Raw genomic sequence first — 56,582 nt, forward strand, 5'->3', positions numbered from 1 at the left:
CCCACGGCCGCGCGGCCTGCGGCCGCACTGGTGGGACCACGCGGAGGTCCACTGGACCTCCGCGCCCGTCATCCGCTCCTTCAGGCCCGGTCTTCGACCGGGCCTTCGTCGCTCCGAGCCCTCCTCGCTCCGTGTCCTGTACAGCCGCCGCCCGAGCGAGGACAGTTCGTGCCATGGGTGAGCAACGGATCGCGGTGGAGGAGCTGCTGCTCCCGCCGACCGTGCTGCGCGTTGCCAATCCGATCATCCGCGCCGTGTTGCGCTCGCCGCTGCATCGCATGCTCAGCGCCGAGATGCTGCTGCTCCACATCACGGGCCGTCGGTCCGGGCGCACCTACGACGTGCCCGTCGGTCGGCACGAGATCGACGGCGCGCTGGTGGTGTCGGCCGGCGGCGCCTGGAAGCACAACCTGCGCGGCGGCGCAGCCCTCGAGGTGACGATCGACGGGCATCGTCGGCGCGCGCACGGCGAGCTGGTCGACGACCCGGACGCCGTCGCCCGTGCGTTCGCGACGATGATCGGGGCCACCGGGCTGCGGCGCGCGAACCGACTGGGGCTGCGCATCAACGTCGACAGGTCGCCCACGCTCGACGAGCTGCAGGTCGCGCTCGCCGATCGCGGCCTCGTGCTGCTGCGCCTCGAGCGGTGAGGCAGCCCCTCGCCGGTCGCACTCGGCGCGTCCGCCTACGATGCCCCGTATGACCAGCCCTCTCGCTCGCCCCACCTGCTCCCCGGATCGCCGATGAGCCCGCGCACCAGGCGCAGCCGCGGCCGCTGGGCGATCGGCATCGCGATCGCGGTCGCCGTGATGGCGGTGCTCGCGGTGGGCGCCGAGCTCATCGCCCGCCAGCTCGTGCCCGACATGGTGCGCGCCGCCGTGGTCGAGCGGCTCGCGCTGCCGGCCGATCACCCGGTCGACGTGGAGGTCGAGGGGATCCTCATCCCGCAGCTGATCGGGGGCAGCCTCCGCGACGTGCACCTGGCCTCGCAGGACGTCACCATCGGCGCGTTCACCGGCGACGTCGTCGCCGACGGGCAGGAGATCCCGATCCGCGCCGACGCGCCGGCGGCCGGTGGCACCGCCGAGGTGCGCATGACGACCGAGCAGCTGCGCTCGCTGCTGGCGACGATCGATGGCTTCCCGGCCGACTCGGTCGAGCTCGAGGCGCCCAACGTGACGGCCGCCACAGAGGTCGAGCTGCTGGGAGCCGCGATCCCGCTCGGCATCACGCTCGAGCCGAGCGCCGCAGACGGCCAGATCGTGCTGACGCCCGTCGAGGGCACGGTCGCCGGGGCGACGGTCACCGCCGACGGGCTGCGCGCCCAGTTCGGCAGCCTTGCCGACCCGATCCTGCAGGATCGGCGGCTGTGCATCGCCGACTCGCTGCCGGCCGCCATGACCCTGCAGTCGATCGAGGTCGTCGACGAGGAGCTCATCGCCCGCTTCGACATCGCCGGCGGCATCATCGACGACCCTGCGCTGCAGCAGAACGGCACCTGCTGACATCAGCGCCCAAGCGGCGCCGCCGCGGGGCCGAGCCGCGCACGGCATCGGCGCCCGCCTCGCCGTCATGCGCGCGAAACCTGCGATCTGCCACGGTGGAGGCATGGAGCAGGCACCGATCACCGTCGCCATCGAGCGCGAGGTCGACTCGAGCATGGATCGGTACGCGCAGGTCTGGGTGCGCCACGGCGTCGACCTGGCCACGCACTTCGACGGCTTCCTCGGCGCCGGCTGGGTGCGCGAGTCGCCCGAGACGAACCGCTGGCACATGATCTACCGCTTCGCGGATCGCGCGACGCTCGACGCCTGGGAGGGCAGCCCCGAGCGGCAGCAGTGGCTCACGTCGGGCGCGACCTTCGCGAAGGAGTCGCGCATCGAGCGTCGCACGGGCATCGAGGGCTGGTTCGACGCGCCCGAGGGCGTCGTGGTCGACGACGACGCCCGCGTCGAGATCCGTCAGGTCGCGCCAGCGCCACCCCGGTGGAAGCAGATCGTCATCGTGTGGCTGGCGTTCTTCCCGATGAACGTGCTCATCAGCTGGCTGCTCGGGCTGATTCCCGGCTTCGACGACCTGCTGCTGCCGCTGCGCCTGCTCATCTCGACGGTCATCCTGGCGCCGATCATGGTGGGCCTGATCCTGCCGTTCATCACCCGGCTCGCGCAGCCCTGGCTGCACCCGCGACGCACCTCCTGAGCGCCACGCGCGCCAGCCGCGCCTCGACCGGTCACTCCGGCACGCGCAGCGGCTGCAGCACCCCCAGCTCGAGCCACACGAGCGGCGCGATCACCGCCAGCGCTGCCGTGAGCAGCAGCGTCATCACGACCACGATGTACTGCACGCGCCGCCGGCCGTGCGAGATGCGACGGAAGCCCCACGCGATCGGGATGCCCACCAGCGACACCATCAGCGCCACGGTCGGCGCGACCCAGTGCGGGATGCTGCCGAGCACCGCCAGCGCCGCGATGCCGGCGGCGACCGGCCACATGCGCGGCTCGCGGCGTGCCTCGGCGTCGACCGCGGGAGGCTCCTCCCACGGCAGCTGCGGCACGGCCACGCTGCCGATCAGGGCGTCGGATGCGTCCTCGGGCTCCCGGGTCGCGCGGGCTCCGCGCGTCCACGGTGCCGCCGGCGAGGGAGCGGCCGCCGGGGCGACGGGCGGCGGCGTCGCCGCCCTGCGCTCGTCAGCGGGCGCGGAGGGCGAGCCGGGTCGCGCCCAGCGCCGTGCCTCCTCGTCGTGCTGCTCCACGCATCCATCGTCGCAAACCTCGCGGCCGTCTGCGCGAGCGCTTCGTGCGAGCGCTACCAGCCCATGCTGCCGGGGCCGCCCTTGAACGGCCCGGCCACGGCCGAGGTGATCCAGCCGCCGTAGAAGCCGCCCGGCTGCGGCACGACGTGCTCGCCGTCGACGAGCACCTCGTCCATGGCGCCGGGATAGAGCGCGACGTGCTCGCGCAGCGCGGTGAAGCGGTCGTTCGGCTCGGGGTAGAGCCACGCGGCACGGGCCGCGACGGCATCGCCGCCCAGCACGTCGAGATAGGCGGCCCGCCCCTTCCACTCGCAGAACGACTGGCCGGCCGCCGGCCGCAGCGCGCCCGGCAGGAAGGCCGAGCGCGGCAGGTAGTAGGTCGGCGGGTGCGAGGTCTCGAGCACCTGCCAGCTGGCCGTCGTCTCGCAGACGCGCACCCCGCCGAGCGTCACCACGATGCGGGCGTCGCTGGCGCGCAGTGCCGGCGGACGCGGGTAGTCCCACACCGACTCCTGGCCGGGAGCGACGGGGTCAGGGGCAGGGTGACGCAGGCTCATGCGGCGAGCGTAGGCGCGCGGCCCATGGGCGGGCTGTGGGTGGCGAAGGGGGCCCCGAGGCGCGGCGGGCGCTCGGCGGCGCGGCTCACGGCAGGTGCAGGTCGATCCGCGCCTCGGTCGCCGACCAGCCCTCGGCGTCGAAGGCGCGACGCATGGGCGCGTTGGCGTCGTCGGTGTCGGCGATGAGCGTGTGCGCGCCGCTCGCGAGCAGGTCGGCGGTGGCCGCCGCGACCAGGTCGCGCCCGAGCCCGCGGCCGCGCGCCCGCTCGGCGACCCCGACCCGCAGCAGGAACCCGTAGCCGCTCGGCACGGTCAGCCACGAGACCATGCCGACGTCGCGGCCGTCGTCGACGGCGAAGCGGATGCAGTCGATCGGGTCGGCGTCGAGCAGGTCGAGCGCGAGCTTCCTGGCGGCGCGCTCGGCGCCGACTTCGGCGACCGCCGCAGCGTCGCGCGCGTCGCGCGAGCCCGCGACCACGTGCTCGAGCAGCGCGGCCAGCCGATCCTCGTCGCCCTCGCGAGCCCGCTCGAGCACCAGGTCGGGCGTCGCGCGGCTGGTCAGCGCGCCGGCGGGCAGCTCGTAGTGACGGCGCGTGACGAGCATCCGCCAGCCGGCTGCTTCGACCAGTGCCAGCAGCGCGCGCACCTGGGGGTCGTCGAGCGGGGCCTGCGCGGGCGCGCCGAACGAGAGCTCCGCCTCCGCGCTCTCCGCGGCCCATGCCGTCGCCTCGGCGACGATGGACGGCGCCCACGCCGCATCGGTGGCCAGCGCGAGCACGTCGATCAGCCGCGCATCGCCGTAGTCGCGCGCCGCGATCAGCCCGAGCACGCGCGACGCCTCGGTCGCCGCCCACACGAGCTCGGGCCGCCGCTTGCCGCTGGCGAAGGTGCGCTCGAGCGATCCCGCTGACAGCAGCGCCCGGTTCGCGGCCGTGTCGATGGTGCTCGTGGCCGAGCGCAGCCAGGCGATCGCCTCGTCGACCGAGGCGGGGGAGCGCAGCTCCATGGGCGTTCCTCCCAGACGGGCGCGGCAGCGGCGCCGGCGTGCAGCGAGTGTACGTGCGGCGCGGGGCGGGGCCACGCTGCACGACGCGCTGAGCCCTGCCGCGCCGATCCGGCTACGGCAGCGGCGGCACCTGCCCCGGCGGCTCGGCCCCGGACGTCGGCGGCGGCTCGCGCCGTCCGCGCGCCGCGGTCACCGCCACGCCCGCCGACGCGACGATCACCAGCGCGAGCGCGAGCAGATCCCAGCCGCTGAGCACCTCGCCGATCACCAGGAACGCGAAGATCGCCGCCGAGGCCGGCTCGAGCGACATCAGGATGCCGAACACCCGCGTCGGCACCCGCCGCAGCGCCAGCAGCTCGAGGCCGTACGCGATCGCGCTCGACAGCATCGCGACGAGGAACGCCGGCAGCAGCACGCTCGGGTCGGCGCCGATGGCGTCGATCGCCGGCAGCAGGCCGAACGGCAGCACCGCGAGCGTGCCGATCACCAGGGCGCCCGCGAGTCCGCCGACGCCCGCGACGTGGCGGCCGACCGATGCCGACGCCAAGATGTACGCCGCCCAGCAGCCGCCCGCGACGAGCGCGAGCACCACCCCCAGCGGGTCGAGATCCCCCGTGAACGACTGCACGCCGATCACGCCCACGCCGATCGCGGCGACGCCCACCCAGACGAAGTCGACCAGCCGCCGCGACTGCACGAGCGCCAGGATCAGCGGCCCGATCAGCTCGAGCGTCACCGCCACCGCGATCGGGATGCGGGCGAGCGCGATGTAGAAGATGAGGTTCATCGACGCGAGCGAGAGCCCGAGGAAGAGCATCGAGCGCCAGGCGGGGCCGTTCCACGAGCGGATGCGCGGGCGCGCGATGAGCAGGATCACCGCGGCTCCGAAGGCCAGCCGCAGGAGCGTCATCGCTGCCGGATCGATCCGGTCGAACACCGTCTTCGCGATCGAGGCACCCAGCTGCACCGACGCGATCGCGCACAGCACCAGCAGGACGCCGGCGAGCAGCCCACCCGACCCGAGCCCTGCGAGCGAGGGGCGGGGGATGCGCGGCACCGACCCAGCCTAGGGTCGCCCCCGCAGGTCGTCGGCATCATCCTCCGGGCGGATCTTCGGCGCGAACTGCGGGCGTTCCGCCGATCCTCCCGGCAGGATGAGCGCTATGAGGCAGCAGCCCCGATCGAAGACGACCGCGTGAGCAACCCGACCACCAGCGCTCCGGCGCCCGGCGCGCCCGAGCCGATCCCCGCATCCGCCCCGCCTGTCTTCGCCGATCCGCTGACGCACCAGCCGTCACCGGTCGAGCTGGGCGCCGGCGGCATCGTCGTCGAGCACGTGGCCCGCAGCTTCGGCAGCGTGCAGGCGGTGCGCGAGATGACCTTCCACGCGAAGCCCGGTCGCGTCACCGGCCTCATCGGCCCGAACGGCGCCGGCAAGACGACGCTGCTGCTGATGCTCGCGTCGCTGCTCGCACCCGACGCGGGAGCGATCCGCGTCGACGGCGCCGACCCGATGCGCGACCCGAAGGCCGTCCGCCGTGCCATGGGCTGGATGCCGGATGTGCTCGGCACCTGGCGCTCGCTGTCGCCCGACCAGATCCTCATCGCGGTGGGCCGCCTGCACGGCATGTCGCGGGCGGCCGCGCGCGAGCGGGCGATCGAGCTGATCATCGACGCCCGGCTCGAGGAGCTCGCGCACCGCCCCAGCCGCGTGCTCTCCCGCGGCCAGCAGCAGCGCCTCGGGCTCGCCCGCGCGCTGGTGCACCGCCCGCGCGTGCTGCTGCTCGACGAGCCGGCAGCCGGGCTCGACCCCACCAGCCGGGTCGAGCTGCGCGGCCTGCTGCGCTCGTTCGCCGAGGCGGGCGGCACCGTGCTGATCTCGAGCCACGACCTGTCGGAGCTCGACGAGATGGCCGACGACGCCGTGTTCGTCGACCGCGGCGAGGTCGTCGGCGGCGAGCGGCTGGTGCTGGCGCAGCAGGCGACGCGCGAGTGGCGCATCCGCGCCCTCGATCCGCGCGCGCTCAGCTTCCAGCTCGCCCACATCGGCGTCGCCTTCGACCGCGTGCGACTCGAGGGCGACCTCGCCTACGTGGCGCTCGACCGCGAGGAGCATGCGGCCGAGGTGCTGGCGAGGCTCGTCGGCGCGGGCGTCGCGGTCACCCACTTCGCGCCGGCGGTCGGCGACATCGAGCGCACCTACCTGGGCCTGGCCAACCACCACGGCGGCCCCGGCCCGCAGAGCCCCCACCTTCACAGCCCCGCAGGAGGCGCGCGATGAGCCAGCAGACCCTGCAGTCGCCCGACGGCCCGCCCGTCGAGGCTCGCCCGGCAGCCGCCGCCCGCGCCGGCGTCGGCCCCTGGCTGCGCATGCTGGGCGTCGTCGTCGGCCTCGAGCTCGCGCAGCGGGTGCGCTCGGTCGCCTGGTACGTGCTGCTCGGCGTCGTCGGCCTCGTGGTCGGCGGGGTGATCGTCGTGCTGTTCCTGTCGCTGCAGGGCTACCAGCGCGACCTGGGCGGCGCGATCTTCGCCACCACGATCTTCCTGGTGATGCTGGTCACGTCGCTCGTCACGCCCGCGCTGAGCGGCAACGCCATCAACGGCGACCGCGACGCGGGCACGCTCGCCTCCACCCAGGTCACGCAGGTGACCGGCGCCCAGCTCGTGCTCGGCAAGGTGCTCGGCTCGTGGATCGCCTCGCTCGGCTTCCTCGCCGTGTGCGTGCCGTTCATGGTCATCTCGGCGATGCTCGGCGGCCTCCGGCTCGAGGCGGTGCTCATCTCGATCCCCATGGTGGTGCTCGAGATCGGCGTCATCTCGGCGATCGGCGTGGGCCTCTCGGGCGTCATCCGCAAGCCCATCTTCTCCACGGTGGTCACCTACCTGGTGGTCGCGTTCCTCAGCGTGGGCACGCTCATCGGCTTCGGCGTCGCGACGATCGCCTTCCAGTCGGAGGAGACCCGCAACGAGATCCGCTTCGACTACGACGAGGTCAGCGGGGTGGCGACCTGCGTCGACACCGACCGCACGTACGAGACGGTCATCGCCCGGCCCGACCGGGTCTGGTGGATGCTCGCCGCGAACCCCTACGTGATCCTCGCCGACGCGATCCCGCCGCACTTCGGCGGCGACGGCTACCCCGACGACGTGTTCGGGCAGATCGCGCTGGGCGTGCGCACGATCCAGGAGCCGCCGCACGTCGAGTCCTGCGCCGACTACGACTCCCAGGGCAACTGGCAGGATCCCTCCGCCGACATCTACGAGCGCACCGCGCCCAGCTGGTTCGTCGGCATGGGCATCCACGCGCTGCTCGCGGCGTCCGCAGTCTGGGGAGCGATCGCCGCGGTGCGCGCCCCGGCCCGCACGCTCGCGGCGGGCAGCCGCATCGCCTGACCGACCCGCCGCGCCTGCGGCCCGCCGCGCCTGCGGCCCGCCCAGCCCCCTGCACAACGCAAGCCCATCCGCGCGCTCCAGCCACGCATCCGCGCCACCGGGCCCCATGCCCGCGAGCATCGGCGAGACGGCTTGCGTTGTGCGTCAGGCTCGGCCGGCCGAGCGGGCATGATGAGTGGCATGGCGCTCCCCACCAAGGCCGACGGCATCCGGCAGCAGCTGCTCGAGCTCGGCATCGACCGCGAGATCATCCACTTCGACGAGGGCGTGCACACCGCCAAGGCGGCTGCGGCGGCCCTGGGCATCGAGGTCGGCGCGATCGCCAACTCGCTCATCTTCCAGATGGCGGATGCGCCGCTGCTGGTCATGACGTCGGGTCGCCACCGCGTCGACACGGTCGCGCTCGCCACGCAGCTCGGCGAGGGCCCGATCGAGCGCGCGACGCCCGCGCAGGTGCGGGCGGCCACCGGCCAGGTGATCGGCGGCGTCGCACCGCTCGGCCATCCCGCACCGATCCGCACGATCGTCGACGTGGCGCTGCGCGACTACCCGCAGCTCTCGGCCGCGGCGGGTACGCCCGACACCGTCTTCATGCTCACCTACGACGAGCTGCTGCGCATCACGGGCGGCGAGGAGCGCGTGGTCGGCGACTGAGCCGGGCTACGCCGGCGCAAGCACCTCCACGCGGTTGCCGAACGGGTCGGCCGAGTGGAACCGCACGTAGCCGTCGTAGGTCGTGCGCTGCGACTCGTCGACGAGGAATCCGCCCGCGCGCAAGCGCTCGGCAACCGCGTCGAGCGCCTCGGCATCGGCCACGACGAGCGCGGGATGCGCCTTGCGAGCCGGTGAGAAGGGCTGCTCGATGCCGACGTGCACCTCGGCGGTCACCCGATCGCCGTCGATGGCGCGGAACCAGCAGCCGCCGAGCGGGCGGATGGCGCTCGGCTGCTCGACCTCGACGAGCCCGATCGCGCCCGCCCAATACGCGCGGGCGGCCTCGGCGCCGTCGGCGGGCATCGCGAGCTGCACGTGGTGGAGCGAGATCATGCGGGCGATCCTGCCGCATCGGCGCCGCCCCCGCGAGCAGCATCGGCACCAGCAGCCACTCTTCACGCGACCGAAACACCCGCACCCAGGTCGCCAGGAGAGCCGCGACCTACACTCGGCAGAGTGACTGACACCGCAACCGCCCCCGAGCTGCAGGTCTGGCCAGGCGAGCCCTATCCGCTCGGCGCGACCTTCGACGGCACCGGCACCAACTTCGCGATCTACAGCGAGTCGGCCGACAAGATCGAGCTCTGCCTCTTCGACGACGACGACGTCGAGACGCGCATCGAGCTCATCGAGGTCGACGCCTACGTCTGGCACGCCTACCTGCCGAGCGTGCAGCCAGGGCAGCGCTACGGCTACCGCGTGCACGGCGAGTACGACCCGTCGAGCGGCCATCGCCACAATCCGAGCAAGCTGCTCCTCGACCCCTACGCGAAGGCCACCAGCGGCACCATCGAGTGGGGGCAGCCGCTGCACAGCTACGACTTCGGCGACCCGACCAGCCGCAACGACGACGACAGCGCCCCGCACATGGCGAAGGGCGTCGTCATCAACCCGTTCTTCGACTGGACGGGCGACCGCGCCCCGAACCGGCCGTACAACGAGTCCGTCATCTACGAGGCGCACGTCAAGGGCCTCACCCAGACGCACCCGGATGTGCCCGAGGCGCTCCGCGGCACCTACGCGGGCCTCGCGCATCCGTCGGTCATCGCGCACCTGAAGAAGATCGGCATCACCGCCCTCGAGCTGATGCCCGTGCACCAGTTCGTGCACGACGCGGTGCTGGTCGAGAAGGGCCTGCGCAACTACTGGGGCTACAACACGCTCAGCTTCTTCTCGCCGCACGCCGAGTACGCCGCCACGGGCGAGCGCGGCCAGCAGGTGCAGGAGTTCAAGGCGATGGTGAAGGCCATGCACGCCGCCGACATCGAGGTCATCCTCGACGTCGTCTACAACCACACGGCCGAGGGCAACCACCTGGGCCCGACGCTCAGCTGGCGCGGCATCGACAACCGCGCCTACTACCGCCTGGTCGAGGGCGACGAGCAGCACTACATGGACTACACGGGCACCGGCAACAGCCTGAACGCCGGCAGCCCGCACGCGCTGCAGCTGATCATGGACAGCCTGCGCTACTGGGTGACCGAGATGCACGTCGACGGGTTCCGCTTCGACCTCGCCGCCACCCTCGCGCGTGAGTTCTACGACGTCGACAAGCTCTCCACCTTCTTCGAGCTCGTGCAGCAGGATCCGGTGATCAGCCAGGTCAAGCTCATCGCCGAGCCCTGGGACATCGGCCCGGGCGGCTACCAGGTGGGCAACTTCCCGCCGCAGTGGACCGAGTGGAACGGCAAGTACCGCGACCAGGTGCGCGACTTCTGGCGCGGCGAGCCGACGGCGCTGGGCGAGTTCGCGAGCCGGCTGGCCGGCTCGGCCGACCTCTACGAGCACTCCGGCAGGCGACCGGTCGCCTCGATCAACTTCGTCACCGCCCACGACGGCTTCACGCTGCGCGACCTCGTCAGCTACAACGAGAAGCACAACGACGCCAACGGCGAGGACGGCAACGACGGCGAGAGCCACAACCGCTCCTACAACTACGGCGAGGAGGGGCCCACCGACGACCCCGAGATCCTCGCGACCCGCGCCCGCCAGCAGCGCAACTTCCTGGCGACCCTGCTGCTCAGCCAGGGCGTGCCGATGATCCTGCACGGCGACGAGCTCGGCCGCACGCAGCAGGGCAACAACAACACCTACGCGCAGGACTCCGAGCTCAGCTGGATCGACTGGTCGAGCGTCGACCAGCCGCTCATCGAGTTCACCGCGGCGATCGCGAAGCTGCGCCACGACCACCCGACGTTCCGCCGCAAGCGCTTCTTCACCGGCGACACGGTGCGCACCGGTGACGGCGAGCGCCTCAACGACATCGTCTGGCTGCGCATCGACGGCACGCCGATGGAGCCCTCCGACTGGGAGGGCGCCTCCGACGAGAAGGCGCTCGGCATGTACCTCAACGGCGACGGCATCGCCGGCCGCGGTGCCCGTGGCGAGCAGATCACCGACAACCACTTCCTCATCTACTGCAACGCCTCCGACGAGGAGCGCGAGCTGGTGGTGCCGCCGGCGGAGTACGCCGAGGCGTGGGATGTGCTCATCGACACGGGTGCGCAGGAGTCGTCCGAGGGCCCCATCCGGGCGGGCGAGGTGGGGCGCATCGCGCCGCGCTCGATCGCCGTGCTGCGCGAGCACCTGGCACCCGTCGACCAGGACTTCTCGGTCGCCGCGTCGATCGCGGCGACCTCCACGAGCGCGCCCGGCCCGGTGACCACGCGCGAGACGACCGCCACCGACGTGCGCCCGCTGCACGCATCCGCCCCCGCCCCGAAGCCCGGCGAGCCCATCGAGCCGGGCGACGAGGCGGTCATCCCCGAAGCCGACCCCGACCGCTGACCGCCGACCGCCGACCGCCCACCCCTGGTCGCACCACGAGGAGCCGAAGTGCACGCGCCCCGCAGCACCTACCGTCTGCAGATCACCGAGCGGTTCACGCTCTTCGACGCTGCGAAGCGGCTCGAGGCGCTCGCCGACCTCGGCGCCGACTGGGTGTACCTGTCGCCGATCCTGCAGGCCGAGCACGGCTCCGACCACGGCTACGACGTCGTCTCGCACTCGCGCGTCGACGAGTCGCGCGGGGGGGAGGCGGGGCTCGAGGCGCTGGCGGCCGAGGCGCGGCGGCTGGGCATGGGCGTGCTGGTCGACATCGTGCCCAACCACATGGGCGTCGCGGTGCCCGAGCACAACAGCTGGTGGTGGCAGGTGCTGCGCGACGGTCGCGAGAGCCCGTTGGCGGATGCGTTCGACATCGACTGGGAGGCGGGTGGCGGCAGGCTGCTGCTGCCGATCGTCGGCGACGACGACTGGTCGGCGGACGGCACGGTCGGCCACCTCGAGGTCGAGCGCGGGGCCGATGGCGACGCCGAGGCGCTGCGCTACTGGGACACCCGGCTGCCCGTCGCGCCCGGCACGGGCGAGGGCACGCCGCAGGAGGTGCTCGAGCGCCAGCACTACCGCCTGGGGCACTGGCAGCAGGCCGACGACCAGCTGAACTACCGGCGCTTCTTCGCCGTCACGACCCTCGCCGCGGTGCGGGTCGAGCTGCCAGAGGTCTTCGACTCGACGCACGTCGAGATCGCGCGCTGGTTCGACCAGCGGCTGGTGCAGGGCCTGCGCGTCGACCACCCCGACGGCCTGCGCGACCCGGCCGGCTACCTCGACGACCTCGACCGGCTGACCGGCGGCGCCTTCGTGCTGGTCGAGAAGATCCTCGAGCCGGGCGAGGAGCTGCCGCGCTGGGCGACCGCGGGCACCACCGGCTACGACACCCTCGGGCTCATCGATCGGGTGCTCACCGACCCCGCCGGCGCCGAGCCGCTGGACGAGCTCGACGCGCGCCTGCGCGGCGGCGAGCACGTCGACTGGGCCGAGCTGACGCACCGCACGAAGCGACGCATCGCCGACGGCATCCTGCGCGCCGAGGTGCTGCGGCTCGAGCGCGAGGTGCGGGCGGCGGATGCGTGGGGTCACCAGGGCGCGCCCGCCGACACCGCAGACGCGATCGCTGAGTTGCTCGCCTGCTTCCCGGTGTACCGCTCCTACCTGCCGGACGGGCTCGAGCACCTGGGCACCGCTGCGGAGCGGGCGAAGGGGCACCGACCAGAGCTGGCCGACACGATCGACGCGCTGCTGCCGGTCCTCGGCAACGCACGTCATGAGGCGGCGCTGCGGTTCCAGCAGACGAGCGGCATGGTGATGGCGAAGGGCGTGGAGGACACGGCGTTCTACCGCTACTCGCGCCTGACGAGCCTCAACGAGGTCGGCGGCGACCCCGAGGTCTTCGACGTCACGATCCACGACTTCCACACCTCGATGGCGAAGCGGCAGGCCGAGTGGCCGCTCGCGATGAACGCGCTCTCGACGCACGACACGAAGCGCGGTGAGGATGTGCGGGCGCGCATCACCACGATCGCCGAGGTGCCCGAGCGGTGGGAGGCGCTGCTCGACAAGCTGCTCGTCTTCGCGCCGAACCGCGGCCGCGCGTTCGTCAACCTGCTGCTGCAGGCGGTCGTGGGGGCCTGGCCCGCGAGCGAGGAGCGCCTGGTGGCCTACATGGAGAAGGCCGCCCGCGAGGCCGACGCCATCACGCACTGGACCGACCCCGACACGCGCTTCGAGGCGCACCTCGCCGACCTGGTGCGCAGCGTGCGCGCCGAGCCGGCGAGCCATGCCGTCGAGGCGTTCCTCGCCGACACCGAGGCCGGCTTCCGGTCGAACGTGCTGTCGGCGAAGCTGCTGAACCTCATGATCCCGGGGTTCCCCGACATCTATCAGGGCTCCGAGGCGCTCGAGCAGTCGCTCGTCGACCCCGACAACCGCCGCCCCGTCGACTGGGCGCGCATGGATGCGCTGCGGCAAGAGGCGGATGCGCCCCTCACCGGGGACTGGGACCTCGAGGTCGCGAAGGTGCGGCTCGTGCGCGAGGCCCTGCGGCTGCGCCGGGCACATCCGGAGCGCTTCGACCGCTACGAGGCCGTGCGCGCGTCGGGCGAGGCCGAGCAGCACGTGCTCGCCTTCGATCGCGGCGGCGCGATCGCGATCGCGACGCGGCTGCCGATCGGCCTGGCCGCCCGGGGCGGCTGGGGCGAGACCACGCTGCACCTGCCTCCGCGCGGCGACGACGGCGCGCGGTGGCGCGACCTGCTCACCGGCCGGGTCGTCTCCGGCGGCGAGACGCGGCTGGCGAGCCTGCTCGACATGCTGCCCGTGGCGCTGCTCACGCTCGTCGACTGATCCGCACCCGCGGGTCTCGAGACGCGTCGAGACCGACCCTTGTCCGGCGATCCTCGACGCGGCTATCCTGCGCCCATGACGGCCGTCGACGACGAGGTGCGCAGCCCCCGATCCACCTGGATCGCGGTGCTCGGGCTCGTGCTGCTGTTCGCCGTCTGGGCGGTGTTCGCGTGGCAGGGCGTGCTCTTCACGCAGTGGCTGTGGGCGACGCTGCCGAACGACTTCGGCGCGAGCGTCACGACCGCCCTGTACACCTCGATCACCTGGGTGGTGCTGCTCGGCACCTTCCTGCTGCTGCTCGGCGCGCTGCGCAGCAACGGCCTGCGGGTGCTCGACGGGGCGCTCGGCCTGGCGGTCGGCGGTGTGGGCATCTTCGCGGCGCTCTCGATCGCCGCGACCGAGGCGGCGGCCAACTCTCCCGCGCAGACCGACCGCATGCTCGAGTGGTTTGCGGCCAGTGCCGCGGTGGTGGGCGGCGTGCTGCTGCTGACGGCGCCGCTGCTGCAGCGGCATCGCGCACCGCGTCCGACGCCGCTCCGTCGCGCCTGACATGGTCGACCACGCGCCGACGGCCGCGCCGACCGCCCCGCGGCCAGGCGATCAGCGGGGCGGTCCTCCGTGGACCCTCTTCGTCGGCCTCGGAGTGCTCTGGATCGGGCTGGCGTCGGTCACGCCGATGATCCTGATGCTCTCGCTGTGGTCGACCGTCGGAGACCAGGGACTCGATCCCTGGGTGGGACTGGGCGTCCCTATCGCGGCACTGCTGCTGCTCGCGACGACGCTGGTGCTGGCGGGGCTGGGGCACCGCTGGGCGCGCTGGGTCGTCATCGCGCTAGCTGCCTTCGTGGCGCTGCAGGTCGTGCTGATCGCTGCTACAGCGCAAGTGACGCCGGCGATCCTCATCCTGCTGGTGGCGGGAGCGATCGGGCTGGCCGCCGTGCTGCTGGCCGCGCCCGTGACGGGCCGCTGGTATCGCGAGCACCCGCGCAGGCGGCGATCGCGCGCTGCGGGCTGACGACCTGCGCTGACCTGCGCTCGGCGGGCGACGCTCGCGCACACCGCGCGCTGAGGCGCCGATGCGACGATGGGCGGCATGAGCGAGCTGCACGAGTACCGGGTCTGGGCGCCGTCGGCCGAGCGGATGCGCGTGGTCGCCGGCGAGGAGAGCGTCGAGATGACGCGCGCCGAGGACGGCTGGTGGCACGCGCTCGCGGCGCGCGGCGACTACGGCTTCCAGATCGGCGACGACGACGCGGTGCGGCCCGACCCGCGGAGCCTGCGCCAGCCGCGCGGAGTGCACGAGCGCTCCCGCGTGTGGGACGCATCCGCCCACGACTGGGCAGACGGCGGCTGGACGGGCCGGCCGATCGCCGGGGGAGTGCTCTACGAGCTGCACATCGGCACGTTCACGCCCGAGGGCACCCTCGATGCGGCGGCCGAGCGGCTCGGCCACCTGCTCGAGCTCGGCGTCACGCACGTCGAGCTGCTGCCCGTGAACGGCTTCAACGGCACGCACAACTGGGGCTACGACGGCGTCGCGTGGTTCGCGGTGCACGAGGGCTACGGCGGCCCCGACGCCTACCAGCGCTTCGTCGACGCCGCCCACGCCGCGGGGCTCGCCGTGGTGCAGGACGTCGTGCACAACCACCTCGGCCCCTCCGGCAACTACCTGCCGCTGTTCGGCCCGTACCTCTCGAGCGAGGGCCGGTCGACGTGGGGCGAGCACCTGAACCTGGCCGAGCCGGCGGTGCGCCGCATGGTGCTCGACAACGTGCGGTTCTGGTTCGAGCAGATGCACGTCGACGCGCTGCGGCTCGACGCCGTGCACGCGCTGCGCGACGAGGCGTGGGTCGAGCGGGGCGGCGTGCACATCCTCGAGCAGATGGCGGTCGAGACCGCGGCGCTCGCGGCGCACCTGGGGCGGCCGCTCGAACTGATCGCCGAGAGCGACCTCAACGACCCGACGCTCATCACGCCGCGCGAGGCCGGCGGCTACGGCCTCGACGCGCAGTGGTCCGACGACCTGCACCACGGCCTGCACGTGGCGCTCACCGGCGAGACCGACGGCTACTACGCCGACTTCGCGCCGCTGTCGGCGCTCGCGAAGGCGCTCGAGCGCGGCTTCTTCCACGACGGCACCTTCTCGTCGTTCCGGGGTCGCGACCACGGGCATCCGATCGACCTCGACCGCTCGCTCTCGTGGCGGCTGGTCGTGAGCGCGCAGAACCACGACCAGATCGGCAACCGCGCCCGCGGCGACCGCATCACCGAGGCGCTCACCGAGTCGCAGCTGCTGTGCGCGGCGCTCGTGCTCTACGCCGGGCCGTTCACGCCGATGCTGTTCATGGGCGAGGAGTGGGCCGCGTCGACCCCGTTCCAGTTCTTCACCTCGCACCCGGAGCCCGAGCTCGGCCGCGCCACCGCCGAGGGCAGGCTCGAGGAGTTCGAGCGGATGGGGTGGGATCCGTCGGTCGTGCCCGACCCGCAGGATCCGGCGACCTTCGAGCGCTCGAAGCTCGACTGGCGCGAGCTGGGGGGCGAGCGGCACGCGCGCGTGCTCGACGGCTACCGGCAGCTGGCCCGGCTGCGGCGCGAGCTCGAGCCGCTCACCGACCCGCACTGGCGGCGCAGCCGCGTGGAGGTCGACGACGAGGCCCGCGTGCTGCGGCTGGTGCGCGGCGCCGACACCCCTGACGCGGTCGAGATCGTCATCAACTTCGGCGCGGAGCCGCAGACGGTGCCGGTGACCAAGCGGCGCCTGCGCTTCGCGACCGATCCCGCCGTCGCGGTCGACGAGCAGCTGACGCTGCCGCCCGGGAGCGGCGCGCTGCTCGACTGACTCGGGCGCCGGGCCGCGATCCCAGCGGCTACCGTTGCACCGTGACCCAGACCGTCGGCGAGCTCGACTTCCCCTTCCACGGCTTCCTCGAGAGCCGACGCGGGCCGATCGTCGAGATCGCGCTCTCGAACCCGCCGATGCAGCTCGCCCGTACCTATGTGCTGGTGCCGGAGGGTGCCGGCGAGATCCCGCCCGGCACCTACTCGACGATGATCAAGCAGGTCGTCGACCTCGACGAGCTCGGCTCTTGGATGGTCGAGATCGACCTCGAGCCCGAAGCTCGCGGAAACGAGGTGCGCACCGACACGACGCTCGACGACGAGTGGGAGTCCGACGAGCGCGACCTGCTCATCGCCTCGCACGCCGAGTTCTTCCAGCCGCAGTCGCAGCCCGCCGAGCGGGAGGGCGAGCAGCCGGTCAACCCCTACGGGCTCTGGGCGCTCGACGCGCAGGGCAAGGCGTTCCGCGTCGAGGCCGAGCGCGACGAGGAGTCGGGCGGCCTCGTCGTCGAGCCCGCGACCCGCTTCGGCAAGGCACTGCACCCGTGGGCCTACGGCGCCGTGCGCGCCGACACGCTCGAGATCGAGCCCGGCGCGCTCGAGGGTCCCGATGCGCTCCTCGATCTGCAGCTCTACGTCGCCGACGGCGACGACGATCGCGAGTACGAGCGATGGCTCGTCGGCACGCGACGTGCCATCGAGGCCGAGGCGACGCATCCGCTGCCCGATTTCGATCCCGGTCAGTGGATGCGTTGGCTCACCCCCGTAGGCGGCGGCGACCCGGTCGCGTTCGGCGGCTTCCTGTTCCCGGAGGGGCGGACGGTCGAGCTGCAGCCGGTGATGCCGAACGAGCCCGAGTGGGCTGCCGGTCGCGTGCTGACGATCCCGCGCGAGCGCCCCGACCAGGAGTTCGAGGGTCGCCGCGAGGTGACCGTCTACGGCAAGTCGTTCAAGGAGCTGCGCTCGTCGGTCGCGAAGGTCAAGAAGAAGCCGGCGACCCCGATCGGGCGCTTCGTGCTCGAGGCCGAGGGCTTCATGCCTGAAGGCTGGAGCGCCCTGGGCTGAGGCCCGCTGGCCACTGCCCGCTGCCGCGTGCGACGCGGCGCGATTCCGGTACGCGGATGCGTCCGAGAGCGTCCCCGAGCGGCAAGCGCGTACCGGAGATGGCCGGTCCGGCGTCAGGCGTGCACCGGCTCCGGGCACGCGAAGCGCCGGCGGTAGGCCGACGGCGCCACGCCCAGCTGGCGGGTGAAGTGATGCCGCAGCAGCGCGGCGGTGCCGAATCCCGCCTGCTGGGCCACCGCATCCAGCCCCAGATCGGTCGCCTCGAGCAGCGCCTGCGCGCGCTGCACGCGCTGCGAGGTGAGCCACGCCGCGGGCGTGGTGCCCAGCTCGTCGCGGAACCGCCGCGCGAACGTGCGCTCCGACAGGTTCGCGCGGCGCGCGAGCTCGGCGACCGAGTGCTCCTCGTCGAGGTGCTCGGCCATCCAGTCGATCAGCGGCGCAAGCGTCTCTGCGCGCTGCTCGGCCACGGGCCCGACGGCGAACTGGCTCTGGCCGCCGTCGCGCAGCGGCGGCACCACCATCGACCGGGCGATCGTGGCAGCCACCTGCGCGCCCTGCAGCTCGCGGATCAGGTGCAGCGATGCGTCGATGGCGGCGGCGGTGCCGGCGCTCGAGGTGACGGGCCCGTCGTCGACCCAGAGGGCGTCGCGCTCGACGACGAGCTCGGGGAACTGGGCGGCCAGGTCGTCGGCGTGCGCCCAGTGGGTCGCGATCCGACGGCCGTCGAGCACCCCGGAGCGGGCGGCGACGAAGGCGCCCGTGCACATGGTCAGCACCCGAGCGCCGCGGGCCACCGCGCGCTGCAGCACGCGGGCCACGGGCAGGCTGCACTCCACATCGGTGCTGCACTGCTCGTAGGGCGTGACGATCACGATGTCGGCCTCGTCGGCGAAGGCGAGATCCTCCTCGACCATCACCGGCAGGCCGAGGCCGCCGGCGACGCGCACCGGTCCGGGCGTGGGCGTGACGACGCGGAAGTCGTTGCGGGGCACGCCGCGATCGGTGCGGTCGGTGCCGAAGACCTCAGCGGCCACCGCCAGCTCGAACGCGCTCACCTCGTCGTCGATGATGCAGGCGACTCGCAGCATGGTGACCTCCTCGTCGACGCGGCGAAACGGCATTGGCAGAATCTTATCGAGTATTGACCATTCTGCCACTGGTGGCGGGATCTTGACAAGCGCAGACTTTCTGCCATGAACACCACCTTCCTCTTCCTCCTCGTCGCCCTCGCTGCCGTCGCACTGCTTGGCACCCTCGTCGCACTCCTCCGTCAGCGTGCCCCGCGCGTCGCCGCCGACCCGGAGCGCCTCGCGCAGCTGCGCGACCGCACCGACGATCGCGAGGCTCGCCGCCTCGCGGTCGAGACCGAGGAGCGCATCGCGCACCAGCTCGACGCCCCGGGCAACGGCCTCGCACCCCAGCTCACGCAGCCCGCCGGCCCGCGTCCGAAGCAGCTCGCCGACGCCCGGCTCTGGGCCGGCGCCGTGTGAACCCGCGCCACGCGCACCGCCGCCCGCCGCCGCCGGAGATCGCCTCTGGCGGCGGCGCCGCGTCAGGCGCATCATCGGAGCATGGACAACTGGTTCAGCTCCGTCGCGATGGATCCCACGTGGCCCGCCGTCGTCGCGGCGATCGGCACCTCCGGAGCGATCGCCACCGTCATCATGCTCGTGCGCCAGCGCGAGCCGCGCCGCAAGCCCGACGCCGAGCGCATCGCCAGACGCCGCGAGCCGCGCAGCGCCCACTGACCGTCGCTCACGCACAATGGAGGCATGCGCCTCGCGAACGCCCGCCTGCTCGACGGCTCCCTGACCGACATCGACATCGTCGACGGCGACATCGAGCGGGTGAGCCCTGCGGGGTCGACGCCGTCGGCGGGGGAGCGGCGCGACCTCGAGGGCGCGACGGTCATCCCGGGCCTCTGGGACGAGCACACCCACATGGGCCAGTGGGCCCGGCACCGCACGCGTCGATCCGTGCTCGAGGCCCCCACCGCCGAGGCGGCGGCCGCCATCGCCGCCGAGACGGCGCGGCAGCACGAAGGCCCCGAACCGCTCGTGCTCGTCGGCATGCGCGACGGCCTCTGGCCCGCCCCGCCCACCCGTGAGCTCCTCGACCGCGCGACCGGCGGCATCCCCACCCTGATCGTGTCGAGCGACGTCCACTGCTCCTGGCCCAACTCGGCGATGCTCGAGCGACTCGGCATCGAGCTCGACGAGCCCCTGCTGCGCGAGGACGCGGCGTTCGCCGCCCTCAGCACGGTCGAGCGGATGCTCGACAGCGACACGCTCGATCGTCACGTCGTCGACGCCCTGGCCGCCGCTGCCGCGCGCGGCGTCGTGGGCGTCGTCGACCTCGAGTTCGACGATGCCGTCGGCGACTGGATGCGCCGGAGCGGCTCGACACCGCTGCGTGTCGAGGTCGGCATCTACGCCAAGGATCTCGAGCTCGCCGCGGAGCGCGGGCTGCGCACCGGCGACAGCCTCGGCGGGCGAGCGCGCGTCGGCCGCTTCAAGGTGATCTCGGACGGCTCGCTCGGCACCCGCACGGCGTGGACGGCGCATCCGTACGGGCACGGCGACGAGCCGCGCACCGGCGTGCGCAACGTCGACGATGCCGAGCTCGACCGGCTGCTCGCGCGCGCGACCGAGCTCGGCATCGACGCGAGCGTGCACGCGATCGGCGACGCGGCGGTGACCGCGGCGATCGACGCCTTCGAGCGTGCCGGGCGAGACGCGAGCCGCCGCGGCCGCATCGAGCACGCGCAGCTCGTCGCCGGCGTCGACATCCCGCGCCTGGCGACGCTCGGCATCACGGCCTCGCTCCAGCCCGAGCATGCCCTCGACGACCGCGAGCTGACCGCCGCGCTCTGGGCCGACCGCAGCCGCGACGCCTTCCGCCTGCGGTCGCTGCTCGACGCCGGCGTCGGCGTGGTGCTCGGCTCCGACGCGCCGGTCACGCCCCTCGACCCGTGGCTCGCGATCGCCACCGCCGTCACCCGTACGCGCGGCGACGAGCAGCCCTGGCAGCCCGAGGAGGCCATCACGCTCGCCGAGGCGATCGCCGTCTCGAGCCGCACCCGCATCGCGCCGGGCGAGCCCGCCGACCTGGTCGTGCTCGGCGCCGAGCCCCCGCGCGTCGGCTCGCCGAACGAGATCGCCGCCGCGCTGCGCAGCATGCCCATCGCGCAGACCCTGATCGCGGGCGAGACGGTCTTCGACGCCGCACGCACCCGCACGGGCACGCTGCAGCACTGACGCCCGGCGGCGGCGCACCGTGTCGTGCGCCCTGCGATCTCGAACAGCGGATGCGTCGGCTCGTTGTCGGTTCGTCACAACCGACCGCGCACCCTCCGACAGCGCGGTTGCGGCCTGAGCCAAGCCTCGGGCGGCCCGCTGGCGGCGCGCCTACCGTGGGAGCCATCCGCACCTGAAGGGGGAGCCATGGCCGACCGCACCGACCGCCAGCCGTCCACGAGTCCGCGTCTCCAGGGCAAGGTCGACGTCGAGTGGCTCGGCCGCGACCTGCTCGGCACCTGGGCCGACAAGCGCCTCGCCGCGCGTGCCAAGGTCGCCGACCCGCGCTTCCAGCGCATCGACGACCTCACGATGGCCGACCACCGGGCCCGCACGCTCGTGCAGCTGCAGCAGCTCGTCGACGACGGCGCCGTGCTCGCGGCGTTCCCGACGAGGCTCGGCGGCCAGGACGACCACGGCGGCAACATCGCCGGCTTCGAGGAGCTCGTGCTCGCCGACCCGAGCCTGCAGATCAAGTCGGGTGTGCAGTACGGGCTGTTCGGCGCGGCGGTGCTGCACCTGGGCACCAAGCACCACCACGACACGTTCCTGCCGCCCATCATGCGCTTCGAGGTGCCCGGCGCGTTCGCGATGACCGAGACCGGCCACGGCTCGGACGTCGCCTCGATCGCCACCACCGCCACCTACGACGAGGCCGCCGAGGAGTTCGTCATCCACACGCCGTTCCGCGGCGCCTGGAAGGACTACCTCGGCAACGCTGCGCTGCACGGCAAGCACGCGGTCGTCTTCGCGAAGCTCATCACCCGCGGCGTCGACCACGGCGTGCACGCCTTCTACGTGCCGCTGCGCGACGACGCCGGTGCCTTCCTGCCCGGCATCGGCGGCGAGGACGACGGCTACAAGGGCGGCCTCAACGGCATCGACAACGGCCGGCTGCACTTCACCGACGTGCGCGTCCCCCGCACCAACCTGCTCAACCGCTATGGCGACGTCGCCCCTGACGGCACCTACTCGAGCCCGATCGAGAGCCCGGGCCGTCGCTTCTTCACCATGATCGGCACGCTCGTGCAGGGCCGCGTCTCGCTCGACGGCGCCGCGGTGGTCGCCCAGCAGGCGGCGCTCGCGATCGCGATCCGCTACGGCGCCGAGCGCCGACAGTTCAACGCGTCCAGCGATGTGCAGGAGGAGGTGCTGCTCGACTACCGGCGGCACCAGCGGCGCCTCTTCACGCGCCTGGCGAAGTCGTTCGCGCAGCGCTACGCGCACGAGATCCTGCTGACGAAGTTCGACGGCGTGTTCTCGGGCCGCACCGACACCCCCGACGAGCGCGAGGATCTCGAGACGCTCGCCGCCGGCCTGAAGGCGCTCTCGACCTGGCAGGCGCTCGACACACTGCAGGAGGCGCGCGAGGCCTGCGGCGGCGCCGGCTTCCTGGGCGAGAACCGCCTCGTGCAGCTGCGCGCCGACCTCGACATCTACGTGACCTTCGAGGGCGACAACACCGTGCTGCTGCAGCTGGTCGGCAAGCGGCTGCTGGGCGACTTCGCCAAGCAGTTCAAGGGCGCGTCGAAGGCCGACATCGCGCGCTTCGCCGCCGACCAGTTCTTCGACCGCGCCACTTCGGTCGCGGGCCTGCGCACCCTCTCGCAGGATGTGAAGGACCTCCGCAACGTGAAGAAGTCGTCGCTGGCGCTGCGCGACCGCGACGTGCAGCGCGAGCTGCTCGAGGAGCGGGTCGAGACGATGGTCGCCGAGATCGCCGGTCGTCTGCGCCACGCGCCGAAGGAGCAGGCGCTCGCCGCGGCCGCGTTCAACGCCGAGCAGCACGAGCTCATCGAGGCCGCGCGGGCGTGGGTCGAGCTGCAGCAGTACGACGCGCTCGACGCCGCGGTGGAGCGCGCACCCGAGGCGACCAAGAAGGTCATGACGCACCTGCGCGACCTGTTCGCGCTCACGATCGTCGAGGAGCACGCCGCTTGGCACCTCGAGAACGGTCGCCTCTCGGGCGCCCGCTCGAAGGCCGTCACCTCGACCATCGACCGGCTGCTGCAGAAGCTGCGCCCGCACGCGCTCGACCTCGTCGAGGCGTTCGGCTTCGGCGACGAGCACCTGCGCGCGAAGATCGCGACCGGTGCCGAGGGCCGCCGCCAGGCTGAGGCGATGGCGCACTTCGAGGCGCTGCGGGCATCGGGCGAGCTGCCCACGCCCGAGAAGCAGCACCGCGCCTCCGAGCCCGGCGCACAGCCGATCGCGGTCGCGGGGGCGGCGCCCGTGCCGCCGTCGGCCGTGATGTCGGCGGCGACGCCCGACTCGGTGTCCGCACCGTCGGCGGATGCGGCTGAAGACGCCCAGGGCGCGCAGGTCGCGGCGCGCTGACCCGCCCACCGCAGGAGCTGGGCCCGGCCGCGAGAGCGGCCGGGCCCCTTCCATGACCAGGCCTTCCATGATGAACGCATAGCGCACATGCGCCATGCGGCATTGCGTACGCCATACGCTGAAACCATCCGGGGTCCCGACCATGCAGGTCGGCTGGCCCCCACCGGCTGGGAAGTCGCCGTCGACCCCGAGGGGGCAGCATGACCACGATGACCGCTACCGAGGTGACCCATGGTCCCCTGCGCTCCACGATGCGCGCCTCCGAGCGCTCCGAGGAGGATCGTCGCGCTGACTTCCGCGTCGTCGCGAAGGCTGTGCGCGACGCGGGCCTCCTCGAGCGCACCGTGGGCTTCTACGCCGGGCTGATGGTCATCCTGGGTGTCGCGCTCGTCGGCCTCCTGGTCGGCTCGTTCCTGCTCGGCGACAGCTGGTTCCAGCTGCTCATCGCCGGTGCCTTGGGCATCGTGCTGACGCAGATCGCGTTCATCGCCCACGAGGCCTCGCACCGGCAGGTGCTGAAGTCGGGTCCCGCGAACGACCGGCTCGGTCGCATCCTCGCCGCCGGTGTGGTGGGCATCAGCCACCAGTGGTGGATGACGAAGCACTCCCGCCATCACGCCAACCCCAACCAGATCGGGCGCGACCCCGACATCGAGATCGACACGATCTCGTTCCTGCCGAGCGACGCGAAGAAGGCACGCGGCCTGCAGCGCTGGGTCACCCGTCACCAGGGCTGGCTGTTCTTCCCGCTGCTGACCTTCGAGGGCGCGAACCTGCACGTGCGCTCGATCATCACGCTGCTCGAGCGTCGTCCGGTCGTCGGCCGCTGGATCGAGCTCAGCCTCATCGCCGTCCGCTTCGCCGTGCTGATCACCTTCCTGCTGTGGGTCATGCCGCCGCTCATGGCGCTCGCCTTCCTCGGCGTGCAGCTCGCCGTCTTCGGCATCGGCATGGGCGCCTCGTTCGCGCCGAACCACAAGGGGATGCCGACCGTCGGCCGCGACGCGAAGCTCGACTTCTTCACGAAGCAGGTGCGCACGTCGCGCAACGTCCGCGGCTTCGGCATGACGGCGCTGCTGGGCGGCCTGAACTACCAGATCGAGCACCACCTGTTCCCGAACATGGCGCGCCCGCACCTGCGCAAGGCGAGCGACATCGTGCGCGCCCACTGCGCCACGCACGGCATCGTCTACACGGAGACCGACCTGGTCGGCGCCTACGGCGCGGTGGTCGCCTACCTGAACCGCGTCGGCCTCGCGGCGCGCGACCCGTTCGACTGCCCCATGCTCGACAAGCGGCGATGAGCCGGAGGCCGCTGCGCCACGCCATCGCCGCGCTCCACTGGGCGCTCAGTCCTTGGAAGCTCATCCGTGAGCAGCCGGCCTACGAGGGGCCGCGCCTGCTGATCGGCGCCCCGCACACCTCGAACCGCGACTTCGTGCTGATGCTCGCGATCTCGTGGGATGCGAGGCTCGCCGTGCGCTGGCTCGGCAAGCGAGAGCTCTTCGAGGGTCCCTTCGGCCGCGTCATGCACTGGCTCGGCGGCATCCCGGTCGATCGCGACGACCCTGCCGGGCTCGTCGATCGCGTGGTCGAGCTCGCACGCAGCGATCCGCGCGCGGCGATCGTCGTCACGCCCGACGGCACGCGCAGCTCGCAGCAGTGGCGCAGCGGTTTCTACCGCATCGCGCTCGAGGCGGGGGTGCCGATCACGCTCGGCTTCGTCGACTCGACCACCCGCACCACGGGCCTCGGACCGACCATGCACCTGACCGGTGATGTGCCGGCAGACATGGAGCGCATCCGCGCCTTCTACGCCGACAAGCGCGGCATCCGGCCCGAGCGCACCACCGAGCCGCGCCTCGCCGACGAGGCCGGCCTGGCCGAGCGCCTCGCCGAGGAGCGCGGTCTGCGCTGAGCGCAGGGCACCGCGCCGACGCCACCCCTGGCGCCCGTCCCCGGCCGCTGTCACGATGAGCGCATGGACCAGCAGCCAGTGCACGAGATCAGCGAGGCGGAGTGCCACAAGCTCTTCGCCGCCTTCGAGTTCGGGCGCATCGCGTTCCGGGTCGGTGAGCTGCTCGAGGTGTTCCCGATCAACTACCACGCCGACGGCCGCGAGATCACGTTCCGCACCGCTCCCGGGACGAAGCTGGCCGGCGTGCTCCTCGCCGAAGACGTCGTGTTCGAGATCGACCACATCGGCGCCAAGGAGGCGTGGAGCGTGATCGGGCACGGCAAGGCGCGTCGACTCGAGTCGAGCGACGAGGTCGAGGCGGCGTCGCGGCTGCCCATCCACCCGCTGGTGCCGACCGTCAAGCGCGAGTTCGTGCGCATCGACCTGACGCGGGTCTCCGGCCGTCGCTTCCACCGCTGGGCACAGCCCGACCCCGACGCCGAGCCGCTGGTCGACTCGACCGACTGAGCTCAGCCGGCCATCACGCCTCGCCGCCCGAGGAGCCACCGACCGCGGCGCCGCCGCCGGCCCGGATCGCGTGCGCCGGCCGCCGACCGTCGATGCGCGCCGCCGCCCACAGCACGAAGATCGCCTGGGCGAGCTCGAGCGCCCCGGTGACCTCGAGCGACGGCCGGTAGCGCCACGCGCCCTCCGGCACGACCTCGGCGACCCGCTGGCCTTCGCGTGTGAGGTCGAAATGCAGCCGGCCCGCCAGCCAGCTGGTCGTGCGCGTCAGCTCGAGCGGTCCCTGCAGGCCTGCCATCCGCCAGGTCGACTGCCAGATGCGGCCGCGCTCGACGCCGAGCCGGTCGCGGCCGTCGAGCGCCCCGATCAGCCCTTCCGGCTCGCTCCGGTAGCTCCATTCGCCATCGCCGAGCGAGAAGGTGGGCCGCAGGCTCCAGAACCGATCGCCGGTGCGCGCCGCCTCGACCCCGTCCGCGCTGACGACGCCCGCATCCCACCGATATCGCATGTCCCGCACCCTAGAGGAGCGGGCGTCGAGACCGCCGAGCGGGAATGCCGCGGCCCTCGCGCCGCGTTGACTGCTCTGAGAGCAACCGAGGGAGCCGCATGTCGCAGCCGTCCGAGTCGACCACGAGCGAGATCGACCGACCACTCGAGACCCTCACGGTCGGCATCCTCGGCGCCGGCAAGATCGGCACCGTGCTCGCGCGCCTCGCGATGGCCGCCGGTCACCGCACGCTCATCGCGGCGTCCGGCAAGCCGGAGCGCATCCGCCTGATCACCGAGTACCTGGCGCCGGGCGCCGAGGCCATGACGGCGGCGGATGCGGCTGCCGCGGCCGACGTCGTCATCCTCGCCCTGCCGCTCGGGCAGTACGAGCAGCTGCCCGTGGCCGAGCTCGACGGCAAGGTCGTCATCGACGCGATGAACTACTGGTGGGAGACCGACGGCATCCGCGACGAGTTCACCGACCCGGAGCGCTCGACCAGCAGCCTCGTGCAGGCCTTCCTGCCGGGCTCGCGCGTCGTGAAGGCGTTCAACCACATGGGCTACCACGACTTGGCCGACTGGCCCCGGCCCGCCGGCAGCGCGCAGCGCAAGGCGATCGCGATCGCCGGCGACGACGCGGTCGACACCGCGCTGGTCGCGAGGCTCGTGGATGCGTTCGGCTTCGACCCCGTGGTGCTCGACTCGCTCGAGGGGGGCCTGCGCCTGCAGCCCGGGTTCCCGGCGTTCGGTGCGAACGAGGACGCCGCGACGCTGCGCGAGCTGCTCGCCGCCTAGGCCTGAGCGCCGACCGGGCCGGATCCGGGCGGCTCGCCATCGGCGTGTCGCGCGGTGAGGATTGCCGCACCAAAGACGAAGCCCCCGCTCAAGCGGGGGCTTCCGTGGTGGCTCCGACCGGCATCGATCCGGTGACCTTTCGATTTTCAGTCGAACGCTCTACCAACTGAGCTACAGAGCCATGCTCCGAGGAGCCGACGGGCGATGCCCGCCCTTGCACAAGGCCCTCTCTTTCGAGAGGGCCGGGGCAATGGCGACCCTGACGGGACTTGAACCCGCGACCTCCGCCGTGACAGGGCGGCGCGCTAACCAAACTGCGCTACAGGGCCATTCTGGTAGTACCCATCGTACAGACAGAATCCGCAGTGAGTGACCCCAACGGGATTCGAACCCGTGCTGCCGCCGTGAAAGGGCGGTGTCCTAGGCCGCTAAACGATGGGGCCATGCGCCGGAGCACATGACTACCGAGGGAAGACGTTACAGCACGGTCGCACTGTCCTGCAAACCGAGCGCCAGAATGCCTCGCGTCGCACCGATCGCCGGACACGCCCGCTCAGTGTTCGCTGAATCCAACCTTCATGTGGAAGATGAAAGTTGGTAGCATTGCGCCCATTGTGTCGTGACACCCGCCCGACCGCGGTGCACGATGAGTGCGAAGGCAGCGAGAGCTGCGAACAGGAGCGACATGGCCCAGCCCGACCAGCCGGCACGAGCCGAGGCGATCCGCGCGCGTCTGCGCGGACTGCGCCGAGGTGTCGTCACCGCCGCCGCGGTGGCCGGCATGGTGCTCGTGCTCGTCGTCCCCGGCACCCCCGCGGCGCAGGCGGTCGACGAGTGGGGGTTCCCGACCTGGGAAGAGGTCGAGGCGGCTCGCGGCGACGAGGCGGCGAAGAACCAGCAGATCGCCGACATCCGGGCGCTCATCGGTCAGCTCGAGTCGGACCTCTCGAGCGCCCAGGCGCTCGCCCAGCAGCGCGCGGCGGAGGCGATCGAGGCGCAGCGCGTGCACGACGAGGCCGTCGCGGTCGCCGACCGGCTGCAGCAGCAGGCCGACGAGGCGCTGGCGCGCGCCGAGGAGTCGGAGGTCGCTGCCGGCCAGCTCGCCGCGCAGCTCGCCCGCTCGGGCGGCACCGGAGACATGAGCGCTGAGCTCTTCGCGAACCCTGGCTCCGCAGACACGTGGCTGTACCGGCTCGACGTCATGGACCGCGTCGCCGGCACCGCCGATTCGCTCTACGAGCGCGCGCAGCAGGATGCGAACACCGCTGCGTCCCTGCAGGCTCAGGCGGTCGTCGCCCGCGACGCCCTCCAGGCGCTCAAGGAGGCAGCCGACGCCGCGCTCGAGGCGGCCAACGCCGCCGCCGCGCTCGCCGAGGAGGCGGTTGCGAGAGAGCGCGAGCACCGCGTCGAGCTCGAGACCCAGCTGAGCGTGCTCGAGGGGAACCGCGCCGCGACAGAGGCCGACTACGCGGCCGGCCAGTGGTGGCAGGAGTACTTGGCCGAGCAGGAGCGCATCCGCCTCGCCGAGGAGGCCCGGCTGGCCGAGGAGGCGCGGCAGCGATGGCTGGCCGAGCTGCAGCGGCTCGCAGACGAGGCCGCCGCAGCGGCCGCTGCAGCGGCGCAGAGCAACGCCGGCAGCGGCAGCAGCAGCGGCAGCAGCGGAGGCGGAGGCGGAGGCGGAGGCAGCGTCGTGCCGGTCGCGCCCCCGGCCGGCAGCGGCTGGCAGACGCCGCACTACGGCCGCTTCACCTCGGCGTACGGCATGCGCAACGATCCGACTGGCAAGCTCGGCTACAAGCTGCATGGCGGCGTCGACCTCGCTGCCGGCTGCCTCTCGCCGATCGTCGCCCCCGCCGACGGCACGGTGTCGTTGCGCGGCCGTGACATCTACGGCGCCAACATCCTCTACCTGAACCACGGCGGCGGCGTGCAGACCGAGTACGCGCACATGGCCTATCCGGCGACCGTCGGCGCCGGCACGCGCGTGAGCCGCGGCCAGGTCATCGGCTACGAGGGCACCACCGGCCTCTCGACCGGCTGCCACCTGCACTTCCAGGTGCGCATCAACGGCTCGCTCGTGAACCCGGAGTCGTTCCTGGGGGCGCGCGGCGTCTACCTGCGCTGACCGAGCCGGGGCGAGCGCAGACGGGACGGACGCGCTCGGCCGGCCCCGCGCATCCGCTCTGCATCGACGACTGCACCGACGACGAAGGGGCGCACCAGCCGGTGCGCCCCTTCGTCTCTGTGCGTCAGTCGTTGACGTCGCGCCCGCCCTCGGGCTTCTCGACGGCCTCGCCGGTCTGGTCGCCGTGCGCGGCGTCAAAGGCGGCGTAGCCGGCCTGCACGGTGGCCTCGGCCTCGGCCGCGCCCTCCCAGCCGCCGAGCTTCGCCCACTTGCCGGGTTCGAGGTCCTTGTAGTGCATGAAGAAGTGCTCGACCTCGTTGCGCAGCTGCTGCGGCACGTCGTCGATCTCCTGGATGTGCGACCAGCGCGGGTCCTTGTCGAGCACGCAGATGACCTTGGTGTCGATGCCGCCGTCGTCCTCCATGTTGAGCTGGCCGACGGGGCGCACCTTCACGAACACGCCCGGCGGCACCGGGAAGTCGAGCAGCACGAGCGCGTCGACCGGGTCGCCGTCGAGGCCGAGCGTGCCCTCGAAGAAGCCGTAGTCGGTGGGGTAGACGAAGGTCGTGAACAGCACGCGGTCGAGGTACACCCGGCCGGTCTCGTGGTCGACCTCGTACTTGTTGCGGCTCCCCTTGGGGATCTCGATGACGACGTCGTAGCTGGCCAACGGGGGCCCTTTCTCGCGGGGGTCGGGAATCGGCATAAGGTTACTTCATGCCCGAAAACGACCGTCGTCCGCGGCTGACACCTGCCGTCGCCGACGTGCGGAGGGCAGTGCGCGAGTCGGTCGTCGACCTGCCGGAGGGCTCGCTCGTGCTGGTCGCCCTGTCGGGCGGACCCGACTCGCTCGCGCTCGCCGCGGCCACCGCGTTCGAGGCGGCCCGAGGCGGTCTGCGCGCCGGCGCGGTGATCGTCGACCACCAGCTGCAGCCGGGCAGCGCGGAGGTCGCCGAGCGCGCCGCGGCACAGGCGCGCGACCTCGGGCTCGACCCGGTGCGGATCATGCCCGTGCACGTCGCGCACGACGGCAGCCCCGAGGCTGCGGCCCGGCAGGCGCGCTACGCGGCCTTGCTGCAGGTCCGCAAGGAGCTGGGCGCAGCGGTCGTGCTGCTCGGCCACACGCTCGACGACCAGGCCGAGACCGTGCTCATCGGCCTCGCCCGCGGCTCCGGCTCCGAGAGCCTCTGGGGCATGCACTCGCGCATCGGCTTCCTGCGCCGGCCGCTGCTGCAGGTGCGGCGCGCGACCACCCACCAGTCGTGCCGCGACCTGGGCCTCGACGCCTGGAGCGACCCGCACAACGACGACGACCGCTTCCTGCGCGTGCGCGTGCGGCACCGCGTGCTGCCGATGCTCGACGAGGTGCTCGGCGGCGGGGTCGCCCTCGCGCTCACGCGCACCGCCGACACCCTGCGCGAGGACGCCGAGGCCCTCGCCCACTTCGCGCAGGAGCAGATCCTCGACCTGGTCGAGCACGCCGAGGGCGGTCTCTCGCTCGACGTGGGCGGGCTGGGCGCGAACCCGCCGGCGCTGCGGCAGCGCATCATCCGGCTGGCCGTGCAGAGCGAGTTCCACGTCGCGCTCACGCGGCAGCAGACGCTCGAGGTGTCGCGGCTGGTGACCGACTGGCATGGCCAGGGCCCCATCCACCTGCCCGGCATCCGCGTGACGCGCGACGGCCGCAGGCTGGTCTTCGTCGCCGCCTGAGCCTCCCGCCGGCGCAGGCGACCGGGCGCTGCGATCGCGCAGGGACTGCTGCAGCGCGGCGCGCCCCCGAGCGCGCCGGTAGGTTGGTCGCAACCGCCAGCCGCGACCCGGGAGCGCCCATGGAGTTCGACCACGTCGAGGGAGACCTCGCGCAGACCCTGATCACCGAGGACGAGCTGCACGCGAAGCTCGAGGAGCTCGCTCGCCAGATCGAGGCCGACTACGAGGGCAAGGACCTGCTGCTCGTCGGGGTGCTGCGCGGTGCGGTGATGGTGATGGCCGATCTCGCCCGAGCGCTGCGCCGCCACATCGAGATGGACTGGATGGCGGTCTCGTCGTACGGCTCCGGCACCGTCTCCTCCGGCGTCGTCAGGATCCTCAAGGACCTCGACAGCGACCTCACCGGCCGCAACGTGCTCATCGTCGAGGACATCATCGACTCCGGCCTCACCCTGTCGTGGCTGCGCGCCAACCTCGAGTCCCGTGGTGCCGCGTCCGTCGAGATCTGCACGATGCTGCGCAAGCCCGACGCGCTCAAGGTGCAGGTGGACGTGAAGTACTGCGGCTTCGACATCCCCAACGAGTTCGTGATCGGGTATGGCCTCGACTACGCCGAGCAGTACCGCAACCTGCGCGGCATCGCGGTGCTCGCGCCGCACGTCTACAACTGAGGCCCCGGATGCCGCGCGCGCAGCCCCGTCGGGCTTCCGGCGCGGCACCCTTGAGATTTGGGATACTGGCTCGATGAGGCTCCACGCACGCTCGCTCGCGTCGATCGCGATGATCGTCTCGGCGGCTGCGCTGGTCGCCTGCGCCGGCACGCCCGGCCCCGCCCAGCCCGAGATCCCGCCGGGCATCACGGCGCCGCCGCCCACGACGCCGGCCCAGCCCACCGAGGCGGCTCCCGAGGTGGTCTCCTCGCTGCCCGCCGAGATCGCCGGGGTCGACACCACCGGGTGGCAGCAGATCGCCGTGCCGAGCGGCGCCGCCACCTTCCGCATCCCGCCGGGGTGGTCGGTCGCGCCGGCCGCGGGCGGCCTCGACGTCCTCCGCGACGACGGGCAGCGGCAGCTGGGCTACGTCGAGGCGCCGAACGTGGGCGACGGAGCGTGCCGCGACGCCTCGGGCGAGGCCGTCGCGTGGCGCACCCTGGGCCTCGATCGGCAGGACGTCGCGCTCGAGGGCGCGCCAGGCCTCGCGTTCGGCTCGGCAGGACTGCAGCTCGGCGGGCAGTGGGTGATGACCATGGGGCTCCGTCCGGCCGAGGCCGCGCAGCGCCCGCAGTGCCCGATCGTCCACGCGGTCGACACTCCCGCCGGCACCATCAGCTTCGGCACCGAGGTGGTGGCGCAGGGCGCCGGCGCAGGCGCGCCCTGGGCGATCGACTCGCTCGCCGACGCCGAGGCCTACCTGGCCGACCCGGAGTACGCGACCCTCCGCGCCATCCTGATGTCGCTCGAGCTGCTCTGACCCGTGCGCACGGGGCACGGCGCCCTGAGCGAACACCCCGACGAGCGCCGACGGCGCGGCGATAGCCTGGTCGGAATCTGACCCAGAAGGGCGTCATGAGCTTCCAGAAGTTCCTGCGCGGACCGATCCCCTGGATCGTCCTCGCGCTCGTCATCGTCGGCATCGCGTTCAGCTTCTTCGCGACGCCGCAGTACCGGCCCGTCCAGACGGATGTCGGCATGCAACTGATCGAGGACGGCGACGTCGCGAGGGCGACGATCGTCGACGGCGAGCAGCGCGTCGACCTCACCCTCACCGAGCCGCACGAGGAGTTCGGCCAGCTGGTGCAGTTCTACTACGTCGAGCCGCGCGGCGACGCGGTGGTCGAGGCGATCACCGCCGCCGACCCCGAGGAGGGCTTCGTCGACCAGGTGCCGCAGGGCAACTGGCTGCTGTCGCTGCTGGGCATCCTGCTGCCGGTGCTGCTGCTCGGTGGCCTGTTCTACTTCTTCATGACCCGCATGGCCGGCGGCAACCGCGGCGTGATGCAGTTCGGCAAGTCGAAGGCGCAGCTGCTCACGAAGGACACCCCGCAGGTGAAGTTCTCGGATGTCGCGGGCGCCGACGAGGCGGTCGAGGAGCTCGGCGAGATCAAGGAGTTCCTCGAGGACCCGTCGAAGTTCCAGGCGGTCGGCGCGCGGATCCCGAAGGGCGTGCTGCTCTACGGCCCTCCCGGCACCGGCAAGACGCTGCTCGCCCGCGCGGTCGCGGGCGAGGCGGGCGTGCCCTTCTTCTCGATCTCGGGCTCCGACTTCGTCGAGATGTTCGTGGGCGTCGGCGCCAGCCGCGTGCGCGACCTCTTCGAGCAGGCGAAGGCCGCGGCGCCCGCGATCATCTTCGTCGACGAGATCGACGCGGTCGGCCGTCAGCGCGGCGCCGGCCTCGGCGGCGGGCACGACGAGCGCGAGCAGACCCTCAACCAGCTGCTGGTCGAGATGGACGGCTTCGACGTGAAGACGAACATCATCCTGATCGCCGCCACCAACCGCCCCGACATCCTCGACCCGGCGCTGCTGCGCCCGGGCCGCTTCGACCGCCAGATCGGCGTCGACGCCCCCGACATGAAGGGCCGCGAGACGATCCTGAAGGTGCACGCCAAGGGCAAGCCGATCGCCCCCGGCGTCGACCTCGAGGTGCTCGCGCGCAAGACGCCCGGCTTCACGGGCGCCGACCTCGCGAACGTGCTCAACGAGGCCGCGCTGCTCACCGCCCGCGGCAACCTGACCCAGATCACTGACGGCGCCCTCGACGAGGCGGTCGACCGCGTGATGGCCGGCCCGCAGCGCCGGACCCGCGTGATGAACAGCAAGGAGCGGCTGATCACCGCCTACCACGAGGGCGGCCACGCGCTCGCGGCGGCGGCGATGCGCCACTCCGATCCGGTCACGAAGGTGACGATCCTGCCGCGCGGCCGGGCGCTCGGCTACACGATGGTGCTGCCGGTGAACGACAAGTACTCGGTCACCCGCAACGAGCTGCTCGATCAGCTCACCTACGCCATGGGCGGCCGCGTCGCCGAGGAGATCGTCTTCCACGACCCCACCACCGGCGCGGGCAACGACATCGAGAAGGCCACCGGCATCGCCCGCAAGATGGTCACCGAGTACGGCATGACGAGCGCGATCGGCGCCGTCAAGCTCGGCAGCAACCAGAGCGAGGCCTTCTTCGGCCGCGACATGGGCGGCGGCCGCGACTACTCGCCCAGCCTCTCCGAGGTCGTCGACCGCGAGGTGCGCGCGCTCATCGAGCAGGCGCACCACGAGGCGTGGGAGGTGCTCAACAACAACCGCGACGTGCTCGACCGCCTGGCGGGCGAGCTGATCGAGAACGAGACGCTCGACCACATCCGCCTCGCCGAGATCTTCGCCGACGTCGAGAAGCTGCCCGAGCGCCCCCAGTGGCTCTCGCACAGCGATCGACCCGTCAGCGACCGCCCGCCCATCGAGCTGCCGGTCTCGCAGCACGTCGACGAGGCCGTCGAGCCCGACACCGAGCCCGCCAACCAGAGCTGATGGCCGTCGATCGCGAGCGCATCGCCGAGGCGGTCCGAGCGCTGCTGGCGGCGATCGGCGACGACCCGTCGCGGCCGGGCCTGGCCGAGACGCCGCGACGGGTGGCCGAGGCCTACGACGACTACTTCTCGGGCGTCGGCGTCGACCCGACCATCCACCTCGACTCGGGCGACCTCGCCGGCGAGAAGACCGGCGAGCTGGTGCTGCTGCGCGACATCGAGTTCCGCTCGATGTGCGAGCACCACCTGCTGCCGTTCATGGGCGTCGCGCACGTGGCCTACCTGCCGGGCGAGCGCATCGTGGGCCTGGGACGCATCCCCCGTGTCGTCGACACCATCGCCTCGCGGCCGCAGATCCAGGAGCGGCTGACCGACGAGATCGCCGACGCGCTCGTCGCGGGCCTCGAGCCTCGCGGGGTGCTGGTCGTGGTCGATGCGGTGCACGGATGCGTCGCGGCACGCGGGTCGCGGCAGGCCAAGTCGTCGACGGTGACGGTGGCGAGCCGCGGGCAGCTCTCCGAGCCGATCGAGCGCGCCGAGATCATGGCCCTCATCGGCGAGCGGAGGTAGCGGTGGCCGAGCAGCACCGCGTCGAGGTGTGGGGCATCCTCAACGTCACCCCCGACTCGTTCAGCGACGGCGGCCGCTACGTCGACGCCGGCGCGGCGATCGCGCACGCGCGACGGATGCGCGCGCAGGGCGCCGACGTGATCGACGTCGGCGGCGAATCGACCCGGCCCGGTGCGACGCCGCTCGACCCCGCGGAGGAGCAGGCCCGGATCCTGCCGGTCGTGCGCGAGCTCGCGCGCGAGGGCATCCGCGTCTCGGTCGACACCGTCCACGCCTCCACCGCCCGCGCCGTGGTGGCGGCCGGCGCCGAGATCGTCAACGACGTGACGGCGGGGGAGCACGACCCCGACATGCTGGCGGCGGTCGCCGAGACCGGTGCCCGCGTGGTGCTGATGCACTCCCGCGGCATCGACGTGACGCTCGACACAGAGTACGACGACGTCGCGCGCGACGTGCGCCGCCACCTCAAAGGCCGCGTCGATGCCGCCGTCGCGGCGGGCATCCCGCTCGAGCGCATCATCCTCGACCCCGGCTTCGGCTTCTCGAAGGGCGCCGACGACAACTGGCGGCTGCTCGCCGGGCTGGGCGAGGTGCAGTCGCTCGGCGCGCCAGTGCTCGTCGGCACGAGCCGCAAGCGGTTCCTCGGCGAGCTCGTGCCGGATGGCGCCCCCGCGGCGGAGCGGGATGCCGCCACCGCCGCCACCTCGCTGCTGGCGGGCCAGTTCGGCGCCGCTGCCGTGCGTGTGCACGACGTGGCCTCGACCGTCGCCGCGCTGCGCGCGCTCGAGCGCACGAACCAGGCGGTCGCCGAGCGCGCGGGCGAGCCCGACTGGCGGATCGACCTCGACGCGGCGGCGAGCCAGCCGCGCCTCGCTGCGATCGAGCTCACCGGCGTCCGCGCGTTCGGCCACCACGGCGTGCTGCCCGAGGAGCGCAGGGACGGCCAGGCGTTCGTCGTCGACGTGCGCCTCGAGATCGACGCGACCGACGCCATCCGCGACGACGACGTGGCCGGCACGGTGCACTACGGCGAGCTCGCCGAGCAGCTCGCGGCGACGGTCGCGGGCGATCCGGTCGACCTCATCGAGACGCTGGCCGAGCGGCTCGCCGACGTCTGCCTCTCGCACCCGCGCGTGCGGCACGCATCCGTCACGGTCCACAAGCCCAGCGCACCGATCGGCGTGCCCTTCGGCGATGTCGCCGTCACGGTGCACCGCCGGGCTCGCCGCCGATGAGGCTCGCCCTCGAGCGGCGCGCGGTGCTGTCGCTCGGCTCGAACCTCGGCGACCGGGTCGCGACGATCGGCGCAGCGCTGCGGGCGCTCGAGGCGATCGACGGCATCCGCGTGCTCGAGCGCTCGAGCGCGTGGGAGTCGCCCTCCTGGCACCCGGACGGCGAGGGGCTGCAACCCGACTACGTCAACGTCGTCGCGATCATCGGTACCGTGCTCGAGCCGCTCGACCTGCTCGACGCGACGCAGGCGGTGGAGGTCGCGCTCGGCCGCGACCGCACCGCAGGGCCGGCCGCGGAGCGCTACGCGGCGCGCACCATCGACATCGACATCGTCGCGATCGGCGACCTGGTGCTCGACGACGAGCGGCTCACCCTGCCGCACCCTCGCGCCCACGAGCGGCAGTTCGTGCTGCAGCCGTGGATCGAGGTCGACCCGGGCGCGACCCTGCCCGAGCACGGCTCGATCGCCGAGCTGGCCGACTACGTCGACGGCGACGCCTGGAAGCTCGCGTGAAGCGCACCAGCGCGCTCACGATCGCGCTGCTGCTCGTCGGCTCCGCGTCGGGCGCGTGGATCGTCGAGGCGATGCTGGTCACGAGCGGCCGCGCGGCATTCGTCGCACCCCTGACGCTCGGCCCGGCGCTCGTGCTGCTGGCGACCGTGCTGCTGCTGCTCGCGTGGCCCGTGCGGCAGGCCGCGCGCGGCAGGCGGCGCATCGACTACCGGCACGCCACGAGCGTGCTCGGCCTCGCCAAGGCGTCGTCGCTCGTCGGCGCCATCGTCGCGGGCGCGGCGCTCGGCGGGCTGGCGTTCTTCGCCAGCCGCAGCGTCGTGATCGGCGAGACGCTGCTCGCCCTGGGCGTCGCCGCAGCCGGCGCCCTCGTGCAGCTCGTCGCCGGACTCCTCGCCGAGCACTGGTGCGTGCTGCCGCCCGACGACGAGGAGACCGTGCCGACGGCCTCCGCGCCCGGGCCGGCCTGACGCATCCGCACCGCATGGCGGCTCGGTGGAAGGGGCGCGTGCCCGACGCCCGGGACGGGCGTCGGCGCTGGCGTCGCGCGAGAGGTCCGAAAGGACCCCTCGCCATAGCTCCAGCGCGCTACCGCTCGGGGGCTGGTGCGAAGCCGCTCATCGACTCCTCGTCGAACGCCGTGCGGATGGCTTCGACCCCCTCCCAGTTGACGTAGACGACCGACTGCGAGCCCTCCATGCCGGTGCCGAGCGTCGGCATCGTGAAGGTCTGGATGCGCGAGGAGTCGAGCTGCGCCATCTGCGATGCGAGGTCGTAGACGACCGGCAGCGAGAAGGTGTCGGTCGTGGCGATGTGCGGCGAGATCGTCGCGAAGAGGGTCGCCAACCGGTCGGGGTTGGTCAGGTTCTCGCGCGTCATCAGCTGCTCGATCGCACCCCGCAGCAGCGCCCGCTGGTTGTGGGCGCGCTGGTAGTCGCCGTCGCTGAAGGGGTAGCGGGCGCGCACGTAGGCGAGCGCCTCGTCGCCGTCGACCGTGATCTGCCCGGCCGGGTAGGAGAAGGCGCCCTCCGAGAAGGCGATGTCGTTCTGCAGGGTGACGCCTCCCAGCGCCGTGGTCAGATCCTTGAAGCCCTCGAAGTCGATCACCGCGACGTGGTCGAGGCGCTGGTCGATGATGCCCTCCACGGTCTGCACCATGAGCGGCACGCCGCCCAGCGCGAGCGCCGAGTTCACCTTGCGCAGGCCCGGGTGCCCGGGGATCTCGACCCACGAGTCGCGCATGATCGACATGATCTGCACCGTCTCGCGGTCGGGCGGGATGTGCGCGACGAGGATCGTGTCGGCGCGGTCGCCCAGGCCCGTCAGCAGCGAGCCGTCGCTGGCGCGCGAGTCGCTGCCCAGCAGCAGGATGTTGACGGGGGCGTTGGCGTTGCCCTCGACCGGCGCGACCGTCGGCCGCAGCGACTCGTCGGGGAACGCGGTCTCGATGGTCTCGACCTGCTGCAGCGAGGGGTTCACCCGCAGGAAGTACCACCCGATGGCGGCGAGCAGGGCCAGGACCACGACGCCGACGATGCCGACGGAGATCCAGCGGCCGACGTGCTTCTTGCGCTTCTCGGTCTCTGGCTTCACGAATCGAGTATCCCAGACCGCGCCGTCAGCCTCCCCGGGCTAGCCTGGACAGCGCCGGATGCGAACCGCCGGAGCATCGACACCGCCGGCGCGCCGGCGAGCAGGAGGAACCGTGGCCGAGCGCCTGGACGTCGCCGGGGAGTGGCAGCGCATCAGCATGCGCTACGCGATCGTCGAGTCGATCGGCTCCGTCATCGGGTGGGCGATCGTCGCCGCCGGCGCGACGATCCCGATCTGGTTCGCCAACGACAGCTCGCTGCCGTGGTGGGGGTGGCTGCCGCTCGCCGCCGCGGGGCTGTTCGCGATCCTCGCCGTCGTCTTCGCGTTCCTGCGCACCCGCACGATCGGCTACCTGCAGCGCCCCGACGACCTGCTGGTGCGCCGCGGCATGCTCTTCCGTCGCTTCGTCGCGGTGCCGTACGGCCGCATGCAGATCGTCGACATCACGCAGGGGCCGATCGAGCGGATGTTCGGGCTCAAGTCGTTGAAGTTCGTCACCGCGGCCGCGTCCAGCGCCATCACCATCCCCGGCATGCCGGGCTCCTCGGCCGAGGAGCTGCGCGACCGCCTGGTCGCGGTCTCCGAATCGCGACGGGCCGGCCTGTGACCGACGCCCCGCGCCCCCAGGCTCCGCCGCCCGGCTGGGCCGGCCAGCAGCCGCAGCCGTCGCCGGGCTGGCAGGCGGGGCCCGTGCCGACGCATCCGCCCGCCCCCGCGCAGCCGCCTGGGCCCGCGCCGCAGCAGGGCTTCGCGCCGCAGCCTGGGCTCGGGCCGCAGCCTGGGTTCGGGCCGCAGCCTGGGTTCGGGCCGCAGCCTGGGTTCGGGCCGCAGCAGGGCTTCCCGCCGCCCAGCGCGCCCGGCGCGGCCCGGCAGGCGCGCGCGAAGGCGATCGAGCTCGTCGACGGGGAGTGGCACCGGCTGCACCCGGCCACGCCGCTGCTGCGCGGCGGCCTGGCGCTCATCATCTTCCTCGGCATCCTGTTCTCGGTCTTCCGCGACCGGCTGATCGCCACGTTCGTGCCCGACTCGTTCGAGGGCGACTTCGGCGACGACCCCTTCGGCGACTTCCTGCTCGATCAGCTGCTGTGGGTGACGCTGGGCGTGATCGGCTTCGTGCTGCTCTGCATCGCGCTGTTCTACGCCGCCTGGCGGGTGCACCGGTTCCGCATCACCGGCGACGCGGTCGAGGTCGAGCAGGGCATCCTGGTCAAGAAGCACCGGCGCGCGCCGCTCGCCCGCATCCAGGCGATCAACGTGCAGAAGCCGTGGTTCGCGCGCCTGCTGGGCGCGTGCAAGTTCGAGATCCAGCAGGCCGGCGCCGACTCGAACGTCGACCTCAACTACCTGAGCTCGTCGGTGGCGGATGCGCTGCGGTACGAGATCATGAACCGCGCGTCGGGCAGGTCGGCGGCAGACGCCCAGCGGCTCGCGGCCGAGCGCGAGGCGGCAGGCGGCCACGGCGTCGTCGACGAGCTCCTGCGTCCGGACGCCGAGATCGCGTTCCTCGCGCCCGACTCGCTCGTGCGGATCCCGGCGCAGCGCATCGCGCTCTCGTCGCTGCTCGACGGCTGGATCGTCTGGGGTCTGCTCTACCTGGTCGGCACGCTCGTGCTCATCGTCGGCTTCGCGCAGTTCTGGGCGGTCTTCGCGCTGCTGCCGGCGGCGGTCGCGGCGCTCGCGGGCGCCATGCGCTCGCTGGGCGCCAAGCTGCGCTACTCGATCGCGGCGACGCCCGACGGCATCCGCCTCGCCTATGGACTCGCCTCGACGACCACCGACGTCATCCCGCCCGGGCGCATCTTCGCGCTGCAGATCAAGCAGCCGCTGCTGTGGCGGCCGTTCGGCTGGTGGCAGGTGACCGTGACGCGGGCGGGCAGCAAGAAGAGCGACGGCACCTCCGGCGACGCGCAGCGCAACCAGATGGCGAGCTTCCTGCTGCCGGTGGGCGACCTGCGCGACGTGCGCACCGTCGTGGGCCTGGTGCTGCCGGAGCTCGCGCACTCGCCGCTGGTCGACCAGGGGCTGCTCGGGCAGGCGCCCGACGCGTTCGTCACGAGCCCGCCGCGCGCGCGGGCGTTCCGCTGGTTCTCGCTGCGCCGCAACGGCTTCCACGTGCACGACGCCGCGTTCCTGCTGCGCCGCGGCCGCATCTGGCGGTCGCTGCAGATCGTGCCGCAGGCGCGCGTGCAGTCTGTCGCGATCCAGCAGGGGCCGATCTACGGCATGGCGCGGCTGGCGCACGTGCAGTTCCACGTGCCCGACACGGTGCTTTCGCCGGGGCTGGGCGCGATCGATCAGCGCGACGCGCAGACGCTCTTCGAGCACGCGATGCGCACGGTCAAGGTCGGCATCGACCGGGATGCGTCGGAGTCGTGGGCGGCGTCGCTGTCGCGTCACGCGGTGCTCGAGACCGCGCCCGCGGTGCAGGACGGCCTGATGCCGGTGCCGCAGCCCGGCGTGCAGCCGCAGCAGCAGGCGTGGCCGCAGCAGCCGTCCTGGCCGCAGCGGTCGGGCGCGCCGCAGCAGCCTGCCGTGCAGCAGCCGTGGCCGGCGCAGCCGCCGACGCAGCAGCCCTGGCCGCAGCCCCGGCAGCAGCAGTGGCAGGGTCAGCCGCAGCAGCAGCCGTGGCAGGGCCAAGCCCCGCAGCAGCCGTGGCAGGGCCAAGCCCCGCAGCAGCCGGCCGAGCAGGCCGCGCCGCCGCAGCACGACCCGCGCTGGCAGCCGCCGCGCCAGCAGCCGTGAGCGAGCGCGCGAAGCCGGGCCGGCTCGGCGTCGGCATCATCGGTGCGGGCCGCGTCGGCCCGGTGCTGGGTGCCGCGCTCGCGGGCGCCGGCCACGCGATCGTCGGCATCGACGCCACCGGCGACGATGCGGTCGATCGCATCGAGGCCGTGCTGCCGGGCGCCCGCGTGCTCGACATCCCCACGATCGTCGAGCGCTCCGAGCTGGTGATCCTGGCGGTGCCGACCGACGAGCTGCCCGGCCTGGTCGCCGGCCTCGCCGCCACCGGCGCCTGGCAGCCGGGGCAGATCGTCGTGCACACCGCCGCAGAGCACGGCACCGCGGTGCTGCGGCCCGCCGCCGAGCGCGGCGCGATCCCCATCGCCCTGCACCCCGCGATGACGTTCACGGGCACCTCGCTCGACCTGACCCGGCTGCTCGAGTCGACCGTCGCGGTCACCGCGGCCGCGCCGGTGCTGCCGATCGGCCAGGCGCTCGCGGTCGAGATGGGCGCCGAGCCGATCGTCGTCGACGAGGCCGACCGCCCGGCCTACGCCGAGGCGGTCGCGGCCGCGCGCGACTTCGCCGAGGGCATCGTCGCGCAGGCGCTGCGGCAGCTGCACGAGATCGGCGTCGAGCGGCCTTCGCGCGTCATCGGCGGCGTCGTCCGCACCGCGGTCGAGTCGGCGCTCGCGCGCTACCCCGACCCGCCCATCGAGCCCTGAGCGATCGCCCGGGCGACGCGCACGTGGCGCCGCGGTGCACGACGCGACCCTAGGCTTGGTGACCATGCAGCCCCAGGCAGGCCAGAGCATCCGCACCCTCACGACGATCGAGGCGGTGCGCGAGCTGGTGGCGAGCGCGCGCGCCGAGGGCAAGCGGATCGCGCTCGTGCCGACCATGGGCGCGCTGCACGCCGGGCATGTCGAGCTCGTGCGCACCGCCACCGAGCACGCCGACCTGGTGATCGCGTCGATCTTCGTCAACCCGATGCAGTTCGGACCGCACGAGGATCTCGACCGCTACCCGCGCACGCCCGACGCCGACATCGACGCGCTCGCCGCGCTCGGCATCGGCGCCGTCTTCATGCCGACGGTCGGCGAGATGTTCCCCGACGGCGGCCGCAGCGCCACGATCGTCTCCGCCGGTCACCTGGGCACCGTGCTCGAGGGCCGCAGCCGCCCCGGCCACTACGACGGCGTGCTGACGGTCGTCACCAAGCTGTTCTCGATCGTGCAGCCCGACGTCGCCGTCTTCGGCGAGAAGGACGGCCAGCAGCTGTTCCTCGTGCGCCGCATGGTGCGCGACCTGAACCTGCCGCTCGCGATCGTCGGCGTGCCCACCGTGCGCGAGCCCGACGGCCTCGCCCTGTCGAGCCGCAACCGCATGCTGCAGACCGGCGAGCGCCGCGACGCGCTCGCCCTCTGGCGCGCGCTCGAGGCCGCCGGCGCGAACGCCGACCGCGGCGTCGAGGCGATGCTCGCGGCGGCGCAGGGCGTGCTGCAGGACGACACCGGCGTGCAGCTCGACTACCTCGCGATCGTCGACCCGCGCACCTTCGCGTTCGCGAACGACGCCCACCACGGCCCCGTGCAGGTGCTGGTCGCGGCGCGCGTCGGCGGCGTGCGCCTCATCGACAACGCGATCTACAGCGTTCCCTGACGGCCGCATCCGCCCGCTCGTCGATCGCAGCCCGTCGGTGAGGACGAGGTGGCGGATGCGTCGGCGCCGGTAGGATCGGACGTCGTGACCGAGACGCCCGCAGACCGCACTTCCGAGCACGAGCGCGCCGACTGGGTCTCGCGCCTGGCCGACGAGGTGATCGCCGAGGCCGCCGCCCGCGGCACCCGACCGGTCGCCGCATCCGGCATCTCGCCGTCGGGCCCCATCCACCTGGGCAACTTCCGCGAGGTGATGAGCCCGCACCTCGTCGTCGACGAGCTGCAGCGGCGCGGGATCGACGCCGAGCACATCTTCAGCTGGGACGACTACGACCGGTTCCGCAAGGTGCCCGCGGGCATCGAGGGGGTCGACGAGACGTGGGCCGAGCACATCGGCAAGCCGCTGACCAGCGTGCCCGCCCCGCCCGGCAGCGCCGAGCAGAGCTGGGCCGCGCACTTCCGCGCCCAGGCGGAGGCCTCGTTCGCCGAGGTCGGCATCCGCTACCGCGGCATCAGCCAGACGGAGCAGTACCGGGCGGGCGCCTACACCGAGCAGATCCTGCACGCGATGCGCCACCGCCCCGAGATCGACGCGATCCTCGCGCAGTACCGCACGCTGCCCGCCGCGAAGGACGAGGACGAGGCGCTGCAGGCCGCCCTCGACGCCTCCTCCGGTGCCGCCAGCGAGGACGACGGCTCGGGCGGCACCGAGTACTACCCGTACAAGCCCTACTGCACGAGCTGCGGCAAGGACCTCACGACCATCGAGGCGTACGACGACGACTCGACCGAGATGACCTACTCGTGCCAGTGCGGCCACCGCGAGACGGTGCTGCTGCGCGAGTTCCGGTCGGGCAAGCTGGTGTGGAAGGTCGACTGGCCGATGCGCTGGGCCTTCGAGAAGGTGGTCTTCGAGCCCTCGGGCGTTGACCACCAGTCGCCCGGCTCGTCGTTCCAGGTGGGCCTCGAGCTGGCGCCGGTCTTCGGCTGGCAGCGGCCGCTCGGCCCGATGTACGCGTTCGTCGGCTTCGGCGGCGTCGCCAAGATGTCCTCCTCGCGCGGCGGCGCACCCGTGCCCGCCGACGCGCTGGCGGTCATGGAGGCGCCGGTGCTGCGCTGGCTCTACGCCCGCCGCCGCATGAACCAGTCGTTCGACGTCGCTTTCGGCTCCGAGCTGCAGCGCACCTACGACGAGTGGGATGCGCTGCTGCGGAAGGCCGCGGCCGGCACGGCGGGCGAGGCGGAGCTCGCGGCGCTCGAACGAGCCACCGCCTCCGCGCACGAGCGGCTGCCCGAGACCCCGCGCCGCGTCGCCTACCGCACCCTCGCCTCGGTCGTCGACCTCACCTTCGGCGACGAGGCGCAGATCCTGCGCATCCTGAGCGGCCTCGACGCCGACGACCCGATCACCGACCTCGAGCCGCTGCGCCCGCGCCTCGACCGGGTGGAGGCGTGGGTCGCGACGCACATGCCGGCCGAGGAGCACACGGTCGTGCGCGACAGCCCCGACCGCGAGGCGCTCGAGGCGCTCACCGAGACCGAGCGCGACGCGCTGCGGCTGCTCGTCGACGGCGGCATGGGGCTGCCGCCGATCGAGGAGGCATGGACGCTCGACGGGCTCACCAACCAGGCCTACGGCGTCGCGAAGGTGCAGCGAGGCCTCGAGCCCGACGCGCTGGTGAAGGGCGACAAGGAGCTCTCGGCCGCGCAGCGCGCGTTCTTCGCGCTGCTCTACCGGCTGCTGGTCGGCCGCGAGACCGGCCCGCGCATCCCGACGCTGCTGCTCGCGATCGGTCGCGAGCGGGTGCGGTCCCTGCTCGCCCCGTGAGCCGCTCGCCCGGCGCGGGGTAGACTGGGCCCATGCCTGAGAGCTGGTGGGGGAACGCGATCTTCTCGCTGATCCCGACGATCGTGCTCGGTCTCATCTTCTGGATGGTCCTGCGGCTGATCATCCGCGGCGATCGCAACGCCCGCAGCTCCTACGACGCGATCGAGGCCGAGGAGCGCGCCAAGGCCGGGCTCCCGCCGCGCACCCGCGCGACGGGCGCGCCCGCCGCAGGCGACGCATCCGCCCCCGTCGAGGCCCAGCCGCCCGGCGCCGCGCACCCGGGGGATGGGCACGGCGCTGACGCGGATGCGTCACCGCCGCAGGGCGAGCACCCCACCGACGACCGCTCCCGGGCCTAGCGACCCGTCAGGCCACGGCGACCGGCTGCGGCATCGGGAGCGCGGGCCGCGGCTCGAGCAGGTCGGCGGCCGGCGTGCCCTCGGTCGACCGCTGCGCCCGTCGCATCCCGAAGTGCACGGCCGCGTAGGCGGCGGTCAGCGCCACCAGCGTGATGGCGAACGACAGCCAGTCCTCGCCCGCGACCGGCTGCGCGGAGGCGAACGCCGATGTGCCGGTGAGCGCGAGCGGCACCATGATGAAGACGTTGTTGGCCGTGTGCAGCACCGACGCGGCCTCGAGCCCGCCGGTGCGGTAGGTCAGCATCGAGCAGGCGAAGCCCACCAGCGACAGCTGCAGGGTCGCCGCGATCGACGGATGCGTATGCATCGCGCCGAAGAGCAGGCCGGTCGCGGCTCCGGTCCAGATGGCGTTGCCGAGGGGCCCGCGCAGCAGCCACGGCCCGAGGGCTGCGGAGGCGAGCGCCAGCAGCGAGAGCCACCAGGTGGCCGGCTGCAGCGCCATCACCAGCAGCACCGGCAGCAGCATGACGAGCACCGGCACGTAGCGGTGGCGCAGCCAGCCGCCCATCAGCTGCGGCAGCAGGCCGCGGAAGGTGAACTCCTCGCCCGTGGACTGCAGCGGCGTCGTCAGCAGCACCGCGATGACCAGGCCCCAGTTGGGATCCCACTGCCACTCGACCGTCGGGTCCATCGCCAGCGACGCACCGATGTAGACGGCGAAGATGGGCAGGATCAGGATCGCCGCGCGGCCGACCGCCGACCAGCGCCAGCGGCCCACGACGCTCGACGCGAAGCCGGCCGCACGCTTGCCGAACGCCGCCAGCGCCACGATCACGCCGGGGATCATGACCGCCCACGCCAGGTTGACCGCGACCATGCCGAGCGGCGTGCCGACCGTCGCCGCGATCATCTCGCTGGCGAAGTCGGCATCGCCGGCCTGCGCGTCCAGCGGGTCGATCGTCGACGAGAACTCGATGATGCCGGGCAGCAGCAGCGCGATCGACAGGAGCTGGCCGAGGGCGAAGAATCCGGCCGCGATCGCCCAGGCGATGAACCAGCGGCCGACGCGGCGCTCGAGCGGCCGGAGGACCTGCGCGTGGGCGAGGCCCGACATCGGCAGCGCCGCGGGCAGCAGCGCGGGGCGCTTCGGCGCGGGCGGCAGCGGCTGGCCGTACGGGGCGTAGCCGTATGTGGGCTGCTGGCCGTACGCGGGCTGGCCGTACGCGGGCTGGCCGTACGCGGGCTGGGTGTAGCCGGGCGGCTGCTGGCCGTAGGAAGGCTGGCCGTACCCCGTGGGCTGCTGCCCGTCTTGGCGCTGCCCGTAGGGCTGCTGCTCGTGCTGCGGCTGCCCGAAGGGCTGCGGAACCGGCACCTGCTGGCCGTACTGATCGGTCACCTTGCTCCTCGCGTCTGTCCCCATGAGGCTACCGAGGTCAGCCCTCAGTTCGATGGGCGTCGACCGTGAACAGGTCGCCGGGCTGGCAGTCGAGCGCGTCGCAGATGGCGATCAGGGTCGAGAAGCGGATGGCCCGAGCCCGGTCGTTCTTCAGCACCGAGAGGTTGACGAGGCTGACGCCCACCGCCTCGGCGAGGGCGGTGAGCGTCATCCCCTTGGCCTCGAGCAGCTCGTCGAGTCGGCAGTGCAGCCGCGAGAGGTCCTCCTCGGCCGGCACTAGACGAGGCCCTGCGCATCCTGCTCGAGGCGCCCGGCGATGCGGAAGACGATCATCAGCGCCCCGACCGCGAGGCCGAGGAAGATCGCCATCGGGCTGAACGCGGCGACGGCGCCGAAGCCGCTCGCGTTTCCCATGGCATCCCAAGTGGCCATGCTCACCCAGCCCTCGAGCGCATCCGCGACGACCGGGGCACCAGCGACGCCGACGAGCACGAGGCCGAGCGGCACCTGCGCCGCCTGCAGCAGCGCCCGCCCGCGCAGCAGGCGACCGGCCAGCAGCGCGATGCCGATCAGCACGAGCGCGAGGCCCGCCGCACGCACGCCCAGTGCCGCCACCATGGCGGCGGTGAGGTGCGCGGGCTGGCCCTCGACGCGCAGCACCGACTCGACCGTCTGCATCGAGAGCACGTCGACCGACCCGCCCGAGGGCGGCACCGTCGCCTGCGTCGTCAGGCGCGCCGCGCCGCCGCCCATGGCGTGCATGACGGTCGTGAAGAGCCCGCCGATCGCGGTGAGGGCCGCACCGGCCCAGCCGCCGATCTGCAGGATGCGGAGCACGATGCGGTCGGTGCGAGTGAGGCCGAGGGTGGGGGAGATGGTCATCGCAGGCTCCTTCGGTGTTATCGATTGTCGTGAAGTTATCGAACCTCGATACGTGCGTCAAGGGACATCCGCACATGACGGTCACCACGCATCCGCGCCCCCGTCGCGCCGACAGCGAACACGGCCGCGGCGACGAAGTCGCGCGGCTACGCTCGTGGAACAAGGAAGGGAGGCAGCGATGTTCGAGAGGTTCACCGACCGCGCTCGCCGAGTCGTGGTGCTCGCTCAAGAAGAGGCGAAGCTGCTCAACCACAACTACATCGGCACGGAGCACATCCTGCTCGGCCTCATCCACGAGGGCGACGGCGTCGCTGCCAAGGCGCTCGAGCAGCTCGGCATCTCGCTCGATGCCGTGCGCGCCCAGGTGCAGGACATGATCGGCACCGGCAGCCAGCAGACGACGGGCCACATCCCGTTCACGCCGCGCGCCAAGAAGGTGCTCGAGCTGAGCCTGCGCGAGGCGCTGCAGCTCGGCCACAACTACATCGGCACGGAGCACGTGCTGCTCGGCCTGATCCGCGAGGGCGAGGGCGTCGCCGCCCAGGTGCTCGTGAAGCTCGGCGCCGACCTCAACCGCGTGCGCCAGACGGTCAACCAGCTGCTCGCGGGCTACCAGGGCAAGGAGTCGACCACGGTCGGCGGCGACCAGACCCAGCAGACCGACGCCAAGGGCTCGCAGATCCTCGACCAGTTCGGGCGCAACCTCACGCAGGCGGCGCGCGACGGCAAGCTCGACCCCGTCATCGGGCGCGAGAAGGAGATCGAGCGGGTCATGCAAATCCTCTCCCGCCGCTCCAAGAACAACCCGGTGCTGATCGGTGAGCCCGGCGTCGGCAAGACGGCCGTCGTCGAGGGCCTCGCGCAGGCCATCGTCAAGGGCGAGGTGCCCGAGACGCTCAAGGACAAGCAGGTCTACACGCTCGACCTCGGCTCGCTGATCGCGGGCAGCCGCTACCGCGGCGACTTCGAGGAGCGCCTCAAGAAGGTGACGAAGGAGATCCGCACCCGCGGCGACATCATCACCTTCATCGACGAGATCCACACGCTCGTCGGCGCCGGCGCCGCCGAGGGCGCGATCGACGCCGCCAACATCCTGAAGCCGCTGCTCGCCCGCGGCGAGCTGCAGACCATCGGCGCCACCACGCTCGACGAGTACCGCAAGCACTTCGAGAAGGATGCCGCCCTCGAGCGCCGCTTCCAGCCCATCCAGGTCAACGAGCCGTCGGTCGCCCACACGATCAACATCCTCAAGGGCCTGCGCGACCGCTACGAGTCGCACCACAAGGTGACGATCACCGACGGCGCGCTCGTCGCCGCCGCGAACCTCGCCGACCGCTACGTGCAGGATCGCTTCCTGCCCGACAAGGCGATCGACCTGATCGACGAGGGCGGCGCCCGCCTGCGCCTGTCGATCCTCTCGGCACCCCCCGAGCTGCGCGAGTTCGACGACCGCATCGCCGACGTGCGCCACCGCAAGGAGGGCGCCATCGAGGGGCAGGACTTCGAGGCGGCCGCACGACTGCGCGACGAGGAGAAGGAGCTGCTCGGCGAGCGGCTGCGCCTCGAGAAGCAGTGGCGCAGCGGCAACGGCGGCCCCACCGGCGTGCTCGACGAGGGCGTGATCGCCGAGGTGCTGGCGAACGCCACCGGCATCCCGGTCTTCAAGCTCACCGAGGAGGAGTCGGCTCGGCTCGTCTTCATGGAGCAGGCGCTGCACCAGCGCGTCATCGGCCAGGAGGAGGCCGTCAGCGTGCTGGCCAAGACGATCCGTCGTCAGCGCGCCGGCCTCAAGGACCCGCGCCGCCCCTCGGGCTCGTTCATCTTCGCCGGCCCCACGGGCGTCGGCAAGACCGAGCTCGCCAAGGCGCTCGCGGAGTTCCTCTTCGACGACGAGGACGCCCTGATCGCGCTCGACATGTCGGAGTACAGCGAGAAGCACACCGTCTCGCGCCTGTTCGGCGCCCCTCCCGGGTTCGTCGGCTTCGAGGAGGGCGGCCAGCTCACCGAGAAGGTGCGGCGCAAGCCGTTCTCGGTCGTGCTGTTCGACGAGATCGAGAAGGCGCACAACGACATCTTCAACTCGCTGCTCCAGATCCTCGAGGAGGGTCGTCTCACCGACGGCCAGGGCCGCGTGGTCGACTTCAAGAACACGGTCATCATCATGACGACCAACCTCGGCACGAAGGACATCGCCGGCGGACCGGTCGGCTTCGTGCTCGAGGGCTCGAACGAGGGCGACTACGACCGGATGCGCGCCAAGGTGCGCGAGGAGCTCAAGAAGAACTTCAAGCCCGAGTTCCTCAACCGCGTCGACGAGACGATCGTCTTCCCGCAGCTCTCGCCGCCCGAGCTGCTGCAGATCGTCGACCTCTTCATCAACCGCCTGCGCGAGCGCCTGCTCGACCGCGACATGACGATCGAGCTCAGCGAGGCGGCCAAGAAGCGCCTCATCCACATCGGTCACGACCCGGCGCTCGGCGCCCGGCCGCTGCGCCGCGCGGTGCAGCACGAGATCGAGGATGTGCTGAGCGAGAAGATCCTGCACGGCGAGCTGGGTGCGGGGGAGCACGTCATGGTCGACTTCGTCGACGACGAGTTCGTCTTCACGCACACGAGCCCGGAGGCGAACGCCAACGAGCTGGAGCCCGCAGGGGCGTAGCGTCGCTCGGTCGAGGAGGGGGTCCCACGGGGCCCCCTCTTCGCGTGCGCCGGGGTGCCGAGCACCCGATGTTCACCTCCGCGTCACAGTTGGGGGTCGCGCACGTCACAGGCTTTGCCTAGGCTCGCGAATGGCGTGCCCTTTGCGCCGTCCGATCCCTTGCAACGGAGAACCTGTGATCAAGCACTTCAAGCGCACTGCAGCGGCGGGAGCCGCCTGTGCCGTCGGCGTCGGGCTGCTCGTCGCCCCGACGGCCGCCGTCGCCGCTCCCATCGTCGTCGACCCCGCGACCACCGCGGTCGTCAACCTGCTCCACTTCAACGACTTCCACGGCCGCCTCGATGCGAACACCACAGTGCAGTTCGCCGGCACCATCGAGCAGCTGCGGGCCGACTACCCGACCTCGAGCCTGCTGCTCTCGGGCGGCGACAGCATCGGCGCATCGAACTTCGTCTCGGCGTCGCAGGACGACGAGCCGACGCTCGAGGTGCTGAACGCGATCGGCGTCGACGCCGCCGCGGTCGGCAACCACGAGTTCGACCAGGGCGTCGACGACCTCACGGGCCGGGTCGACGCGCTCGCCGACTTCCCCTACCTCTCCGCGAACGTCACCCTCAACGGCGCGCCCATCGGCCCCGCCTTCGAGACGTTCGAGATCGACGGCATCACGGTCGGCGTCATCGGCGCCGTCACGCAGCAGACGCCCAGCCTGGTCGACGGCTCCGGCGTGGTCGGCGTCGAGTTCGGCGACCCCGTCACGGCCGTCAACGCGGTCGCCGCAGAGCTCACCGATGGCGACGCCGCCAACGGCGAGGCCGATGTGATCGTCGCCGAGATCCACGACGGCTCGCAGCTGACGCTCGCGCCGAACGCGCCCCAGGCCGAGCAGGAGGCCACCCTCGCGCCGGACGCGGCCGCCAGCGGCGCCTTCGGCGACATGGTCAACTCGCTGTCGGCCGACGTCGACGTGATCTTCAACGGCCACACGCACCGGACCTATTCGTGGATGGCGCCCGTTCCGGGCGCCCCGGGCGAGACGCGACCGATCGTGCAGTCGAACGAGTACTCCAACCTGGTGGGCCAGGTCGTGCTCGCCGTCGACCGCGCCACCGGCGACGCGACCGTCGAGGTGCTCGCGAACCACACCCGCACGACCCTGCCTGCCGCCGACCTGGCGGCCTCCTACCCGCGCGCGGCCGAGGTCAAGACGATCGTCGACGCCGCAGTGGCCGAGGCGGCCGTGATCGGCAACGTCGAGGTCGGCACCATCTCGGGCCCGATCACCGTGCCGGCGCTCTCCAACGGCAACCGCAGCGAGGAGTCGACCTCGGCGCAGATGGTCGCGAACATGTACCGCGACCAGCTCGCCAGCGAGGCGCGCGGCGCCGCCGAGATCGGCATCGTCAACCCGGGCGGCGTGCGCGACAGCTTCCTCTACGAGCCGACGGCGCCCGAGACCGAGCCCGGTGTCGTTCGCCTCGCCGAGGCCAACACCATGCTGCCGTTCATCAACAACCTGTGGTCGATCACGCTCACCGGCGCCGAGCTCGACGCCGTGCTCGAGGAGCAGTGGCAGCGCAGCATCGACGGCGTGCCGTTCACGAGCGGCCGCACCTACCTGCAGCTGGGCCTCAGCGACAACGTCACCTACACCTCCGACCCGACCCGACCGATCGACGACCGCGTCAGCGACATCGCGATCGACGGCGCGTTCGTCACGCCCGACCAGGAGATCCGCGTCGCGAGCTCGTCGTTCCTGATCGGCGTGATGGGCTCGAACGCGGGTGACAACTTCTGGAGCTTCGGCGAGGGCACCGATGAGCGCGACTCCGGACTCGTCGACCAGGACGCGCTGCTGGCCTACCTGGCCGCCAACCCTGGGCTCGCTCCCGATTACACCGTGCGCCACGTCGACGTGGTCGGCCTGCCCGACGCTCCGGTGACCGCCGGCACCGAGCTGACGGTCGAGGTCAATCTCATCGACCGCATCCGCTCGCTCGGTGCGGTCGCCTCCGAGACCGTCGAGATCCTCGATGAGACAGGCGCCGTTGTGGGCTCGGGCGACGTCGTCGCCGGCGCCACCGCGACCTCGGCGACCGTGACCTTCACGCCGTCGACGCCGGCGACCGACGTCGCCAGCCCCGCGCTGCAGACCTACACCGTGCGGGCCACCAACGGCTCGGAGATCCCGTTCCAGCTCGAGGTCGCTGCGCCGACCTCGCGCATCGCGGGCGCCGACCGCTTCGAGACGGCGGTCGACATCTCCGAGTCGGCCTACCAGGCGGGTGCTGACGTGGTCTACGTCGCCAGCGGCGAGGTCTGGCCCGACGCGCTGACCGCCGGCCCGGCGGCTGCGCACGAGGGCGGCCCGCTGCTCCTGGTGCGCCGTGACTCGGTCGCCGACTCGGTGGTGGGCGAGATCGCGCGCCTCGGCGCCGAGCGCGTCGTGATCGTCGGCGGCGAGCCGTCGGTCGGTGCCGACGTCGCCGACGCGATCGCCGCCATCGAGACGGTCACCACGGTCGACCGCCTCGCGGGCGACGACCGCTTCGACACCAGCCTGATGGTCGCCGAGTACGCGTTCGAGTCGGCTGCCGGTGCCTACATCACCACCGGCCTGCGCTTCCCGGACGCGCTGTCGGCCGGAGCCGCGGCGGGTCACCTCGACATGCCGCTCGTGCTGGTCGACCCCCGCTTCGCGGTGCCGGCTGCCACGGTCGACGTGCTCGACGGCCTCGGCATCGGTGCGGTGCGCATCGTCGGCGACATCAACGCGGTGCCGTCGTCGGTCGCCGGCCAGCTGGTCGACGAGGGCTTCAGCGTGCGTCGCCTCGGCGGCTCCGACCGGTTCGTCACCAGCGCCATCGTCACCATGTCGGCGTTCGACGCGGCACCCAACGGCGCCTACCTCGCCTCCGGCCTGAACTTCCCCGATGCCCTCGCGGGCAGCGCGGTCGCGGGTGCGCAGGGCGCGCCGCTCCTCATCAGCCAGCCCGGCTGCGTGCCGGAGCGCGTGCTGACCGAGCTCGAGCGCCTGCAGCCGGCCTCGGTCACGCTGCTCGGCGGCGAGCCGTCGCTCTCGGCAGGCGTCGCCTGGCTGCGCTCCTGCAGCTGATCGGCTGAGACGAAGGAGGGGCGGGGCTTCGGCTCCGCCCCTTCCTCGTTCGCGGTGTGGGCGGCGAGGACTACGGTCGCGCCATGGGCAAGATCGTCTTCGACACCGCATCCACCCTCAACGGCTTCCTCGCCGACGACCAGCATTCGCTCTCCTGGCTCTTCGCCGTCGCCGGCGGCACCGAGCCCGACCCGACGCTGCTGCCGCAGGCGGCGACGATCCTCGTCGAGGGCGCGCACACCTACGAGTGGATGCTGCGCGAATGGCAGGGGGCCGACGCGCAGCAGTGGCAGGAGTTCGCCGGTGCTCGACCGATCTTCGTGTTCACGAGCCGCGAGCTGCCGGTGCCGGAAGGCGCAGACGTGCGCTTCCTGCGCGGCGATGTCGCCGCGGCGCTGCCGACCCTGCGCGAAGCCGCGGGCGAGGGCGACATCTGGCTCATCGGCGGCGGCGACCTGGTCGGGCAGTTCTTCGACGCCGGCGCGCTCGACGAGATCGCCGTGACCGTCGCGCCCGTCACGCTGCCGAGCGGTGCGCCGCTGCTGCCCCGACGCATCGAGTCCGACCGCCTCACGCTCGTCGAGGCGCGGCAGGTCGGGCAGTTCGCGCGGCTCGCGTACCGGGTCGGCTGACGCCTCCGCGGGCGTCGACGGGTTCATCTGGCGCGCGGGCGCGCAAGTAGGCTCGACCACCATGGCCGACACCGCATCTGCCCCCGCCGGCGCACCGCTCGTCGTCCGGCGCGCCCGCACCGGCGACGTGCGCGCGATGCGCGACCTGATCGAGCCCTACGTACGACGCAGGATCCTGCTCGGCAAGGAGCTCGTCACGCTCTACGAGGCAGTGCAGGAGTTCGTCGTCGCCGAGCGCGACGGCGTCGTCGTCGGCTGCGGCGCCCTCCACGTGCTCTGGGAGGACCTGGGCGAGGTGCGCACGATCGCCGTCGCCCAGGGCGCGCTCGGCAAGGGCGTCGGCCACGCGATGCTCGCCGACCTCGAGGAGCGGGCGCGCGAGCTGGGGCTCTCGCGGCTGTTCTGCCTCACGTTCGAGACGGAGTTCTTCAGCCGCCACGGCTTCGAGGAGGTCGCCGAGCAGATCGTCGATGCCGACGTGTTCGCCGAGCTGCTGCGCTCGCTCGACGGCGGCGTGGCCGAGTTCCTCGACCTCGCGCACGTCAAGCCGAACACGCTCGGCAACACGCGCATGCTCAAGCGCCTCTGACTTGTGGTGACGCCTACCCTGGATCGATGAGCAAGCCCGTGTCAGCCAAGCGCCGCGCCGCGGTGCGTCGGCGGCGAACGCTGCTCGGCCTGCTCGCCCTCGTCGCGATCGCGGCGGTCGTGCTGCTCGTGTGGCGGCCCTGGGCGTCAGCCGACGCGCCACCGGCGACCGCGCCCACCGACGCAGCTCCGGCGACGACCGAGTCGGCCGCCCCGGTGGCCACCCCGACACCGACGCCGACCGGCCCGTTCACGCCCATCGGCGGCGCACCGAGCGCGGCGCCGACCGAGCCGTGCGCGCCCGAGGCCATCCGCCTCTCGCCCGTCACCGACAAGACCGCCTACGCCCCCGGCGAGCGCGTGCAGCTGTCGTTCACGATCGAGAACATCGGCGAGAGCGCCTGCTCGGTCAACGCCGGCACGTCGGTGCAGGAGTACGAGATCCGCACGGGCGACCTCGTCGTGCACCGGTGGTCGGACTGCGCGGCCGATGTGCAGGACAACGTGGTGCAGCTGGAGCCGGGCACGCCGCAGGCGACCGTGCCGGTCGAATGGGATCGCACGGCCTCGTCGATCGAGACCTGCACCGCAGAGCGACCGCAGGTCACGGCGGGCGGTGCCGCCTACAACCTGAGCGTGCGGGTGGGCGACTACGCCAGCACCGAGAGCAGGCAGTTCATCCTCGAGTAGTCGCCGAGGCGCTACCGTGCATCCATCGGGCTGACGAGGGAGACGACCGTGGGCGATCGAGCGCGCGAGATCGAGGCGGATGTCGTCGTGGTCGGGGCAGGGCCGGCGGGTCTCGCCGCCGCGACGGCCGTCGCGAGGTCCGGGCTCACGGTGGCGGTGCTCGAGGCGCGCGATCGGGTCGGCGGACGCACCTGGACCTCCACGGTCGACGGCGCGATGCTGGAGCTCGGTGGGCAGTGGATCTCCCCCCACCAGACGGTGCTGCTCGAGACGATCGAGCGACTCGGGCTCGAGACGTTCTCGCGCTACCGCGCCGGAGACTCGGTCTACGTCACGCCGGAGGGCGAAGCCCGCCGGTACGACGGCGACTTCCCCATCGACGCCGGCACCGTCGCCGAGCTCGACCGGCTGATCGCGGTCGTCGACGCGCTCGCCGCCGAGGTCGACCCGGACGCGCCCTGGGCCCACCCGCGCGCACGCGAGCTCGACACGGTGCAGTTCGGCCCGTGGCTGCGCGCGCAGACCGACGACGCCACGGCGGCGCACCTGGCGGCGCTCTTCATCGGCCCGGCGATGCTGACGAAGCCCTCGCACGCGTTCTCGACGCTGCAGGCGCTGCTGATGGCGGCGAGCGCCGACGGGTTCTCGAACCTCGTCGACGAGGATGAGATCCTCGATCGGCGGGTCGTCGGGGGCATGCAGCTGGTGAGCATCCGCATGGCCGAGGTGCTCGGCGACGCCGTGCACCTCGGTGCTGCCGTGCGCCGGATCGAGCGCGGCGACGATGGCGTGACGGTCGTCGCCGACGGCGTCGTGGCCCGTGGCCGCCGGGTGATCGTCGCGGTGCCCCCGAACCTCATCACCCGCATCGACGTGCAGCCCCCGCTGCCGCGTCGCCAGCACCAGCTGCACCAGCACCTGTCGCTCGGGCTGGTCATCAAGGTGCACGCCGTGTACGACCGGCCGTTCTGGCGCGACGCGGGCCTGTCGGGCACCGGCTTCGGGCCTGACGAGCTCGTCCACGAGCTCTACGACAACACCAACCACGACGACCCGCGCGGCACGCTCGTCGGCTTCGTCTCCGACGAGCACGCCGACGAGGCGTTCCGCTGGAGCGACGAGGAGCGGCGCCGGCGCATCCTCGAGTCGCTCGCGGTCTACCTCGGCGCCGAGGCGCTCGAGCCGGTCGTCTACTACGAGAGCGACTGGGCGAGCGAGGAGTGGACGCGCGGCGCCTACGCGGCGAGCTACGACCTCGGCGGGCTCCACCGCTACGGCGCCGACCAGCGGCAGCCCGTCGGACCCATCCACTGGGCCTGCAGCGACTTCGCCGGCCACGGCTACCAGCACGTCGACGGCGCGCTCCGCTCCGGTCGGGCCGCCGCCGACGAGGTGATCGCGGCGGTCGGCCGGTAGCGGCGATCGACCACAAGCGGCGATCGGCCACAAGCGGCCGCCGCCTCGCGCAGATCAGAACTCGGGAACGGCCACCAGCCTGCGCGGCTCGGCCTGCTGGCGCCCCGCGGCCATCGCCTCGTGCACGGCGATGCGCAGCAGCGCCGCGCCGTCGTCGACCACCCGCGAGTAGCCGAGCCGGCGCGCCTCTGCGGCCCTGCGCTTCGACGCGGAGGCCGCCCGGATCTCGCCCGCCAGCGAGATCTCGCCCACCGCGGCGACGGTGCGCGGCAGCGCGATCGACGAGTGCGCGCTCGCGATCGCCAGCGCGATGGCGAGGTCGGCGCCCGGTTCGGTGAGCCGGATGCCGCCGACGGTCGAGACGTAGACGTCGTGGCCGCCGAGCGCGAGCCCGACGTGCTTCTCGAGCACCGCGAGCACCATCGCGACGCGCGACGAGTCGACGCCGTTGACCACCCGGCGCGGCTGTGCGGTCGAGGCCTGCACGACGAGCGCCTGCACCTCGACCGGCAGCGCTCGGCGACC

The 56,582-nt window shown here is 72.6% G+C and carries 54 protein-coding genes and 3 tRNA genes (1 of these 57 running past the window's edge); 41 read left to right on the top strand and 16 right to left on the bottom strand.

Annotated elements, in window-relative coordinates; all coding sequences use genetic code 11:
- The first annotated feature begins 173 nt into the window (after window positions 1-173).
- From Q9250_RS02055 to Q9250_RS02065, 3 genes are all read left to right on the top strand, one after another.
- Entirely contained in the window at window positions 174-650 is a 477-nt protein-coding gene (locus Q9250_RS02055) for a nitroreductase/quinone reductase family protein (RefSeq protein ID WP_306232915.1), read from the top strand.
- Between the two features lie 93 nt (window positions 651-743).
- Complete coding sequence (locus Q9250_RS02060) at window positions 744-1,505, top strand: LmeA family phospholipid-binding protein (RefSeq protein ID WP_306232916.1); 762 nt, start codon at window positions 744-746, stop codon at window positions 1,503-1,505.
- 103 nt (window positions 1,506-1,608) lie between these two features.
- Window positions 1,609-2,199, top strand: a complete 591-nt coding sequence (locus Q9250_RS02065; RefSeq protein ID WP_306232917.1) for an antibiotic biosynthesis monooxygenase — start codon at window positions 1,609-1,611, stop codon at window positions 2,197-2,199.
- A gap of 31 nt (window positions 2,200-2,230) precedes the next feature.
- Here Q9250_RS02065 and Q9250_RS02070 read toward each other — a convergent pair whose 3' ends face one another.
- The 4 genes from Q9250_RS02070 to Q9250_RS02085 form a co-directional block, all read right to left on the bottom strand.
- Window positions 2,231-2,752, bottom strand: coding sequence for a hypothetical protein (locus Q9250_RS02070; protein WP_306232918.1), 522 nt, complete (start codon window positions 2,750-2,752; stop codon window positions 2,231-2,233).
- 53 nt (window positions 2,753-2,805) lie between these two features.
- Window positions 2,806-3,303: a DUF427 domain-containing protein gene (locus Q9250_RS02075; protein ID WP_422665087.1), complete on the bottom strand. Its 498-nt coding sequence runs from the start codon at window positions 3,301-3,303 to the stop codon at window positions 2,806-2,808.
- 91 nt (window positions 3,304-3,394) lie between these two features.
- Complete coding sequence (locus tag Q9250_RS02080; RefSeq protein ID WP_306232920.1) at window positions 3,395-4,315, bottom strand: GNAT family N-acetyltransferase; 921 nt, start codon at window positions 4,313-4,315, stop codon at window positions 3,395-3,397.
- A gap of 112 nt (window positions 4,316-4,427) precedes the next feature.
- Window positions 4,428-5,372 (bottom strand): EamA family transporter, encoded by a 945-nt coding sequence (locus Q9250_RS02085; RefSeq protein ID WP_306232921.1) that lies wholly within the window; start codon window positions 5,370-5,372, stop codon window positions 4,428-4,430.
- A 138-nt stretch (window positions 5,373-5,510) separates the two neighbouring features.
- Between Q9250_RS02085 and Q9250_RS02090 the strand changes: the two genes are divergently transcribed.
- The 3 genes from Q9250_RS02090 (at window position 5,511) to Q9250_RS02100 (ending at window position 8,362) form a co-directional block, all read left to right on the top strand.
- Entirely contained in the window at window positions 5,511-6,596 is a 1,086-nt protein-coding gene (locus tag Q9250_RS02090; protein ID WP_306232922.1) for an ABC transporter ATP-binding protein, read from the top strand.
- Window positions 6,593-7,708 (top strand): ABC transporter permease, encoded by a 1,116-nt coding sequence (locus tag Q9250_RS02095; protein ID WP_306232923.1) that lies wholly within the window; start codon window positions 6,593-6,595, stop codon window positions 7,706-7,708. Before Q9250_RS02090 ends, Q9250_RS02095 begins: the two co-directional genes overlap by 4 nt.
- Window positions 7,709-7,888: 180 nt before the next feature.
- The gene (locus Q9250_RS02100) at window positions 7,889-8,362 is read left to right on the top strand and encodes a YbaK/EbsC family protein (protein WP_306232924.1); all 474 of its coding nucleotides are present in this window, start codon (window positions 7,889-7,891) and stop codon (window positions 8,360-8,362) included.
- Window positions 8,363-8,368: 6 nt separating this feature from the next.
- Here the strand turns inward: Q9250_RS02100 and Q9250_RS02105 are convergent, their stop codons facing one another.
- Window positions 8,369-8,755, bottom strand: a complete 387-nt coding sequence (locus Q9250_RS02105) for a VOC family protein (protein WP_306232925.1) — start codon at window positions 8,753-8,755, stop codon at window positions 8,369-8,371.
- Between the two features lie 150 nt (window positions 8,756-8,905).
- Between Q9250_RS02105 and glgX the strand changes: the two genes are divergently transcribed.
- The 6 genes from glgX (at window position 8,906) to Q9250_RS02135 (ending at window position 17,509) form a co-directional block, all read left to right on the top strand.
- A complete protein-coding gene (gene glgX, locus Q9250_RS02110; RefSeq protein WP_306233882.1) occupies window positions 8,906-11,209 on the top strand; it encodes a glycogen debranching protein GlgX in 2,304 nt (767 codons plus the stop codon).
- A 48-nt stretch (window positions 11,210-11,257) separates the two neighbouring features.
- The gene (gene treY / locus Q9250_RS02115; RefSeq protein ID WP_306232926.1) at window positions 11,258-13,606 is read left to right on the top strand and encodes a malto-oligosyltrehalose synthase; all 2,349 of its coding nucleotides are present in this window, start codon (window positions 11,258-11,260) and stop codon (window positions 13,604-13,606) included.
- A gap of 75 nt (window positions 13,607-13,681) precedes the next feature.
- Window positions 13,682-14,155, top strand: coding sequence for a hypothetical protein (locus Q9250_RS02120; protein WP_306232927.1), 474 nt, complete (start codon window positions 13,682-13,684; stop codon window positions 14,153-14,155).
- Between the two features lies 1 nt (window position 14,156).
- Complete coding sequence (locus tag Q9250_RS02125) at window positions 14,157-14,621, top strand: hypothetical protein (RefSeq protein WP_306232928.1); 465 nt, start codon at window positions 14,157-14,159, stop codon at window positions 14,619-14,621.
- 78 nt (window positions 14,622-14,699) lie between these two features.
- Window positions 14,700-16,445, top strand: a complete 1,746-nt coding sequence (gene treZ, locus Q9250_RS02130) for a malto-oligosyltrehalose trehalohydrolase (protein ID WP_306232929.1) — start codon at window positions 14,700-14,702, stop codon at window positions 16,443-16,445.
- Between the two features lie 41 nt (window positions 16,446-16,486).
- Window positions 16,487-17,509 (top strand): hypothetical protein, encoded by a 1,023-nt coding sequence (locus tag Q9250_RS02135; protein ID WP_306232930.1) that lies wholly within the window; start codon window positions 16,487-16,489, stop codon window positions 17,507-17,509.
- A 113-nt stretch (window positions 17,510-17,622) separates the two neighbouring features.
- Here Q9250_RS02135 and Q9250_RS02140 read toward each other — a convergent pair whose 3' ends face one another.
- Window positions 17,623-18,630: a GlxA family transcriptional regulator gene (locus Q9250_RS02140; RefSeq protein WP_306232931.1), complete on the bottom strand. Its 1,008-nt coding sequence runs from the start codon at window positions 18,628-18,630 to the stop codon at window positions 17,623-17,625.
- 72 nt (window positions 18,631-18,702) lie between these two features.
- On the opposite strand from Q9250_RS02140, the gene Q9250_RS02145 reads away from it, so the two are divergent.
- From Q9250_RS02145 to Q9250_RS02175, 7 genes are all read left to right on the top strand, one after another.
- A complete protein-coding gene (locus Q9250_RS02145; RefSeq protein ID WP_306232932.1) occupies window positions 18,703-18,999 on the top strand; it encodes a hypothetical protein in 297 nt (98 codons plus the stop codon).
- Window positions 19,000-19,080: 81 nt separating this feature from the next.
- Window positions 19,081-19,257 carry a hypothetical protein gene (locus tag Q9250_RS02150; RefSeq protein WP_306232933.1) on the top strand — a complete coding sequence of 59 codons (177 nt, stop codon included), beginning with the start codon at window positions 19,081-19,083 and terminating at the stop codon, window positions 19,255-19,257.
- A 24-nt stretch (window positions 19,258-19,281) separates the two neighbouring features.
- Complete coding sequence (locus Q9250_RS02155) at window positions 19,282-20,766, top strand: amidohydrolase (RefSeq protein WP_306232934.1); 1,485 nt, start codon at window positions 19,282-19,284, stop codon at window positions 20,764-20,766.
- A 186-nt stretch (window positions 20,767-20,952) separates the two neighbouring features.
- Window positions 20,953-23,142: an acyl-CoA dehydrogenase family protein gene (locus tag Q9250_RS02160; RefSeq protein WP_306232935.1), complete on the top strand. Its 2,190-nt coding sequence runs from the start codon at window positions 20,953-20,955 to the stop codon at window positions 23,140-23,142.
- Window positions 23,143-23,342: 200 nt separating this feature from the next.
- The gene (locus Q9250_RS02165) at window positions 23,343-24,446 is read left to right on the top strand and encodes a fatty acid desaturase family protein (protein ID WP_306232936.1); all 1,104 of its coding nucleotides are present in this window, start codon (window positions 23,343-23,345) and stop codon (window positions 24,444-24,446) included.
- The gene (locus tag Q9250_RS02170) at window positions 24,443-25,060 is read left to right on the top strand and encodes a 1-acyl-sn-glycerol-3-phosphate acyltransferase (RefSeq protein WP_306232937.1); all 618 of its coding nucleotides are present in this window, start codon (window positions 24,443-24,445) and stop codon (window positions 25,058-25,060) included. Before Q9250_RS02165 ends, Q9250_RS02170 begins: the two co-directional genes overlap by 4 nt.
- A 63-nt stretch (window positions 25,061-25,123) precedes the next feature.
- Window positions 25,124-25,567, top strand: a complete 444-nt coding sequence (locus Q9250_RS02175) for a pyridoxamine 5'-phosphate oxidase family protein (RefSeq protein ID WP_306232938.1) — start codon at window positions 25,124-25,126, stop codon at window positions 25,565-25,567.
- A 13-nt stretch (window positions 25,568-25,580) separates the two neighbouring features.
- Here the strand turns inward: Q9250_RS02175 and Q9250_RS02180 are convergent, their stop codons facing one another.
- Window positions 25,581-26,072, bottom strand: a complete 492-nt coding sequence (locus Q9250_RS02180) for a hypothetical protein (RefSeq protein ID WP_306232939.1) — start codon at window positions 26,070-26,072, stop codon at window positions 25,581-25,583.
- 98 nt (window positions 26,073-26,170) lie between these two features.
- On the opposite strand from Q9250_RS02180, the gene Q9250_RS02185 reads away from it, so the two are divergent.
- Window positions 26,171-26,848: an NADPH-dependent F420 reductase gene (locus tag Q9250_RS02185; protein ID WP_306232940.1), complete on the top strand. Its 678-nt coding sequence runs from the start codon at window positions 26,171-26,173 to the stop codon at window positions 26,846-26,848.
- 105 nt (window positions 26,849-26,953) lie between these two features.
- Here Q9250_RS02185 and Q9250_RS02190 read toward each other — a convergent pair.
- From Q9250_RS02190 to Q9250_RS02200, 3 genes are all read right to left on the bottom strand, one after another.
- A tRNA-Phe gene (locus tag Q9250_RS02190) sits at window positions 26,954-27,029 on the bottom strand.
- 70 nt (window positions 27,030-27,099) lie between these two features.
- A tRNA-Asp gene (locus tag Q9250_RS02195) sits at window positions 27,100-27,177 on the bottom strand.
- Between the two features lie 41 nt (window positions 27,178-27,218).
- Window positions 27,219-27,291, bottom strand: a tRNA-Glu gene (locus tag Q9250_RS02200).
- Window positions 27,292-27,533: 242 nt separating this feature from the next.
- On the opposite strand from Q9250_RS02200, the gene Q9250_RS02205 reads away from it, so the two are divergent.
- Window positions 27,534-28,973, top strand: a complete 1,440-nt coding sequence (locus Q9250_RS02205; RefSeq protein WP_306232941.1) for a M23 family metallopeptidase — start codon at window positions 27,534-27,536, stop codon at window positions 28,971-28,973.
- 124 nt (window positions 28,974-29,097) lie between these two features.
- Here the strand turns inward: Q9250_RS02205 and Q9250_RS02210 are convergent, their stop codons facing one another.
- The gene (locus tag Q9250_RS02210) at window positions 29,098-29,643 is read right to left on the bottom strand and encodes an inorganic diphosphatase (RefSeq protein ID WP_306232942.1); all 546 of its coding nucleotides are present in this window, start codon (window positions 29,641-29,643) and stop codon (window positions 29,098-29,100) included.
- Between the two features lie 47 nt (window positions 29,644-29,690).
- On the opposite strand from Q9250_RS02210, the gene tilS reads away from it, so the two are divergent.
- From tilS to Q9250_RS02250, 8 genes are all read left to right on the top strand, one after another.
- On the top strand, window positions 29,691-30,683 hold the full coding sequence (gene tilS, locus Q9250_RS02215; protein ID WP_306232943.1) for a tRNA lysidine(34) synthetase TilS: 993 nt from the start codon (window positions 29,691-29,693) through the stop codon (window positions 30,681-30,683).
- Window positions 30,684-30,802: 119 nt separating this feature from the next.
- Window positions 30,803-31,354: a hypoxanthine phosphoribosyltransferase gene (gene hpt / locus Q9250_RS02220; RefSeq protein ID WP_306232944.1), complete on the top strand. Its 552-nt coding sequence runs from the start codon at window positions 30,803-30,805 to the stop codon at window positions 31,352-31,354.
- A 73-nt stretch (window positions 31,355-31,427) separates the two neighbouring features.
- The gene (locus Q9250_RS02225; RefSeq protein ID WP_306232945.1) at window positions 31,428-32,153 is read left to right on the top strand and encodes a hypothetical protein; all 726 of its coding nucleotides are present in this window, start codon (window positions 31,428-31,430) and stop codon (window positions 32,151-32,153) included.
- Between the two features lie 95 nt (window positions 32,154-32,248).
- A complete protein-coding gene (gene ftsH / locus Q9250_RS02230) occupies window positions 32,249-34,204 on the top strand; it encodes an ATP-dependent zinc metalloprotease FtsH (protein WP_306232946.1) in 1,956 nt (651 codons plus the stop codon).
- Window positions 34,204-34,773 (top strand): GTP cyclohydrolase I FolE, encoded by a 570-nt coding sequence (gene folE / locus Q9250_RS02235; protein ID WP_306232947.1) that lies wholly within the window; start codon window positions 34,204-34,206, stop codon window positions 34,771-34,773. Before ftsH ends, folE begins: the two co-directional genes overlap by 1 nt.
- A 2-nt stretch (window positions 34,774-34,775) precedes the next feature.
- Entirely contained in the window at window positions 34,776-36,008 is a 1,233-nt protein-coding gene (gene folP / locus Q9250_RS02240) for a dihydropteroate synthase (protein ID WP_306232948.1), read from the top strand.
- Complete coding sequence (folK, locus tag Q9250_RS02245; protein ID WP_306232949.1) at window positions 36,005-36,520, top strand: 2-amino-4-hydroxy-6-hydroxymethyldihydropteridine diphosphokinase; 516 nt, start codon at window positions 36,005-36,007, stop codon at window positions 36,518-36,520. The genes folP and folK overlap by 4 nt, the downstream gene beginning before the upstream one ends.
- Window positions 36,517-36,987, top strand: coding sequence for a DUF3180 family protein (locus Q9250_RS02250; protein WP_306232950.1), 471 nt, complete (start codon window positions 36,517-36,519; stop codon window positions 36,985-36,987). Before folK ends, Q9250_RS02250 begins: the two co-directional genes overlap by 4 nt.
- Before the next feature lie 118 nt (window positions 36,988-37,105).
- Here Q9250_RS02250 and Q9250_RS02255 read toward each other — a convergent pair whose 3' ends face one another.
- Window positions 37,106-38,110, bottom strand: coding sequence for an LCP family protein (locus Q9250_RS02255; protein ID WP_306232951.1), 1,005 nt, complete (start codon window positions 38,108-38,110; stop codon window positions 37,106-37,108).
- A 112-nt stretch (window positions 38,111-38,222) separates the two neighbouring features.
- Between Q9250_RS02255 and Q9250_RS02260 the strand changes: the two genes are divergently transcribed.
- From Q9250_RS02260 to Q9250_RS02285, 6 genes are all read left to right on the top strand, one after another.
- On the top strand, window positions 38,223-38,717 hold the full coding sequence (locus Q9250_RS02260; protein WP_306232952.1) for a PH domain-containing protein: 495 nt from the start codon (window positions 38,223-38,225) through the stop codon (window positions 38,715-38,717).
- Entirely contained in the window at window positions 38,714-40,852 is a 2,139-nt protein-coding gene (locus Q9250_RS02265; RefSeq protein ID WP_306232953.1) for a PH domain-containing protein, read from the top strand. Before Q9250_RS02260 ends, Q9250_RS02265 begins: the two co-directional genes overlap by 4 nt.
- Window positions 40,849-41,556 (top strand): DUF2520 domain-containing protein, encoded by a 708-nt coding sequence (locus Q9250_RS02270; protein ID WP_306232954.1) that lies wholly within the window; start codon window positions 40,849-40,851, stop codon window positions 41,554-41,556. Before Q9250_RS02265 ends, Q9250_RS02270 begins: the two co-directional genes overlap by 4 nt.
- 64 nt (window positions 41,557-41,620) lie before the next feature.
- Window positions 41,621-42,493 carry a pantoate--beta-alanine ligase gene (gene panC / locus Q9250_RS02275; protein WP_306232955.1) on the top strand — a complete coding sequence of 291 codons (873 nt, stop codon included), beginning with the start codon at window positions 41,621-41,623 and terminating at the stop codon, window positions 42,491-42,493.
- Window positions 42,494-42,577: 84 nt separating this feature from the next.
- A complete protein-coding gene (locus tag Q9250_RS02280) occupies window positions 42,578-44,320 on the top strand; it encodes a lysine--tRNA ligase (RefSeq protein ID WP_306232956.1) in 1,743 nt (580 codons plus the stop codon).
- A 32-nt stretch (window positions 44,321-44,352) separates the two neighbouring features.
- Window positions 44,353-44,679 carry a hypothetical protein gene (locus Q9250_RS02285; protein ID WP_306232957.1) on the top strand — a complete coding sequence of 109 codons (327 nt, stop codon included), beginning with the start codon at window positions 44,353-44,355 and terminating at the stop codon, window positions 44,677-44,679.
- Window positions 44,680-44,686: 7 nt separating this feature from the next.
- On the opposite strand, the gene Q9250_RS02290 is transcribed toward Q9250_RS02285, so the two are convergent.
- Genes Q9250_RS02290 through Q9250_RS02300 form a run of 3 tightly spaced genes read right to left on the bottom strand, consistent with a single transcriptional unit; the run spans window position 44,687 to window position 46,957 of the window.
- Complete coding sequence (locus Q9250_RS02290) at window positions 44,687-46,075, bottom strand: type II CAAX endopeptidase family protein (RefSeq protein WP_306232958.1); 1,389 nt, start codon at window positions 46,073-46,075, stop codon at window positions 44,687-44,689.
- A gap of 37 nt (window positions 46,076-46,112) precedes the next feature.
- Window positions 46,113-46,352 (bottom strand): helix-turn-helix domain-containing protein, encoded by a 240-nt coding sequence (locus tag Q9250_RS02295; protein WP_306232959.1) that lies wholly within the window; start codon window positions 46,350-46,352, stop codon window positions 46,113-46,115.
- Window positions 46,352-46,957: a hypothetical protein gene (locus tag Q9250_RS02300; protein ID WP_306232960.1), complete on the bottom strand. Its 606-nt coding sequence runs from the start codon at window positions 46,955-46,957 to the stop codon at window positions 46,352-46,354. Before Q9250_RS02300 ends, Q9250_RS02295 begins: the two co-directional genes overlap by 1 nt.
- Window positions 46,958-47,135: 178 nt before the next feature.
- Here Q9250_RS02300 and Q9250_RS02305 point away from each other — a divergent pair, with 178 nt between their 5' ends.
- From Q9250_RS02305 to Q9250_RS02330, 6 genes are all read left to right on the top strand, one after another.
- Complete coding sequence (locus Q9250_RS02305) at window positions 47,136-49,616, top strand: ATP-dependent Clp protease ATP-binding subunit (RefSeq protein WP_306232961.1); 2,481 nt, start codon at window positions 47,136-47,138, stop codon at window positions 49,614-49,616.
- A 175-nt stretch (window positions 49,617-49,791) separates the two neighbouring features.
- Entirely contained in the window at window positions 49,792-52,731 is a 2,940-nt protein-coding gene (locus Q9250_RS02310; RefSeq protein ID WP_306232962.1) for a cell wall-binding repeat-containing protein, read from the top strand.
- An 83-nt stretch (window positions 52,732-52,814) separates the two neighbouring features.
- Window positions 52,815-53,363 carry a dihydrofolate reductase family protein gene (locus tag Q9250_RS02315; protein WP_306232963.1) on the top strand — a complete coding sequence of 183 codons (549 nt, stop codon included), beginning with the start codon at window positions 52,815-52,817 and terminating at the stop codon, window positions 53,361-53,363.
- A 61-nt stretch (window positions 53,364-53,424) separates the two neighbouring features.
- Complete coding sequence (locus Q9250_RS02320) at window positions 53,425-53,952, top strand: amino-acid N-acetyltransferase (RefSeq protein WP_306232964.1); 528 nt, start codon at window positions 53,425-53,427, stop codon at window positions 53,950-53,952.
- 26 nt (window positions 53,953-53,978) lie between these two features.
- Complete coding sequence (locus tag Q9250_RS02325; RefSeq protein ID WP_306232965.1) at window positions 53,979-54,641, top strand: hypothetical protein; 663 nt, start codon at window positions 53,979-53,981, stop codon at window positions 54,639-54,641.
- Between the two features lie 48 nt (window positions 54,642-54,689).
- Complete coding sequence (locus Q9250_RS02330; RefSeq protein WP_306232966.1) at window positions 54,690-56,057, top strand: flavin monoamine oxidase family protein; 1,368 nt, start codon at window positions 54,690-54,692, stop codon at window positions 56,055-56,057.
- Between the two features lie 54 nt (window positions 56,058-56,111).
- Here the strand turns inward: Q9250_RS02330 and radA are convergent, their stop codons facing one another.
- Window positions 56,112-56,582 carry the final stretch of a DNA repair protein RadA gene (gene radA, locus Q9250_RS02335; protein WP_306232967.1) on the bottom strand. It continues 888 nt past the right edge of the window, so the window shows 471 of its 1,359 coding nt (coding positions 889-1,359); the start codon falls outside the window, past its right edge; the stop codon is at window positions 56,112-56,114.

This window comes from Agrococcus beijingensis, from assembly GCF_030758955.1.
GTDB classification, from domain to species: domain Bacteria; phylum Actinomycetota; class Actinomycetes; order Actinomycetales; family Microbacteriaceae; genus Agrococcus; species Agrococcus beijingensis.

Coding starts and splice junctions, on each gene's coding strand:
- Q9250_RS02055 (WP_306232915.1), top strand. CDS start 174: ATGGGTGAGCAACGGATCGCGGTGGAGGAGCTGCTGCTCCCGCCGACC.
- Q9250_RS02060 (WP_306232916.1), top strand. CDS start 744: ATGAGCCCGCGCACCAGGCGCAGCCGCGGCCGCTGGGCGATCGGCATC.
- Q9250_RS02065 (WP_306232917.1), top strand. CDS start 1,609: ATGGAGCAGGCACCGATCACCGTCGCCATCGAGCGCGAGGTCGACTCG.
- Q9250_RS02080 (WP_306232920.1), bottom strand. CDS start 4,315: ATGGAGCTGCGCTCCCCCGCCTCGGTCGACGAGGCGATCGCCTGGCTG.
- Q9250_RS02095 (WP_306232923.1), top strand. CDS start 6,593: ATGAGCCAGCAGACCCTGCAGTCGCCCGACGGCCCGCCCGTCGAGGCT.
- Q9250_RS02100 (WP_306232924.1), top strand. CDS start 7,889: ATGGCGCTCCCCACCAAGGCCGACGGCATCCGGCAGCAGCTGCTCGAG.
- Q9250_RS02105 (WP_306232925.1), bottom strand. CDS start 8,755: ATGATCTCGCTCCACCACGTGCAGCTCGCGATGCCCGCCGACGGCGCC.
- Q9250_RS02120 (WP_306232927.1), top strand. CDS start 13,682: ATGACGGCCGTCGACGACGAGGTGCGCAGCCCCCGATCCACCTGGATC.
- Q9250_RS02125 (WP_306232928.1), top strand. CDS start 14,157: ATGGTCGACCACGCGCCGACGGCCGCGCCGACCGCCCCGCGGCCAGGC.
- treZ (WP_306232929.1), top strand. CDS start 14,700: ATGAGCGAGCTGCACGAGTACCGGGTCTGGGCGCCGTCGGCCGAGCGG.
- Q9250_RS02140 (WP_306232931.1), bottom strand. CDS start 18,630: ATGCCGTTTCGCCGCGTCGACGAGGAGGTCACCATGCTGCGAGTCGCC.
- Q9250_RS02145 (WP_306232932.1), top strand. CDS start 18,703: ATGAACACCACCTTCCTCTTCCTCCTCGTCGCCCTCGCTGCCGTCGCA.
- Q9250_RS02150 (WP_306232933.1), top strand. CDS start 19,081: ATGGACAACTGGTTCAGCTCCGTCGCGATGGATCCCACGTGGCCCGCC.
- Q9250_RS02155 (WP_306232934.1), top strand. CDS start 19,282: ATGCGCCTCGCGAACGCCCGCCTGCTCGACGGCTCCCTGACCGACATC.
- Q9250_RS02160 (WP_306232935.1), top strand. CDS start 20,953: ATGGCCGACCGCACCGACCGCCAGCCGTCCACGAGTCCGCGTCTCCAG.
- Q9250_RS02165 (WP_306232936.1), top strand. CDS start 23,343: ATGACCACGATGACCGCTACCGAGGTGACCCATGGTCCCCTGCGCTCC.
- Q9250_RS02170 (WP_306232937.1), top strand. CDS start 24,443: ATGAGCCGGAGGCCGCTGCGCCACGCCATCGCCGCGCTCCACTGGGCG.
- Q9250_RS02175 (WP_306232938.1), top strand. CDS start 25,124: ATGGACCAGCAGCCAGTGCACGAGATCAGCGAGGCGGAGTGCCACAAG.
- Q9250_RS02180 (WP_306232939.1), bottom strand. CDS start 26,072: ATGCGATATCGGTGGGATGCGGGCGTCGTCAGCGCGGACGGGGTCGAG.
- Q9250_RS02185 (WP_306232940.1), top strand. CDS start 26,171: ATGTCGCAGCCGTCCGAGTCGACCACGAGCGAGATCGACCGACCACTC.
- Q9250_RS02205 (WP_306232941.1), top strand. CDS start 27,534: ATGGCCCAGCCCGACCAGCCGGCACGAGCCGAGGCGATCCGCGCGCGT.
- tilS (WP_306232943.1), top strand. CDS start 29,691: ATGCCCGAAAACGACCGTCGTCCGCGGCTGACACCTGCCGTCGCCGAC.
- hpt (WP_306232944.1), top strand. CDS start 30,803: ATGGAGTTCGACCACGTCGAGGGAGACCTCGCGCAGACCCTGATCACC.
- Q9250_RS02225 (WP_306232945.1), top strand. CDS start 31,428: ATGAGGCTCCACGCACGCTCGCTCGCGTCGATCGCGATGATCGTCTCG.
- ftsH (WP_306232946.1), top strand. CDS start 32,249: ATGAGCTTCCAGAAGTTCCTGCGCGGACCGATCCCCTGGATCGTCCTC.
- folE (WP_306232947.1), top strand. CDS start 34,204: ATGGCCGTCGATCGCGAGCGCATCGCCGAGGCGGTCCGAGCGCTGCTG.
- folK (WP_306232949.1), top strand. CDS start 36,005: ATGAGGCTCGCCCTCGAGCGGCGCGCGGTGCTGTCGCTCGGCTCGAAC.
- panC (WP_306232955.1), top strand. CDS start 41,621: ATGCAGCCCCAGGCAGGCCAGAGCATCCGCACCCTCACGACGATCGAG.
- Q9250_RS02285 (WP_306232957.1), top strand. CDS start 44,353: ATGCCTGAGAGCTGGTGGGGGAACGCGATCTTCTCGCTGATCCCGACG.
- Q9250_RS02300 (WP_306232960.1), bottom strand. CDS start 46,957: ATGACCATCTCCCCCACCCTCGGCCTCACTCGCACCGACCGCATCGTG.
- Q9250_RS02305 (WP_306232961.1), top strand. CDS start 47,136: ATGTTCGAGAGGTTCACCGACCGCGCTCGCCGAGTCGTGGTGCTCGCT.
- Q9250_RS02315 (WP_306232963.1), top strand. CDS start 52,815: ATGGGCAAGATCGTCTTCGACACCGCATCCACCCTCAACGGCTTCCTC.
- Q9250_RS02320 (WP_306232964.1), top strand. CDS start 53,425: ATGGCCGACACCGCATCTGCCCCCGCCGGCGCACCGCTCGTCGTCCGG.
- Q9250_RS02325 (WP_306232965.1), top strand. CDS start 53,979: ATGAGCAAGCCCGTGTCAGCCAAGCGCCGCGCCGCGGTGCGTCGGCGG.